At 66.2% G+C, this 46,563-nt stretch carries 36 protein-coding genes, 2 tRNA genes and 3 rRNA genes; 11 read left to right on the forward strand and 30 right to left on the reverse strand.

Annotated features, from left to right (window positions below; genetic code table 11):
- The 7 genes from DK254_RS23595 to DK254_RS23625 all read right to left on the reverse strand — a co-directional run.
- Positions 1 to 2,425 (reverse strand): RND family transporter (locus tag DK254_RS23595; protein WP_109935836.1); only part of this gene is annotated, 2,425 nt, incomplete at its 3' end.
- A gap of 3 nt (positions 2,426 to 2,428) precedes the next feature.
- The gene (locus DK254_RS23600) at positions 2,429 to 3,490 is read right to left on the reverse strand and encodes a YCF48-related protein (protein ID WP_109935727.1); all 1,062 of its coding nucleotides are present in this window, start codon (positions 3,488 to 3,490) and stop codon (positions 2,429 to 2,431) included.
- A gap of 129 nt (positions 3,491 to 3,619) precedes the next feature.
- The gene (locus DK254_RS23605; protein ID WP_109935728.1) at positions 3,620 to 4,987 is read right to left on the reverse strand and encodes a DUF1329 domain-containing protein; all 1,368 of its coding nucleotides are present in this window, start codon (positions 4,985 to 4,987) and stop codon (positions 3,620 to 3,622) included.
- Positions 4,988 to 5,001: 14 nt separating this feature from the next.
- A complete protein-coding gene (locus DK254_RS23610; RefSeq protein ID WP_109935837.1) occupies positions 5,002 to 6,672 on the reverse strand; it encodes a DUF1302 domain-containing protein in 1,671 nt (556 codons plus the stop codon).
- An 80-nt stretch (positions 6,673 to 6,752) separates the two neighbouring features.
- Complete coding sequence (locus DK254_RS23615) at positions 6,753 to 7,877, reverse strand: FAD-dependent oxidoreductase (RefSeq protein WP_109935729.1); 1,125 nt, start codon at positions 7,875 to 7,877, stop codon at positions 6,753 to 6,755.
- Positions 7,878 to 8,018: 141 nt separating this feature from the next.
- Entirely contained in the window at positions 8,019 to 8,357 is a 339-nt protein-coding gene (locus DK254_RS23620; protein ID WP_371921174.1) for a Rieske (2Fe-2S) protein, read from the reverse strand.
- Positions 8,358 to 8,369: 12 nt separating this feature from the next.
- Positions 8,370 to 9,311, reverse strand: a complete 942-nt coding sequence (locus DK254_RS23625) for a VOC family protein (RefSeq protein ID WP_109935731.1) — start codon at positions 9,309 to 9,311, stop codon at positions 8,370 to 8,372.
- Between the two features lie 283 nt (positions 9,312 to 9,594).
- Between DK254_RS23625 and DK254_RS23630 the strand changes: the two genes are divergently transcribed.
- The 3 genes from DK254_RS23630 (at position 9,595) to DK254_RS23640 (ending at position 13,272) form a co-directional block, all read left to right on the forward strand.
- Positions 9,595 to 10,533: a LysR family transcriptional regulator gene (locus tag DK254_RS23630; RefSeq protein ID WP_109935732.1), complete on the forward strand. Its 939-nt coding sequence runs from the start codon at positions 9,595 to 9,597 to the stop codon at positions 10,531 to 10,533.
- Positions 10,534 to 10,717: 184 nt separating this feature from the next.
- Positions 10,718 to 11,875 carry a S9 family peptidase gene (locus DK254_RS23635; RefSeq protein WP_109935733.1) on the forward strand — a complete coding sequence of 386 codons (1,158 nt, stop codon included), beginning with the start codon at positions 10,718 to 10,720 and terminating at the stop codon, positions 11,873 to 11,875.
- A gap of 203 nt (positions 11,876 to 12,078) precedes the next feature.
- On the forward strand, positions 12,079 to 13,272 hold the full coding sequence (locus DK254_RS23640; RefSeq protein ID WP_109935734.1) for a Fic family protein: 1,194 nt from the start codon (positions 12,079 to 12,081) through the stop codon (positions 13,270 to 13,272).
- Positions 13,273 to 13,318: 46 nt separating this feature from the next.
- Here DK254_RS23640 and DK254_RS23645 read toward each other — a convergent pair whose 3' ends face one another.
- On the reverse strand, positions 13,319 to 13,699 hold the full coding sequence (locus DK254_RS23645; RefSeq protein ID WP_109935735.1) for a nuclear transport factor 2 family protein: 381 nt from the start codon (positions 13,697 to 13,699) through the stop codon (positions 13,319 to 13,321).
- A gap of 259 nt (positions 13,700 to 13,958) precedes the next feature.
- Between DK254_RS23645 and DK254_RS23650 the strand changes: the two genes are divergently transcribed.
- Entirely contained in the window at positions 13,959 to 15,302 is a 1,344-nt protein-coding gene (locus DK254_RS23650; RefSeq protein WP_109935736.1) for an amidohydrolase family protein, read from the forward strand.
- A 2-nt stretch (positions 15,303 to 15,304) separates the two neighbouring features.
- Positions 15,305 to 15,748, forward strand: coding sequence for a heme-binding protein (locus DK254_RS23655; protein WP_109935737.1), 444 nt, complete (start codon positions 15,305 to 15,307; stop codon positions 15,746 to 15,748).
- Here the strand turns inward: DK254_RS23655 and DK254_RS23660 are convergent.
- The 6 genes from DK254_RS23660 to DK254_RS23685 all read right to left on the reverse strand — a co-directional run bounded on the left by DK254_RS23660 (position 15,739) and on the right by DK254_RS23685 (position 21,997).
- Positions 15,739 to 16,668, reverse strand: coding sequence for a LysR family transcriptional regulator (locus DK254_RS23660; RefSeq protein WP_109935738.1), 930 nt, complete (start codon positions 16,666 to 16,668; stop codon positions 15,739 to 15,741). The two genes, DK254_RS23655 and DK254_RS23660, sit on opposite strands and share 10 nt — an antisense overlap.
- A 345-nt stretch (positions 16,669 to 17,013) precedes the next feature.
- The gene (locus DK254_RS23665) at positions 17,014 to 18,039 is read right to left on the reverse strand and encodes a GlxA family transcriptional regulator (protein ID WP_109935838.1); all 1,026 of its coding nucleotides are present in this window, start codon (positions 18,037 to 18,039) and stop codon (positions 17,014 to 17,016) included.
- Between the two features lie 18 nt (positions 18,040 to 18,057).
- A complete protein-coding gene (gabP, locus tag DK254_RS23670; protein WP_109935739.1) occupies positions 18,058 to 19,470 on the reverse strand; it encodes a GABA permease in 1,413 nt (470 codons plus the stop codon).
- Between the two features lie 421 nt (positions 19,471 to 19,891).
- Positions 19,892 to 20,101: a cold-shock protein gene (locus DK254_RS23675; protein WP_009620169.1), complete on the reverse strand. Its 210-nt coding sequence runs from the start codon at positions 20,099 to 20,101 to the stop codon at positions 19,892 to 19,894.
- Between the two features lie 344 nt (positions 20,102 to 20,445).
- Positions 20,446 to 20,703, reverse strand: coding sequence for a hypothetical protein (locus tag DK254_RS23680; RefSeq protein ID WP_109935740.1), 258 nt, complete (start codon positions 20,701 to 20,703; stop codon positions 20,446 to 20,448).
- A 166-nt stretch (positions 20,704 to 20,869) separates the two neighbouring features.
- A complete protein-coding gene (locus DK254_RS23685) occupies positions 20,870 to 21,997 on the reverse strand; it encodes an AGE family epimerase/isomerase (protein ID WP_109935741.1) in 1,128 nt (375 codons plus the stop codon).
- A 191-nt stretch (positions 21,998 to 22,188) separates the two neighbouring features.
- Between DK254_RS23685 and DK254_RS23690 the strand changes: the two genes are divergently transcribed.
- Together DK254_RS23690 and DK254_RS23695 are read left to right on the forward strand one after the other, a co-directional pair.
- The gene (locus DK254_RS23690) at positions 22,189 to 22,788 is read left to right on the forward strand and encodes an NAD(P)H-binding protein (RefSeq protein ID WP_109935742.1); all 600 of its coding nucleotides are present in this window, start codon (positions 22,189 to 22,191) and stop codon (positions 22,786 to 22,788) included.
- Between the two features lie 5 nt (positions 22,789 to 22,793).
- Positions 22,794 to 23,138, forward strand: coding sequence for a hypothetical protein (locus tag DK254_RS23695; protein WP_109935839.1), 345 nt, complete (start codon positions 22,794 to 22,796; stop codon positions 23,136 to 23,138).
- Positions 23,139 to 23,177: 39 nt separating this feature from the next.
- On the opposite strand, the gene DK254_RS23700 is transcribed toward DK254_RS23695, so the two are convergent.
- The 13 genes from DK254_RS23700 to DK254_RS23760 form a co-directional block, all read right to left on the reverse strand.
- Positions 23,178 to 24,872, reverse strand: a complete 1,695-nt coding sequence (locus tag DK254_RS23700; protein ID WP_109935840.1) for an NAD-dependent malic enzyme — start codon at positions 24,870 to 24,872, stop codon at positions 23,178 to 23,180.
- Positions 24,873 to 24,957: 85 nt separating this feature from the next.
- On the reverse strand, positions 24,958 to 26,244 hold the full coding sequence (locus tag DK254_RS23705; RefSeq protein ID WP_109935743.1) for a dicarboxylate/amino acid:cation symporter: 1,287 nt from the start codon (positions 26,242 to 26,244) through the stop codon (positions 24,958 to 24,960).
- 641 nt (positions 26,245 to 26,885) lie between these two features.
- Positions 26,886 to 27,001: ribosomal RNA gene (rrf, locus tag DK254_RS23710) — 5S ribosomal RNA — on the reverse strand.
- A 131-nt stretch (positions 27,002 to 27,132) separates the two neighbouring features.
- A 23S ribosomal RNA gene (locus DK254_RS23715) occupies positions 27,133 to 30,023 on the reverse strand.
- Between the two features lie 237 nt (positions 30,024 to 30,260).
- Positions 30,261 to 30,336 (reverse strand) — tRNA-Ala (locus DK254_RS23720).
- Positions 30,337 to 30,351: 15 nt separating this feature from the next.
- Positions 30,352 to 30,428: transfer RNA gene (locus DK254_RS23725), tRNA-Ile, on the reverse strand.
- An 80-nt stretch (positions 30,429 to 30,508) separates the two neighbouring features.
- Positions 30,509 to 32,045 (reverse strand): 16S ribosomal RNA (locus tag DK254_RS23730).
- The 16S, 23S and 5S rRNA genes sit together here with 2 tRNA genes alongside, the layout of an rRNA operon.
- A gap of 534 nt (positions 32,046 to 32,579) precedes the next feature.
- The gene (gene msrQ, locus DK254_RS23735) at positions 32,580 to 33,188 is read right to left on the reverse strand and encodes a protein-methionine-sulfoxide reductase heme-binding subunit MsrQ (protein ID WP_109935841.1); all 609 of its coding nucleotides are present in this window, start codon (positions 33,186 to 33,188) and stop codon (positions 32,580 to 32,582) included.
- A gap of 5 nt (positions 33,189 to 33,193) precedes the next feature.
- Positions 33,194 to 34,207, reverse strand: coding sequence for a protein-methionine-sulfoxide reductase catalytic subunit MsrP (gene msrP / locus DK254_RS23740; protein WP_109935744.1), 1,014 nt, complete (start codon positions 34,205 to 34,207; stop codon positions 33,194 to 33,196).
- Between the two features lie 62 nt (positions 34,208 to 34,269).
- Entirely contained in the window at positions 34,270 to 35,088 is an 819-nt protein-coding gene (gene pssA / locus DK254_RS23745; protein WP_089390277.1) for a CDP-diacylglycerol--serine O-phosphatidyltransferase, read from the reverse strand.
- A 140-nt stretch (positions 35,089 to 35,228) separates the two neighbouring features.
- Complete coding sequence (ilvC, locus tag DK254_RS23750; RefSeq protein WP_089390276.1) at positions 35,229 to 36,245, reverse strand: ketol-acid reductoisomerase; 1,017 nt, start codon at positions 36,243 to 36,245, stop codon at positions 35,229 to 35,231.
- 47 nt (positions 36,246 to 36,292) lie between these two features.
- A complete protein-coding gene (ilvN, locus tag DK254_RS23755; protein WP_009612939.1) occupies positions 36,293 to 36,784 on the reverse strand; it encodes an acetolactate synthase small subunit in 492 nt (163 codons plus the stop codon).
- Positions 36,785 to 36,786: 2 nt separating this feature from the next.
- Positions 36,787 to 38,517 carry an acetolactate synthase 3 large subunit gene (locus DK254_RS23760; RefSeq protein WP_109935745.1) on the reverse strand — a complete coding sequence of 577 codons (1,731 nt, stop codon included), beginning with the start codon at positions 38,515 to 38,517 and terminating at the stop codon, positions 36,787 to 36,789.
- A gap of 402 nt (positions 38,518 to 38,919) precedes the next feature.
- Here DK254_RS23760 and DK254_RS23765 point away from each other — a divergent pair, with 402 nt between their 5' ends.
- Complete coding sequence (locus tag DK254_RS23765) at positions 38,920 to 39,366, forward strand: DUF4124 domain-containing protein (RefSeq protein WP_089390274.1); 447 nt, start codon at positions 38,920 to 38,922, stop codon at positions 39,364 to 39,366.
- A gap of 10 nt (positions 39,367 to 39,376) precedes the next feature.
- On the opposite strand, the gene DK254_RS23770 is transcribed toward DK254_RS23765, so the two are convergent.
- From DK254_RS23770 to mrcB, 3 genes are read right to left on the reverse strand one after another with little or no spacing between them, the layout of a single operon-like run.
- Positions 39,377 to 39,706 carry a YqcC family protein gene (locus DK254_RS23770; protein WP_109935746.1) on the reverse strand — a complete coding sequence of 110 codons (330 nt, stop codon included), beginning with the start codon at positions 39,704 to 39,706 and terminating at the stop codon, positions 39,377 to 39,379.
- Positions 39,706 to 40,536, reverse strand: a complete 831-nt coding sequence (locus tag DK254_RS23775) for a tetratricopeptide repeat protein (protein ID WP_109935747.1) — start codon at positions 40,534 to 40,536, stop codon at positions 39,706 to 39,708. Before DK254_RS23775 ends, DK254_RS23770 begins: the two co-directional genes overlap by 1 nt.
- Before the next feature lie 16 nt (positions 40,537 to 40,552).
- The gene (gene mrcB, locus DK254_RS23780; protein WP_109935748.1) at positions 40,553 to 42,877 is read right to left on the reverse strand and encodes a penicillin-binding protein 1B; all 2,325 of its coding nucleotides are present in this window, start codon (positions 42,875 to 42,877) and stop codon (positions 40,553 to 40,555) included.
- A gap of 219 nt (positions 42,878 to 43,096) precedes the next feature.
- Here mrcB and DK254_RS23785 point away from each other — a divergent pair, with 219 nt between their 5' ends.
- From DK254_RS23785 to DK254_RS23795, 3 genes are all read left to right on the forward strand, one after another.
- Entirely contained in the window at positions 43,097 to 44,659 is a 1,563-nt protein-coding gene (locus DK254_RS23785) for an AAA family ATPase (protein WP_109935749.1), read from the forward strand.
- 208 nt (positions 44,660 to 44,867) lie between these two features.
- The gene (locus tag DK254_RS23790; RefSeq protein ID WP_089390269.1) at positions 44,868 to 45,140 is read left to right on the forward strand and encodes a TfoX/Sxy family protein; all 273 of its coding nucleotides are present in this window, start codon (positions 44,868 to 44,870) and stop codon (positions 45,138 to 45,140) included.
- A 107-nt stretch (positions 45,141 to 45,247) separates the two neighbouring features.
- A complete protein-coding gene (locus DK254_RS23795) occupies positions 45,248 to 46,048 on the forward strand; it encodes a Crp/Fnr family transcriptional regulator (protein WP_089390268.1) in 801 nt (266 codons plus the stop codon).
- Positions 46,049 to 46,563: the final 515 nt, after the last annotated feature.

Here is a 46,563-nt window from a genome sequence, read left to right on the forward strand (position 1 = left end):
AGTCGCGGTCGTGGTGGATTTCCTCCAGATGGTGCGCCGGCACGGCGGGCTGCGCCTGGCGCCGGGGCAGCAGGAAGTAGGCGAGCGCCGGCAGCAGCACCAGTGCGCCGACCATGTTCCAGACGAACATGAAGGCCAGCAGCACGCCCATGTCGGCCTGGAACTTGATGGGCGAGAAGATCCAGGTGCCCACGCCGATGGCCAGGGTCACGCCGGTGAGCATCACCACCTTGCCGGTGAACAGCAGCGCCCGGTAATAGGCGGTGGAAAGGCTGGCGCCCTGGCGCAGCTGGGCCAGGACGATGCTCATGACGTAGAGCGCGTAGTCCACGCCGATACCCACGCCGAGGGCGATCACCGGCAGGGTCGCGACCTTCACGCCGATGCCCAGCGCCACCATCAGCGCCTCGCAGAGGATCGAGGTGAGCACCAGCGGCAGTACCGCGCAGAGCACCGCGCGCCAGGAACGGAAGGTCACCAGGCAAAGCAGCACGACCGCGCCGTACACCCACCAGAGCATGTCGTGGTTGGCCTGCCTGACCACGATGTTGGTGGCCGCTTCGATGCCCGCGCTGCCTGCGGCCAGGAGGAATTTCGCCTGATCGCCGTCGTTGTCGCGGGCGAAGGCCTGCACGCTGTCGACCACCCGCGCCAGGGTGTCGGCCTTGTGGTCGGTGAGGTAGGCGTAGAGCGTCAGCAGGCTGCAATCGTCGTTGTACAGGCCTCGCGGGGCGTTGGCGGTGACCATGTTGAGGGTGGCCTGGTTGTTCACCAGCTCGTACCACTTCGGGCTGCCCTCGGAGAGGCCGACCAGCACCCGGCGCTCGAGCAGCGCCAGGGAGTTGGTCGAGTCCACGCCCGGCAGGCCGCGCAGTTGCCAGTCCAGGTCGTCGACGCGCTTGAGGGTGTCGTAGGCCGAGCAGGCGCCGGCCGGGGTCTGCACCATCACCGCGAAGACGTCGCTGCTGGCGCCGTAGTGCGCGGTGACGAAGGCGTTGTCGCGGTTGTAGCGCGAGTCCGGGCGCAGCTCCGGGGCGCCGGCGTCGAGGTCGCCGACCTTCAGGTTCAGGCTCACCGCGTAGCCGCCGGCCGCCAGCAGCGCGGCCACGGCGATGCAGAGCGCGGCCCAGCGGCGGCGGGTGAACAGGTCGAGGAAGCGCCACACGGCATGCTTGTCCGCCCCGCTCGCCTCGGCCTCTTCGGCGCGCAGGCTGCGCCGCGCCGCCCTGAGGCTGACGCCGACGTAGGACAGCAGCACCGGCAGCAGGATCAGGTTGGTGAAGATCAGCACCGCCACGCCCAGGCTGGCGATCACCGCCAGGTCCTGGATGACCTGGATGCGGATGATCATCAGCACCGCGAAGCCGACCGCGTCGCACAGCAGCGCGGTGAGCCCGGCGAGGAACAGCCGGCGGAAGGTGAAGCGCGCCGCCACCAGGCGGTGCATGCCGCGGCCGATGTCCTGCATGATGCCGTTCATCTTCTGCGCGCCGTGGCTCATGCCGATGGCGAACACCAGGAAGGGCACCAGCACCGAGTACGGGTCCAGTTCGTAGCCCAGCAAGGGCAGCAGGCCCAGTTGCCAGACCACCGCCACCAGCGAGCACACCACCACCAGCGCGGTGCTGCGCACGCAGCGGGTGTACCAGTAGAGCACCGCCGCGGTGATGGCGATGGCGGCGGCGAAGAACAGCAGGATCTGCCGCAGGCCGTCGATCAGGTCGCCGACCACCTTGGCGAAGCCGGTGATGTGGATGTCCACGCCCTGGGCCTGGTACTTGCCGCGCAGGACCTCCAGCTCATGGACGAAGGCGGTGTAGTCCAGCGCCTGGCCGTCCGGTGTCTTCTCCAGCAGCGGCACGTAGAGGATGCTGGAGCGCTGGTCGAAGGCCACCAGTTGGCCGATCTCGTTGGAGCGCTCGACGTTGCGCTTGAGCGCGGCGAGGCTTTCGGCGCCGCCGTCGTAGCCGTCGGGGATCACCGGGCCGCCCTCCAGGCCCTCCTCGGTGACGCCGGTCCAGCGGGTGGAGGGCGTCCACAGGGACTTCATCGCCGCGCGGTCCACGCCGGGCAGCAGGTACACCTCGTCGTTGAGTTGCTGCAGCACCTGCAGGTAATGCTTGTCGTAGATGCTGCCCGCGGGGTTGGCCACGGCGATGCGCACGGCGTTGCCCAGGCCGGCCAGCTCCTGGCGGTGCGCCAGGTAGTTGAGGATGAAGGGGTGCTCCCGGGGGATCATCTTCTCGAAGCTGGCGTTGAGCGTCAGGCGCGTGGCCTGCCAGCCCAGCAGCAGGGTCGCCGCCAGGCACAGCAGCAGGACCAGGCCGCGGTGGTTGAACAGGGCGCGTTCCAGCAGCGAGCCGGAGGCGCTGTCGAAGTCGTCGAGGCGGCCGCTGGACGGCGCGGGGGAAGTCGGGGCGTGCATGGCTCAGTCCGCTGTGCTGGAGGAGGAAGAAGGCGCCAGGCGGCGCGCGCCGGCCATGCCGACGGCCACCAGAGCGCCGTCGGCGGCGAGGGTGGCGGCGCTCAGCGGCAGGCCGTCGGAGACCGCCAGCGGCCTTGGGGCGAAGTCGTCCAGGCCGCTGCGCAGGAGCATCCCGGCCTGGTTGGCGAGCAGCAGTTGGCCGCCGGCCACGCGGATGCCGTTGAGCGACGCGGGCACCGGGTTGGCCAGGGCCCGGAAGCTGGCGCCATCGTCGTCGGAGGCGAACAGCTTGCCGCGCAGGCCGCCCACCAGCAGGCGCCCGTCGGGCAGCATGGCGGCGGCGAAGTAACTGCCGTCATAGGGGCCCTGCAGGGCCTCGAAGTGCTCGCCGGCATCGCGCGAGCGCAGCAGCAGGCCCTGCTCGCCGGCGAGGTAGAGCACGCTGCCCTGCCCCGCCACGGCATACAGGTGCAGGCCGTTCGGGTTGGGCAGGTGGCCCATCCATGACTGCCAGCTGAGCCCGCCATCGCCAGTGGCCAGGGCCAGGCCGTAGGCGCCCAGCACCAGGCCGTGGCGGGCATCGCTGAAATGCAGGGCCAGCAGCGGCTTGTCGGCACCGTCGGCGACCAGGCGCTGCGCGGCGGCGACGCGCCCGGCGTCGGCGGTGGCCTCGGCGGCCTGCAGCTCCAGGGCCGCGGCGCGCTTGCCGTCCAGTTGCAGGCGCCAGTGCTCGCCGCCATCGTCGCTGTGCAGCACCACGCCGGCATGGCCCACGGCCCAGCCGTTGCGCGCATCGACGAACTGCACGGCGGTCAGGCTGGTGCTCACCGGCACCGCTGCCGCCTGGCGCCAGCTGCTGCCGTTGTCGTCGGAAAGCAGCACCACGCCGCGCTCGCCCACCGCCACCAGGCGCTGGCCGGCGCGGGTCACGTCCTGCAGTACCGCGCGCAGGGCCTGGGGGCCTTGCACGGCGGGCTGCACCAGGACATCGGCAACGCTCGCCGCGTGGACCGGCGGCGCCGCGCAACAGGCCGCCAGGAGCAGGCCGGAAAGCATCTTCTTCATCGCACGCAACCTTGGTTTTTCTTGTAGTCGGGCCTGACGAGGCCGGGTACAGCGAGGTCTCCCATAGGAGCGGGCCCTGCCCGCGATTCGCGCGCAGGGCGCGCTCCTACAGCCCCCCGGTGCTAACGCTCAGCGCACACCCTCGCCCGCCATGGCGTCGGCGGTGAACACCGAGTCCTTGTAGGGCGGCACGATGCGGTATTGCTCGCTCTTGCCGGCGAACAGGTCGCCGGCGAACCAGGCCCCGGAGAGCAGGTCGTAGAAGCCGTTGGTGAGGGTCACCACGCCGGGCAGGTCGGGCAGCACCACCGGCGAGGTCCAGAGCACCTTGGCCAGCTGGCCGCGGGCGTCGTAGCGCTCGCCCAGCACCGCCGCCCAGGTGTCCTCGTCGAGGTAGTAGGTGCTCTTCGGCATCACGTGGCGCTGGCCGCTCTTGAGGGTCGCTTCCACCACCCAGACGCGGTGCTTCTCCCAGCGGATGGCGTCGGACTTCAGGTGGTGCGCGTCCAGCAACGCCTCGGGGCCGGCGGCGGTGAACACCTTGTTGGCGTTGTAGGGGATGTACATCTCCCGCTTGCCCACCAGTTTCCAGTCGAAGCGGTCGACGCGGCCGTTGAACACGTACAGCTCGTCGAAGCTCATGACCCCCGCGGTGGCCGGCGTCGGGGTGTCGCAGCAGGCGTTGGGCAGGCGGCGCACGCGGCGCTGGCCGGGCAGGTAGGTCCACACCGAGGCCTTGTCGGCATTGAGGTTCTCAAGGCCGGTGATGGCCTCGCCGGCGCGCAGCGGCGGGCCGTCGTTGATCATGCGGATGGACCAGAACACGCCCTTCTCGCCCGCGCCGCCGGGCAGGTACCAGGGCATCTGCAGGTCCGAGCGCGAGTCGTTGGTCAGCACGTGCTTGCCGTCGGCGGTGGTCAGGTACTGGGTGAAGCTGGCGTGCCAGGACGCGCCGCGCCAGCGCAGCAGGTGGTTCCAGATGGCCTCGGCGCCACTGGCCGGGATGGGGAACGGGATGCCGCCGGCGGCGCCCTCGGGCATGGGCCCGGCCGGGCCGTCCACCAGCTTGCCGCTGGTGGCGTTGGCGAAGGTGGCGTCGTACACCGACTGCGGGGCGGCGGCGCTGCGGTGGGTCGGGTAGACCTCCAGGCGGTAGCTGTCCGGGTACTTCTTCAGCATCGCCTGCACCCCGGGGGTGAGCTGCGCGGCGTGCTGCGCCATGTTCTGCGCGGTGATGGTGAACAGCGGCCTGTCGGCGGCGAAGGGGTCGCCGCGCTTGCCGCCGTCCTTGTAGGCCGGGTCGGCCTGGGTGTAGCCGCCGGTCCAGGCCGGGATGCTGCCGTCGGCGTTGCCGGCGCGCTCGCCGCCCAGTGGCGTCAGGGTGGTCTTCAGCTTGCCCGCCTCCTCGGCGGAGACGGCGGCCAGGGCGCCGTGGGCGAACAGCAGGGAGGCACTCAGGGCGGTGAGCAGGCAGGCGAGTTTCTTGTTGTGTTTCATCGGGCAGTCCTCGGTCAGAAGGTGCGGCTGACGGTGAAGGCGATGAAGTCGCGGTCTTTCAGCGACTGTTCGAAGGTGTAGTGGTTGTCGGCGTCGAGGAAGGTGTTCTGCGGGCCGTAGTAGTGCGTGTAGGTCAGGCCCAGGCTCCAGGTGTTGAGGTAGTTGCCCTTGAGGCCGACGTTGATGTCGCCGCCGTGGTCGGTGCCGAAGCCGGTGCCGAGGGCCTCGGAGGCGCCGTTGGTGTAGCTGGCGCCGATCGGTACCGAGAGGTCCAGGCCGGGGTAGATCTGCCGGTACATCGGCTCGTACACCAGGCGCAGGCTGGCGGCGTCGCGGTCGGCATTGGGGTCGATGGCGTCGCGGTTCCTGCTCACGCTCATCACCCGGTTCCAGGCGATCTCGCCGAGGAAGCTCGCCTCCTGGGCGATGAAGTTCGGCTCGAGGCTCGCCAGCCAGGAGAAGTTGGCGTGCAGGGTACGGCCGGTGGCGTAGAGCGGGTCGTCGCTGTTGTCGATGACCTCGCCGACGGCCAGGGCGTGCTGGTTGGTGGAGGCCAGCGGCTGGTTCCAGCGGGTGGAGACTTCGCCGGCCAGGTTGAAGTTGCCCACCGTGGTGGAGAAGCTCGCGCCCAGGGCCTCGATGCCTTCGGGGTACACCCAGTAGAACTCGCCGGCCTTGCCGGTGAGCGGGTCGAGGTTGGCGAAGTCGGTGCGCACGTTGAGCTGCGGCGACTTGTCGTGGAAGCGGATGGCGTACAGGCCCCAGTCCACCGTCTCGGTGCGCCAGCGCAGCTGCACGCCGCCCTGCCCCGAGTCCTTCGCCTCCTTGTCGTTGCCGTGGTAGAAGGCCAGCGGCTGGCCGCCGGGCATCACCGGCGCGCCGACGAACATGCGCTCGGCGCCGTCGCCGAAGAAATCGTCGGTGGAGAAGTAGCTGCCGGCGGCCGGCAGGCGGTTGGCCTCCCATTCGAACTGGTAGTAGGCGCCGATGGATACATCCGGGGTCAGTTGCAGCTGGCCGGAGACCTGCTGTACCGGGCGGATCAGCTCCTTGAACTGGGTGTTGGGCACCGACAGGCCCTTGACCACGTCGATCGGCGCCATGCCGCCGGCGATGCCGTTCATGCCGTAGAACAGGCTCTCGCCCCACTGCATGGCGTACTGGCCCAGGCGCCCGGACAGCGGTATGCCGGCCAGCTCGGTCTTGCCGAAGACGAAGGCGTCGAGCAGCTCGCCCTTGCGCCCGTGCAGGGTGCGGGTGTCGTCGGTGAATTCGTCGTAGTCCGCCGAGTAGCTGTTGGCCCGGCTCGGGTCGCTGGCGTCGGTGCCGCGGTTGTAGACGTCGTCGTACCAGGCCGCGCCGCTGACCCGCGCGCCGACGTCGCCGTAGGTCACGTCCAGCTCGGAGAGCAGGTCCAGGCGGTTGGAGATCAGGCCCTTGTCGAAGTTGCGGTCGCCATCGTCCAGGTTCAGCGCGGTCTGGCCTTCGGTGAGCTTGCTGCTGGCGTCCTGGGTGCGCCAGGCGGCGCTGTACTTCAGGGTGTTGTCCCAGCGCGCCCGCAGGTCGGGGTTGCCGGTGTCGAATTCGAAGGCCTGGGCGTGGCCGGCGGCCAGGGCCAGCAGCGCCAGGGTGAGGGGTTTGAGCGGCGGCAGCGGCCGCGCGGTTGCACGCTTGTCAGTGGGCATCGAGGTCACCTCGTTCTTGTTCTTGTGCATTCGTGTTGGCGCCGGCGCGCGGCCAGGGCAGGCGCGCCGGGTACATGGGCTCAGATGGGGCGCGCGGTGACCTCCAGCATCTGCCGGACCAGGCCGATGCGGTCGAAGGACGGGTCCCGGGCGATCTCCTTCTCCCCGGCCAGCAGGGACTTCTCGGCGATGAACCTGCAGCGCTCGAAACGCCGGCCCATGAAGCGCTGCAGCTGCTCGGCCAGGCTGCCGCCGGCGGTGAGTTCCTCGGCCAGCACCACCGCGTCCTCGATGGCCATGCCGGCGCCCTGCCCCAGGTGCGGGGTGGTGGCGTGGGCGGCGTCGCCGATCAGCAGTACCCGGCCGCGGTACCAGGGCTCGTCGACGAACACCGCCTCCAGCGGCTTGTAGACGACCTCGGCGCTGTCCGTGACCTGCTCGCGCAGTTCGCCGATCAGCCCGCCGAACCCGGCCAGGCGCTGGCGCAGGCCCTCGGCCAGGCCGGCCGGGTCCATCCAGGGGTTGCCCGGCTCGTGGGAGGTGGTGAACAGGTACATGAGGTCGTCGGCCAGCGGCACCAGGCCGGCGTTGCCCGAGGGGCCCTGGTAGTTGGCCAGGTGGTCGATGCCGGCGGCGCGCGGGAAGTTGTGGCGCCACACCGACTGGCCGGTGAAGCGCGGCTGGTACCTGTCGCCGAACAGCAGGCCGCGGACCCGCGAGTACAGCCCGTCGGCGCCCACCAGCAGCTGGTAGCGGCCCTGGCTGCCGTCGCTGAACAGCACGTCGACACCGCCGGCGTCCTGCTCGAAGCTCTCCACCGAGGTGCCCAGGCGCACCCGGGTGCCCAGTTCGATGGCGGTCTCGCTCAGCACCTTGTGCAGCGCGCGGCGGGAGATGCCGACGTTGGCCGGGTACTGCGGCCCCGCCAGGCGCTGGCCGGGGATGCGCGCCAGCTGCTGGCCGGCGGTGGTGTAGATGGCTACGTCCTCGAAGGCGTAGGCGGCGTCCAGGTAGGCATCCAGCAGGCCCAGGCGGTGCATCTCGCGCACCACGTTGCTCTGCTGGATGATGCCGACGCCGTAGACGGTCCATTCGCTCTTCAGCTCGACCAGGTCGACGGCGATTCCCTTGCGGCGCAGGGCGATGGCGGCGCACAGCCCGCCGATGCCGCCGCCGACGATCAGCACGTTGCTCACAGTATTCATGGCATCTCTCACGTCTTGTTCTTGTTGTCCGCACCGGCGAGCGGTGCGGCCGTTCTGCGTGCCCCGGGGCACAGCTTCCCGGCGGGGCCGGGCCTTGACCAATCGAGTCCGCGGATGCGACCTATCGCGCGGCGCGATACCTCAGCCTTGCAGTTGCGCCAGCGGCAATAGCAGCCAGCCGTCCTTCTCCTCGTGCGCCAGCGCTTCCAGCGCCTGGCCACGGCACGGGCCGTACACGCACTCGCCGCTGTCCGGGCGGAAACGCGCGCCGTGGGCGTAGCAGACGACCCATTGGCCGTCGGCGCTGAGGAACCTGTCCTTGCGGTACTCCAGCGGCACGAGCAGGTGCGGGCAGCGGTTGCGGTACAGGCGCACCTGGCCGCGGTGGCGCAGGGCGAACAGGCCGTCCGCCCCCCTGCCCTGCGGGTCGAAGCCGCGCGCCTGGCCCTCGGCCAGCTCGTCGAGCCGGCACAGCGCCATGCACTCCACGGCTCAGCCCTGCTTCGGCGGCGGGCCGCTGGGGGCCCACTTCTCCCGCGAGGTGAAGAGGAACAGCTGCGAGTTGTCCGCCGACATCGGCGCCTGGCGCGCGGCCCAGGCGTCGTCGTGCTTGTCCATGTCGGCGTCGTACTCGATGTGGCAGCCCAGCGGGCTGTTGAAGTACCAGAACCAGTTGGAACCCAGCAGGTGCCGGCCCGGGCCCCAGAAGCTGGTCCAGCCCTTGTTCTGGAAGCGCGTGCCGGCCAGCAGCACTTCGGTGCCGCTGCCCAGGTGGAAGGTGAAGTGCTCGCAGCCCTGCATGTGCGGCGGCGTCTGGATCATGAACAGGCAGTGGTGGTCGTCCATGCCCGCCGTGCGCATGAAGGGGCCGACGCCGACGAAGCTGTCGGTGGTGACGAAGCCCAGGCGCTCGCGGTAGAAGGCCTCCCCCCTGGCGGCGTCGGGCACGAAGTACACGACGTGGGACAAGGTGCGCGGCAACGCCGGCATGTCCGGGGTGATGCCCAGTTGGTTGAGCGGGCGCTGCGGCGCGCTGCCGGGGGCGTTGGTCAGGTCGGCGGGGGCCTCGTACGGACGGCGGCAGCTGACCTGGAAGGCGATGGCGAAGCCCAGGTCGTCGACGCAGTGCAGCGCGCCGGCGGCATCACGGCGCACCTCGCGGTCGCGCCCCAGTTCGTCGGCGATGGCTTCCAGGTCGGCGGCGCCAGCCACGCCGTAGACGGTCTCGCGCAGGGAAGGCGTTGGGCCCAGGGCCGGCGGCAGGCTCGGATCGTCGCCGTGGCGGATGACGATGGCGGTGCCGTCGAGGGCTTCGAAGCGCCCACCGTCGGCGGTGAGTTGCGTGGCCGCGAGGCCGTAGTCGCGCAGGCAATCGGCACAGGCCTGGATATCGTCGACGCCGAAGACCAGGGCGTCGAGGCCAAGGATGTTCATGGCTACCACTCCATTGAAATTATGATTCGGCGCCGGGCAGGGGGCCGCCGGTGGTGGGTCGCCGCGGCACGGGGGCCGCTCGACTGGGGCGCAGGTTGGCGGGCGCCATGGCGCCCTGACCAATCGCATGTGGGGATGCGAGGCATCGCCGAATGCGATACCTGGGCGCGGGCCCATGGCGGCGGGTGTTTGCCGCCCACTCATGGCGCAGCGGTCTTGACGTATCGGGAATGCGGCGGGAAGGTATCGCGAAAATAACTACAACAAGCCTGAGCCATCTGCCATGCGATTCCACCACCTGGACCTGAACCTGCTGGTGGCGCTGGATGTGCTGCTGGAAGAGCAGAACATCACCCGCGCCGCCGAACGCCTGCACATGACGCAGTCGGCCACCAGCGGCGTGCTCGGCCGCCTGCGCACCTTCTTCGAGGACGAGCTGCTGGTGCAGGTCGGCCGCAAGATGCAGCCCACCCCCTACGCCCTGGCACTGGCGGGGCCCGTGCGCGAGGTACTGCTGACCATCCGCTCCTCGATCACCGCCAAGCCGGTGTTCGACCCGGCCAGCAGCAAGCGCCACTTCCGCCTGGTGACCTCCGACTACCTGATCAGCGTGCTCTTCGCCCAGGTGATCCAGAAGATCCACCAGCAGGCCCCGCACATCACCTTCGAGATGCTCAGCCCCGGCGACAACAGCGCCGAGCTGCTGATGCGCGGCGAGGTGGACATGATGATCGTGCCCGAGCGCTACATCATCGACGGCCACCCGGCGCAGCTGCTGTTCGAGGAGGACCACGTCTGCGTGGTCTGGCGCGACAACCCGGCGGTGGGCGAGAGCCTGACCCTGGAGCAGTACATGCAGATGGGCCACATCTCGGTGGGCTTCGGGCGCAACCGGCACCTGAGCATCGAGGACTGGTTCATGAGCCAGTACGGTTTCAACCGCCGCCTGGAAGTGATCACCAACGACTTCAACACCCTGCCCCAGCTGCTGGTCGGCACCCAGCGCGTGGCCACCATGCACCGCCGCCTGGCCGAGCTGTACGCGCATTACCTGCCGCTGCGCATCCTGCCGCCGCCGGTGAAGATCCCGGTGATGCGCGAATACATGCTCTGGCACCGCAGCATGGAAGGCGACCCCATGCACCGCTGGCTGCGCGAGCGCATCCGCGACTTCATCCAGAGCCTCGACCAGCAGCCCGAAGCCCTGCGCCACACCGGCTGACCCCGCCCCATCGCCCCCCGGCCGCCGCCGTGGCGCCGGGGCATCGCGTTTGGCGATACCTCGCATCCCCACTCGCGATTGGCGCAGCACCGCCCCGCCTACGTACCTTGCCGTCGAACCGCGCCCTGCGTGCCTGCCGCCATTCCCGGGCGCCGGAAAACCCGACCGCAGAAGGACAACAAGAATGTTCCGCTACTTCCCCACCAATTACGTCTGGAACCTCTCGGTGGACCTGGCCATCGAGATGGGCGCCCGCCTGGGCGAGATCGAGGAAATGTGCGCCCCGCTGCAGGAGGCCGCCAGGCAGCCCGACGCCGCCGGCACCCGGGCCTTCCGCGAGACCTGGTCGAAAATGGCCGACAAGCTCTGCGGCCTGGCCGAGGAAGACGAGGCCGCCGGCCGCCTGTTCTCCGCCGGCGAGAAGTACAACCGCGCCGCCACCTACTACCTCACCTGCGAACGCCTGCAGGCCCACGGCGCCCCGGGCCGCGAGACGCTGTACCGGCGCTTCCTCGACACCTTCGCCCGCGGCGTCGCGCTGTCGAAGGAGAACTGCGAACGCGTGGAGATCCCCTACGAAGGCAAGCACATCGCCGGTCTCTACGTGCGCGCCGAGGGCGTGGAGGGCCCGGCGCCGCTGCTGGTGCAGGTCAACGGCCTGGATTCGACCAAGGAAATGAAATACCGCGTCGGCCTGCCCGCCTGGCTGGCCAAGCGCGGCGTGGCCTCGCTGATCATCGACCAGCCCGGCACCGGCGAGGCCCTGCGCCTGCACGGCCTGACCGCGCGCTACGACAGCGAGCACTGGGCCAGCCGCGTGTTCGACTGGCTGGAAACCCGCGCGGACGTCGACGCCAAGCGCATCGGCCTGGAAGGCGTGTCCCTGGGCGGCTACTACTGCCCGCGCGCGGTGGCCTTCGAACCACGCTTCGCCTGCGGCGTGGTATGGGGCGCCAACCACGACTGGCGCGACGTGCAGAAGCGCCGCCTGGAGAAGGAAGGCGACTTCCCGGTGCCGCACTACTGGGCCCACGTGCAATGGGTCTGGGGCGCGAAGGACATCGACGAATTCATGGGCATCGCCGAGAACGTCCACCTGGACGGCGTGCTCGAACGCATCCGCGTGCCCTTCCTGGTCACCCACGGCGAGAAGGACTCGCAGATTCCGCTGAAATGGGCGCACCGCACCTACGAGCAACTGGTGAACAGCCCGAGGCGCGAGCTGAAGATCTTTACCGAGCGCGAAGGCGGCGTGCAGCACTCCAGCTTCGACAACAGCATCAACGCCGGGCAGTACATCGCGGACTGGGTGGCGGAGACGCTGGGTGGGCGTACGGCCTGAGGGCTCCGGGGTCTTCCTTGCTGCGGCACCGGATCACGGTGCCGTTCCCCGCTGCCGGGCGTGCCGGCGCCCTGCCGGTAAAAATATGAAGAAAAACTTTCTTAATGACTCTCTAAAACCAAATACAAGCCGCAATACATAAGGGTTTGCAGCCTTACGAAATGTGAATTTAAATGTGAAGAAATTTACCCAGGAAAGCAGCAATGCCGCTGATCACCGACAAGGGCTGGCTGGACCCGATACTGCCGGAAGAGCTGCCGGCCTCGATCATCGAACGGGCTGACGCCCTGCCGGGCAAGGCGGCCTTCCTGGCAGGCCGCCTGGCCAGGCAAACGAGCGAGCAGCTCGGGCAACTGCTGCAGATAACCAACAGCTACTATTCGAACCTCATCGAGGGCCGCTATACCGAGATCGCAATGATGCAGCAGGCGCAGGCCGCGCCACGCCGCGAGCGTCTCCTGCTGCAAGACCTGGCCATCAGGCACATGCAGGCGCAGGCGGTGTTCGAACGGGCCCTGCGGCGCTTCCCCACCGCGCAATGGAGCGACTTGTTCGAACCGGCGCTGGTGCAGCGCGTGCACGAACGCCTGTTCGACGATACCGATGATGCCAGCCGGCGCCTCGACGACGGCCGCTTCCTGCAACCGGGCCAGCTGCGCGCCAGGCCGGACGAGGAAGTCGCCATCGGCGGCAGGCCCGCGCCGGCCGCCTCTGTCGTGCTGCCGATGCTGCGTCACCTGCGCGATGGCTTCGGACGCGCCCGCGACCCACGCCGCCGGCTGATCGGCGCCCTCGCCTACCATCACCGGCTGGCCTTCGTGCACCCGTTCCTCGACGGCAACGGGCGCACCACACGGCTGATGACCCATATCCACCTCGTTGCCCTGGGCCTGCGGCCGACGCTCTGGTCCCTGTCTCGCGGCCTGGCGCGCCAGCACCAGGACTACTATCGGATGCTGGCGCTGGCCGACCGCCCTCGCGAAGGCGACCTGGACGGACGCGGCAAGCTGAGCCGCAAGCACTACTTCGCCTTCATCGAGTTCATGCTGGACGTCTGCCACGACCAGATCGACTACATGACCCAGGCCGTCGACCCGACAGCCCTGCGCGAGCGAGTGGTGCGGGCATTCCGCTATAACGCCCAGCTACGCGCGGCCGGCGCCCGGGAGGAAAGCGCAGCGGCGGTCCATGCCCTGCTGGTGCAGGGCGAGATGCCACGCAGTGACTTCAAGACCTTCACCGGCCTGACGCCGCGCCCGGCGATCGATGAACTGAGCCGCCTGGTACGCCTGGGCGTGGTACTCAGCCCGACGCCGAAATCCCGCAGCGTGCAGCCAGGGTTGCCGGCCTGGTTCGCCCAGGAGATATTCCCGGACCTCCATCGACGCTTCCAGTAGCCCGGACGCACAAGCTAGCGGGCAAAGGCAAAATTACCGCGCCACCTCATGCTGGCGTGCGAGTGCCATGGAAGGCAGCGATCCGCCAACCACCGCCCTCCCTCACCCACAATTGCGTGGCGAAGCCCTCGGCGCGCACCGGTTCGCCGCCGCCGCGCTTCTGCAGCAGGTTGCACTGCGGCCCGCTCATCAGCGCCAGGGCGTCGCCGAACAGGCGTACCCGCAGTTCGCCGCGCTCCACCGCCAGGTAGCGCACCGCGTGGCGGGCGTAGTCCAGGTACTGCGCCCTGTCCTGCACCAGGCCGGTGGTGTGCACGTAGAGCAGGTCGTCGGCGAAGAGTCGCTCCAGGCCGGCGTGGTCCTCCTCCACCAGCGCGCGCTGGCGCGCCTGCTCCAGGGCCAGCAGTTCGGTACGGATGTCGTTCATGGTGGTTTCCTCGTGGGTTGATGGCGGCGGCATCCTCGCCCTGCCCGCCCCGGCGGGAAAAATCGCCATTGGCCATGCCTGGCATCGCCACTGCCGATACCTGCCCCGCATCGCTTGCCCCATGCCCGGAACCCAGGCGCCATGCGCCCGCGCCAGGTATCGACGGTATCGATGGCCGGGCATCGACAGCATCTGTTGGTCAGCCGGGGCGCAGCGCCCTAGCCTGCCGGCACAACGAGAAGCCGAGGAGAAACCGCCCATGGGCGCCCTGCACCTGCACTGTTCCACCCTGTTCGACGGCACCGGCCTGCAGGCCCGCCACGAACAGACGCTGATCATCGACAACGGCCTGGTCCGCCACGTCGGCCCCAGCGCCGCGGCGCCGCGCCCGCAAGCGGGCGACCGCGAGGAGCGCGCCGCCTTCGTCATGCCCGGGCTGGTGGACGTGCACACCCACCTGGCCTTCGGCAACGCCCAGAGCGAGGAAGACATCGATCTCTGGACCAGCGACGAGTTCCGCGCCCTGCGCGGGCTGTTCTTCGCCCAGCACGTGCTCGCCGCCGGGGTCACCTCCATGGTCTGCCCCGGCGACAGCGGCCAGCTCAGCATCGCCGTGCGCAACACCGTCAACGCCGGCCTGTTCGAGGGCCCGCGCATCGCCGCCAGCAGCCGCGTGATCACCAACCGGCAGAGCCTCAACGACTGGTTCCCCAGCCGCGTCGGCGCCCCCGAATACTTCACCGCCGCCCTGGTCACCAGCCGTACCGAGGCCATTGCCGAGATCCGCCGGCAGGCCAAGGACGGCGTCGACCTGATCAAGATCGCCATGGACGGAACCCATCGCCGGCCCAACGGCGAGATCATCGCCGCCTTCACCGCCGAGGAGACCCGCGAGATGGTCGAGGAAGCCCACCGCCTGGGCTGCCGGGTGGCCACCCACGCCTATGGCCGCGAGGCGGTGATGTATGCGGCGAAGGCCGGCGTGGACCTGGTGTTCCACGCCTTCTATATGGACGACGCCTGCATCGAGGCACTGCTGGAAGCCGGCAGCGTGCTGGCCCCGACCATGACCTTCCCGCAGAACACCGTGGACTTCTGCCAGGCCCACGACCCGGCGATCGCCACCGGCTACGCCGGCTACTGCGCGCGCACCCTGGAGCTGGGCACGCCGGTGCTGCGCCGCGCCAAGGCCGCCGGCATCCCCTTCGCCTGCGGCAGCGACAGCGGCTTCGCCGTCACCCCCTACGGCGAATGGCACGCCCGCGAGCTGGAACTGCTGGTGACGCGCCTGGGCTTCACCCCCGCCGAGGCGCTGTACGCCGCCACCAACGTCGGCGCCCGGCTGATGCCGCGTGGCGAAACCCTGGGCACGCTGGAAGCGGGCAGGCAGGCCGACCTGCTGGTGCTCGACGGCTCGCCCCTGGACGACATCCGCGTCCTCCAGGACCGCCAGCGCCTGCTCGCCGTGTACAAGGCCGGCGAGCCGGTGCGCCTGCAGCGCACGGCCTACGACCCCAGGCAGGTCTCGGACTTCAACTCGCTGAAATGGACCGACCTCTATACCCGCGACCGCGTCGCCCAACTCGGCAAATGGAGCCTGTGAGCATGACCACCCTCGACTTCGAGCACGCCACGCGCCTGGCCGCCGCCACCCTGCGCCACGCCCGCGAGCTGGGCGTGCGCCCGCTGGCCGCCGCGATACTGGACGCCGCCGGCCATCCGCTGGCCGTGCTGCGCGACGAACGGGCCAGCTTCCTGCGCCCGCAGATCGCCAGCGGCAAGGCCCGCGGCTGCCTCGGCATGGGCTTCGGTGGTCGCGAACTGGCACGCCGCGCCCAGGCCATGCCGGCGTTCTTCGATGCCATCAACAGCCTGACCGGAGGCGAGGTGATCCCGGCGCCCGGCGGCATCCTGCTACGCGACGAGGCCGGCAACCTGCTCGGCGCCATCGGCGTCAGCGGCGACACCTCCGACAACGACGAGCGCTGCGCCCTGCTGGCCATCGAGGAGCTGGGCCTGCGCGGCGACACCGGCGACTCTCAGGCCTGACCCAGCCCCGCGGCCTGCTCCGCCAGCAAGACGCGGAGCCAGGCCAGCGCCGGGTCCAGGTCCTGCTGCGGGTGCCACTGCAGCACCTGCGGCGCCGTCGGAAAGGCCAATGGCGCCGGCAGCACGCGCAGCGGGTAGCGCCGCGCCAGGGCCTGCGCCTGGCGGCGGAACAGCGTGGCCACCCGCGGCGTGCCGACGATGAACTCGGCCATCAGCGAAAAGCTCTGCACCGCGACGGCCACGCGCCGCTCGATGCCCAGTTCGCGCAAGTGCAGGGCGTCCATGGCCAGGTTCTGGCCGTCGGCGAACTCGCGCAGCACGTGCTCGGCGGCGCAGTAGTCGGCCAGGCTCAGGCCGCCGGCGAAGGCCGGTTGCCCGGCGCAGACGATGCAGCACAGCTCGTCGCCGAGCAGCGGCATCTGCGGATAGCGGGGGTTCACCCGGCGCTGCGGCACTATCACCAGGTCGCTGCGGCGGTATTCCAGGGCTTCGGCCACCACGTCGCCGTCGCGCGGCAGCGGCAGGTCGCGCAGCACCAGCGAGGCGCCCGGCGCCCGTTGCGACAGAGCCCGGCTGGCCGCGGGCAACAGGGTCGCCACCACATAGTCCGAGGCCACCAGGGTGAAGCGCCGGTCGCACTGCGAAGGGTCGAAGAGCACCGCCGCATCCACCACCTCCCCCGCCAGGGCCAGGGCCTCGCGTACCTTGGGCAGCAGCTGGCGGCCCAGGGCACTGGGCGCCAGGCCCCGCCCCAGGGGCACCAGCAGCGGGTCGTTGAAGTGCTCGCGCAGGCGCGCCAGCGCCGCGCTGGTGGCCGACTGGCCCAGGTTGAGGCGTTCGGCGGCCCGGCTGACGCTGCATTCGTCGAGCAGCGCGGCCAGGGCCACCAGCAGGTTGAGGTCCAGACGTCGGTAGCGCATGGGCGCTTTATACCCCGCGCGCCGCCGCCAACGGAGCGCGTTTGCCGCTGGCAGGTATCGCGCCGGGCGATACCTCGGCGCCGGCATTCTCCCGTAGGACGCCGTCCGCGATTGCCGGGAACACCGGCGCGGATCGCGGATGGAATCCGCTCCTACGCCGCCCCTTCCAACCCGTAGGGCGCATAACGCCTACGGCGTTATCCGCCAACCACCACAATTTTCCTGGGCACCGGTGTTCCGCCCTACGCACATCTTCCACCCGTAGGAGCGGACTCCGTCCGCGATTCGCGCGCAGGGCGCGCTCCTACAGGGGAATGACGTGGCTGGGGTCTTCGCCGGCACGCCCTACCTCGCCGACTTCACGCACCCGTAACGCACCTCTTTCGACGGCGGATAGCCGTAGAAGGATGTGTAGCACTTGCTGAAATGGCTGGGCGAAACGAAGCCGCAGGCCAGGCTCACCTCGAACATCGGCAGGTCCGAGTGCTGCAGCAGGCGGCGGCTCTCGGTGATGCGCAGCTCCAGGTAGTAGCGCACCGGCGTGGTGCCCAACTGCTGCTGGAACAGCCGCTCGATCTGCCGCTTGGAGCGGCCGACGTAGCTCGCCAGCTGGTCCTGGCTGAGGGGCTCCTCGATGTTGGCGCTCATCAGGTTGATGGCCTCGCGCAGCGGCTCGCTGAGCTTCTCGTGCAGCGCCGGGCGGGCACGGCGGAAGCGCGATTCCTCGAAGGCCAGGATGTCCGCCACGGCGTCCACCAGTTCGCGGCCGTGCAGCGCGTCCATCCATTCCAGCACCATGTTGAAGGCCCCGGTCGGGCTGGCGGCGGTGAAGCGGTCGCGGTCGACCATGTAGCTCTCGCTGGTGACTTCGCTGTGCCGGGCGATCTCCGCCAGCGCTGCGCGGTTCTCCGGATGCACCGCGCAGCGGTAGCCGTCCAGCAGGCCGGCCTGGCCGAGGAACCAGGCGCCGTTCCACAGCCCGGCCAGGGCCACGCCCTTCTCCGCTGCCAGTTGCAGCAGGCGCGTCAGTTCCGGCGTGGCGCGCAGCGGCGTGCGTAGGCCGCCGCAGAGCACCAGCAGGTCCAGCCCGGCGAGCGCCGCCGGCGCCAGGGCCGTACCCGGGCAGATGACCAGCCCCAGGTCGCTGGTGACCGATTCGCCGTCCAGGCTGAAGGTCCCGGTAGCGAAGGTGTCGGCGCGGATCAGGTTGGCCGTGACCAGGGTGTCCAGCGCTTGGGTGAAGGCCGGCAGGGAGAAGTGCTCCAGCAGCAGGAAGCCCACCCGCCCCTGGCGTTGCGTGCCCGCCCGGGGCGCGGAAACGAACCTGAGGTTGCGGCCCTGCATGGCACCGCTGAATTGCCGCCGTTCCACCAATCGCGACTCCTGCCGTCAGCCGGCCGAACGCAGCGGATCGAGGCGCCCGCCGGCCTGGGCGCCCTGGCGCCGGGTGGTGAAGCTCAAGAGCACGGTCGCCACGGTCAGGCCGAGGGTGGAGCTCACCTCGATGCGGTGCTCCGGCAGGATGAACATCACCACCAGCACGCCGCTGATGAAGGCGATCACCGCCCAGGTCAGCCAGGGGAACAGCCACATGCGGCAGGCGATCGCCTGGTTGCGCCGCTGCAGGGTGGCGCGCATGCGCAGCTGCGAGACGGCGATGGCCAGGTACACCAGCAGGGCGATGGAGCCGGAGCTGGCGAGGAGGAAGTCGAACACCCGCGCCGGGGCGATGAAGTTCAGCACGGTGGTGAGCATGCCGATCAGCGTGCTGGCGATCACCGCCGCCCGCGGCACGCCCGCCGCCGAGGTGCGCTGGATGAAGGCCGGCGCATCGTTGCGGCGGCTCAGCGAGTAGATCATCCGCGAGGCGATGTAGATCGACGAGTTCAGGCAGCTGGCCACGGCCACCAGCACCACCAGATCCATCATCAGCTTGGCGTGGGGCACGCTCATCAGCTCCAGGGCGCGCTGGTAGGAGCCCTGGGTCGTCAGCATGGGGTCGTCCCAGGGCACCACCGAGATGATCACCAGGATCGACAGCAGGTAGAACACGCTGATGCGCCAGATCACCGAGCGCGTGGCCTTGGCGATGTTGCGCCGCGGGTCGCTGGACTCGGCGGCGGCGATGGTCACCGCCTCGGTGCCGATGAAGCTGAACAGCGTGGTGATCAGCGCGGTGAAGATGGCACCCCAGCCGTTGGGCAGGAAGCCGCCGTGCCCGCGCATCAGGTTGCCCAGGCCGCTGACCTGGTGCCCCGGCAGCACGCCGAGCAGCGCCGCCGCGCCCAGGCTGATGAACAGCACGATGGCGCCCACCTTGAGCATGGCGAACCAGAATTCGAACTCGCCGTACTTGGCCACGCTGAACAGGTTGGTGACGGTCAGCAGCAGGGTCATCACCAGGGCGAACACCCAGGTCTGCACCTGGGGGAACCAACTGTTGAAGATCACCCCGGCGGCGATCGCCTCGATGGGGATCACCAGCACCCAGAACCACCAGTACAGCCAGCCGATGGTGAAGCCGGCCCAGCGGCCGATGGCCTGGTCGGCGTAGGCGGAGAAGGAGCCGGTGTCGGGGTTGGCCACCGCCATCTCGCCCAGCATGCGCATCACCAGCACCACCAGCAGCCCGGACAGGGCGTAGGCGAGGATCGCGGCGGGCCCCGCGGCGGCGATGGCGTGGCCTGAGCCGACGAACAGCCCCGCGCCTATGATCCCGGCGATGGACAGCATGGTCACGTGGCGCGGCTTGAAGCCCTGGACCAGTTCGCCACTGGCGCCTTTGGCACTTGGAATACTCATCGGTCGGCCTTTTATTGAACTTGTTATGAGGTGGCACGGCGCCACCTGGCGGGCGCCGGAGACTGCCGGACGCGGGCACAACCCTATTCCAGGGCGTCGCCCGGGCATTTGCCCAGGATCGCCATGGGCATGAGCAAAAACGACATGGCCCCGCCCGCGAGCGCCCAGGGCCGGGGCTGGGGGTGCCATGAAAGCGACATCGACGGCGGGGCGAGGAGGCAGTCGCCCCGGTGGGGCGGGATCAGGCGCAGTGGCTCAGCGACTGCCCAGTGGTGTGCAGCGCTCGATTCGGAGCGAGGAAGGCGATGACGCCGGGGCGGGAATGCCTGGCTGGCGAGCGAAGGGAGAAGGCGGGAATTTTCCGGGCACAAACGAAAAGCCCCGCAATGCGATGCGGGGCTTCGGGCACTCGAGAGTGCTCTTACAGGGCTTGAACCTGCTCGGCTTGCGGGCCTTTGGCGCCGGCAGTCACGAGGAAGCTGACGCGCTGGCCTTCGTCCAGGGACTTGTAGCCGGTGGATTCGATCTGGCGGAAGTGAACGAAGACGTCCGGGCCGCTTTCCGGGGTGATGAAGCCGAAGCCCTTCTCAGCGTTGAACCACTTGACGGTACCAGTTTGGCGGTTTGCCATGATGTAGATCTCCAAGGTAGGAACGAGCACAGGCGACATGCCTGGCTGGAACTGAATGCAGAGTGAAGAGAAACCGAGGAGATGGAAATCAGAACTGGCTGAGCATCAATACGGAGCCGCTAAACCGGGCAGGCAGTGGTGGCAGGATACAGGGTTCAGCGGATTTGGACAGCATTTTCTTTTCCGCGCCGCGATTCTGGACGATCGGTCGCATTGCCACACCGCCCCAGCTTCCGTCTTTACGCCCCTGGCCAGGCGCTCGGGAACGGCGCCGACGGCAAGCGCCGGCGGCCGGGTGAATGCCTCGGCACGCACCCGCGCCGGCCGTTGCCCATCGATCCGCGTCAGGCGTGGCCGTCCAGTTGCCCTACCCAGCGCTCGGCCGCGGCGAAGGAGGCCTCGAAGGCGGCCTCGTGGGATTCCCAGGGCCCGATGACGACGTCCAGCGGCGATACGCTCGCCGGCATGTTCGCCAGCGAAAGCAGCATCTCGGCGACCTTGCCGGGGCCTATGTAGCGCGGCGAGATGAGCACCGCCACCCCGCTGGAGGTGGTGTACTCGCTGGGCGGCATGAAGTTCGGCTCGCTGGTGTGCTGTTGCATGCATCGTTCCCCCCGGCCCGCTGGCAGGCCGTGCAGATGGTTGGAGTTGCGCAAGGTGGCGGACGGTCGCCCACCCTTTCACGGACTCTCCAGCTTGCCAGCGGTTCCGGCGGATCGCCCCTGCCGAAGGCATGGCCGCCAGGCGGTAGCCAGGCGGCCGCGGGCTTCAGGCGCGCTCGATCAGGGCCTGCAGCGCCTGGTAGGCGCCCAGCAGGTGGTAGGGCGTGGTGGATGGCATGTCCGCGCGCAACACCGCGCCGTCCGGCCCCAGCACCTCGTGCCAGCCGCCGTCGTGCAGGAAGCGCGAACGGAAGCGCTCGGTCCACAGCGCCAGGGTGTCGAGGGACTGGGCGCTGCCCTCCACGGCCAGGGCCCGGGCGAACTCGGTCTGCGCCCAGATGCGCTGGGTGGCGTCCTGCAGGATGCCATCCGCCGCCAGCGCGGCGCTCACGCCGAGAGTGCCGGCGGCCACGCCATGCCGCTGGGCGAAGACGAAGGCGCGGCGCAGCGCGGCCTCCAGGGCGGAACCGGCGAACAACGCCGGCGCGCCCATGACCAGCGAGAACCATTCGAACTGGTGCCCCGGCTCGATGCGGTTGCCCGCCTCGCCTTGCGGCAGTTCGGCCACGCAGCCGCTGGCCGGGTCGACGAAGCGCGCCAGCAGCGCCTGGCCCATCTCCCGCAGGCGCTGCCCGTACCAGGCGTCGCCGTCGATGGCGTAGGCCGCCAGGTAGGCCTCGGTGAGGTGCATGATGGGGTTCTGCAGCACAGGCGCGCCATCGTCGGCGAAATCCTCGGCCAGCGCGGACAGGTACAGCCCCTCGCCGTCGGCGAAGCGCTGCTCGATCAGCTCGGTGGTGCGCGTCATCAGTTCCAGCGCGGCGGCGCTGCCGCTGAGCCGGTGATACTGCGCGCAGGCGAACACCACGAAGGCGAAGGTGTAGAGGTCGCGGCGGCTGTCCAGCGGCTGCCCGGCCGCGTCGATGCTGTAGAGCCAGCCCCCGCGACCATCGCCGAAATGGCGCTGCAGCGAGGCGAACAACGCCTCGGCCCGGGCCGCGTCGGCAGGCCCTGCGTGGCTGAAGATGAACAACTGGCGGGCGCAGGCCATGGTGCGGTAGCGCACCGCCGCCAGGGGCTGCCCGCTGCGGTCGTCGAGCGCCTCGTAGGGCAACTGCAGCGCGTCGTTCCAGCCGGCGGCACGCCACAGCGGCAGGACGGTATCGGCGTAGTGACGGGTCAACGCCGCGATGCCGGCGGCGAGGGATGGCGAAAGGGACGACGGGACGGGCATGCGACGGGTCTGCGTGAGAAAGGAAGGCGCAAGCGCAGAAGATAGAGGAAAAGCCCCCCGGAAAGAACCCGCCCGCGCAAGGGCGGGCTCCACACCGGGCCCGACCGGTCGCCACGCGGGTGGAACCTCGGCCCTCGCCGGGGCTTCGATATGCATAGGTTCGCCTTGCCCACACAAGCGGAGGAAGCGCCATGCACAACCTCGAGACAGCCACGCTGAAGCTGGGCGTGTTCCGCCCCTTCGACAGCCTCGGCCAGGCCCTGGTCGCTGCCGCGCTGCACCGGCAGCACGAGGTCAGCGCCCTGGTGGAAGACCTCAACAGCCTGCGTGCTCGCCCCGGCCTGCGCTGCAAGCTGGGTGGCCTGGCGTCGTCCGTGGAGGTCAGCGAGGCCGTAATGGGGCTCGACGTGATCTTCGCCATGCTCGGCGACCAGCCGCCGCAACAACTGCCACCGCAGTGCGGCGCGCTCATCGACGGCGCGCTGCGCGCCGGCGTGCCGCGGCTGTTCCTGGTGGGCCACTGGCAATGGCTGGTGGCGCCGCAAGATGCCGCCGACGAGCAACTCGGCGCCGGCCTGGCCCGCAGCCTGGAAGTGAGCGGGCTGGACTGGACGCTGGTGGAAACGCCGGCCCTGGTCGAAGGCCTGCGCATCGACGATTTCAGCCGCACCGCCGCGCCCGTCGACGTCGCGAGCCAGCAGGCGCTGGCCTGTGCCGAGGCATTGCTCGACGAGGTGCGCCTGGGGCTGCACCGTCGCCAGTGCCTGCGCCTTCGCGATCCGGGGAGCTGATGGCCATGTCCGGTCCGGATGCGTTCAGCCAGACGCTGGGCACCCTGCTCCTGGCGCTGGCCTTCAGCGCCTTCATCCTTTTCGTCCACGGCTATCGCCCCGCCGGGGTCGGTGCCTTCTGGTACGACCTGGTGCTGGGCTTCGTCGGCCTGTGGCTGGCGCTCTGGCCGGAAGTCGCGACCTTCCTGCGCGAGACGAACGCCGCCAGCGCGCTGGGCCTGCTGCTGCAGGTCGTCGCCACCCTGCTGGGCGGGTTGCTCGGCGCCGGCGTGGCCAAGGCCCTGCAGCTCACCCTGCAGGAGCGCCGCGCCGGGCGCCCGGCCCGCACCGGCGAGCACCGGAAGCGCTAGCGCCTCGCCGGCCCGGGCACCGGGCCATGCGTGGCCCGCTTACAGCGAGCGGCGACGATACTCCCGGTAGCGCGGTGCCCAGAAGTTGCGCTCGATGGCGGCGTGGAGCATGGCGTCCGGGGTTTCCAGCGCCACGCCCTCGGCCTGGGCCTGCTTGGCCACGGCGAAGGCGATGCGCCGGCTGACCTGCTGGATGTCACGTAGCGGCGGCAGCACCGCGTCGCCCTCCCCGGTCACCACCGGCGAACATTCGGCCAGGGCGTTGGAGGCGGCCATCAGCATCGCCTCGGTGACGCGCCGGGCGCCGGCGGCGATCACCCCCAGGCCGATGCCGGGGAAGATGTAGGAGTTGTTGCACTGGGCGATGTGGATGCTGCGCCCGCCGTGCTCCACCGGCTGGAACGGGCTGCCGGTGGCGACCAGCGCGCGGCCCTCGGTCCACTGGAGGATTTCCGCCGGGGTCGCCTCGACCCGCGAGGTCGGGTTGGACAGCGGCATCACCAGCGGCAGCGGGCAGTGCTTGTACATCTCGCGGACCACCGCCTCGCTGAACAGCCCGCGCTGTCCGGAAACGCCGATCAGCACCGTCGGTTTCGCCCGGCTTACCACCTCGAGCAAGTCGATGCCGTCCTCGCCGCGCTGCCAGTCGGCCACGTCGCCGGCCTTCTGCGCCAGCTTGCGCTGGAACTCCAGCAGACCATCCATGCCCTCCACCAGCAGGCCGTGGCGGTCGACCATGAAGATGCGCTGGCGCGCCTGCGCCTCGCTCAGCCCCTCCAGCTGCATGGCGGCGATGATGTGCTCGGCGATGCCGCAGCCGGCGGAACCGGCGCCGACGAAGGTGATCACCTGCTCGCTGAGCTTCTGCTGCTTGACCTTGCACGCCGCCAGCAGGGTGCCAACCGCCACCGAGGCGGTGCCCTGGATGTCGTCGTTGAAGCAGCACAACTGGTCGCGGTAGCGCTCCAGCAGCGGCATGGCGTTGGTCTGGGCGAAGTCCTCGAACTGCAGCAGCACGCCCGGCCAGCGGCGCTGCACGGCGCGGATGAACAGCTCGACGAAGTCGTCGTAGTCCTTGCCGCTGATGCGCGGGTGGCGCCAGCCCATGTACAGCGGGTCGTCCAGCAGCGCCTGGTTGTTGGTGCCCACGTCCAGCACGATGGGCAGCGTGTAGGCCGGGCTGATGCCGCCGCAGGCGGTGTACAGCGACAGCTTGCCGATGGGAATGCCCATGCCGCCGATGCCCTGGTCGCCCAGGCCGAGGATGCGCTCGCTGTCGGTGACCACGATGATCTTCACCTTGTCCTTGGTGGCGCTGCGCAGCACGTCGTCGATGCGCTCACGGTCCGGCCAGGAGACGAACAGGCCGCGGTGGGTGCGGTAGATCTTCGAGAAGTCCTGGCAGGCCTGGCCTACCGTGGGGGTGTAGATGATCGGCAGCATTTCCTCCAGGTGGCCTTCGAGCAGGCGGAAGAACAGCGTCTCGTTGTTGTCCTGGATGGAGCGCAGGTAGACGTGCCGGTCGAGGTCGGAGGCGCATTGCAGGTACTGCTGGTAGACGCGCTCGGCCTGCTCCTCGATGGTCTCCACGGTCTGCGGCAGCAGGCCGCTGAGGTTGAAATCGATGCGTTCCTGCGGGGTGAAGGCGCTGCCCTTGTTCAGCAGCGGCATCTCCAGCAGCGCCGGGCCGGAATAGTGGGTGTACAGCGGGTAGTTCGACTTGCGTTCGGTCATGGCTTTCTCCACTGCCTGCATGACGGGCTTCAGGAAACGACAGCGCCCCGTGCAGGGGCGCCGTAGAGGGTAGCGCGTGAAGCTTTCAATGATCCATCGATGCTTCCAGCGCCGAGGGTCCGGCGGCCAGTTCGCGATGCAGGGTTTCCTCGTCCAGTTCCTTGCACCACTTGGCCACCACCACGGTGGCCACGCCGTTGCCCACCAGGTTGGTCAGCGCGCGAGCCTCGGACATGAAGCGGTCGATGCCGAGGATCAGCGCCAGGCCGGCGACCGGCAGGTGGCCCACGGCGGACAGCGTGGCAGCCAGGACTATGAAGCCCGAGCCGGTGACGCCGGCGGCGCCCTTGGAGGCGATCAGCAGCACCGCCAGCAGGGTCACCTGGTGGATGATGTCCATCTGCGTGTCGGTGGCCTGGGCGATGAACACCGCGGCCATGGTCAGGTAGATGGAAGTGCCGTCGAGGTTGAAGGAATAGCCGGTGGGGATCACCAGGCCGACCACGGTCTTGTCGCAGCCCAGTTTCTCCATCTTGGCGATCATCCGCGGCAGCGCCGACTCCGAGGAAGAGGTGCCGAGCACGATCAGCAGTTCCTCGCGGATGTAGTTGATGAAACGCAGGATGTTGAAGCCATGGAAGCGCGCGATGCTGCCCAGCACGAGGAGCACGAAGAGGATGCAGGTGAGGTAGAAGCAGGCCATCAGCTCGCCCAGTTGCACCAGCGAACCCACGCCGTAGGCGCCGATGGTGAAGGCCATGGCACCGAAGGCGCCGATGGGGGCGACCTTCATGATCACGTTGATGATGTTGAACATCACCTGGGTGAAGCGCTCGATGAACTGGAAGATCGGCTGGCCGTAGCTGCCCATGCGGTGCAGGGCGTAGCCGAAGAGCACGGAGAAGAACAGCACCTGGAGGATGTCACCGTTGGCGAAGGCGCCGACCACGGTGTTGGGGATGATGTTGAGCAGGAACTCGATGGTGCTCTGCTTCTCGCCGGCCGAGGCGTAGGCGGCGACCTTGCTGGTATCCAGACTTGCCGGGTCGACGTGCATGCCCACACCCGGCTGGACGATGTTGACCACCGCCAGGCCGATGATCAGGGCGATGGTGGAAACCACCTCGAAGTACAGCAGGGCCATGCCACCGGTCTTGCCCACCGCCTTCATGCTCTGCATGCCGGCGATGCCGGTGACCACGGTGCAGAAGATGATGGGCGCGATGGCCATCTTGATCAGTTTGACGAAGCCGTCGCCCAGGGGTTTCATCAGCACCGCCGTGTGCGGATAGAAGTGGCCCAGGGCAACACCGATGGCGATGGCGATCAGCACCTGCACGTAGAGGCTCTTGTAGAAGGGTTTCTTGCTCATGGCGGCTACCTTTCTCCAGATCGGCGCCGGCCCTCCTGGCCCTGGCACCCGACTCCACGAACGGGCCTCCCCATCCTCGAGAGCGCGTCCTGCAGACGGTGGACTCCCGGTGAAGCCGTGCGGTGGCTGGGAGTTTGTTACCTGTTGTTTCTGACTATAGGCGCTGTGCAGCGAGGAGAAGTTCCGATTTCCAGGGGATTGCCATCGCGGTTATCCGCCGGTGGGCCTGGCGCGGGGCCGACGGCGGATAACGCTTGGAGCGTTATGCGCCCTGCGATTGCGTATTCGAACCGATGTTCCAGGCTGACACAGAACGCCGAACGGCCCCCTCTCCCGCTTGCGGGAGAGGGCTGGGGAGAGGGAACGGCGTCACCGGAAACACAACTGCCGCCGTAATAGCGCGCTGGGAAAACCGCCGACCTGCCGGCCGGATCGCGGATGAGATCCGCTCCTACGGGCACATGGCGCACATGGGTAACTGTAGGAGCGGGCCCTGCCCGCGATTCGCGCGCAGGGCGCGCGCCTACAGGGGGAGCCGGAGGTGGGCATGGCGTAGGAGCGGACCTTGTCCGCGATTGGTTTTCCCCGCGCCAAAGCAAAACCCCCGACCAGCCAGGCTGATCAGGGGTTTTGGGATAGGTGCTTGACGATGACCTACTCTCACATGGGGAAACCCCACACTACCATCGGCGATGCGTCGTTTCACTACTGAGTTCGGGATGGGATCAGGTGGTTCCAACGCTCTATGGTCGTCAAGCAATTCTTTCGGATGCCCGTGGCTTGCGCTCACGCTCATCCCGATTCGGGTATGTGACAGGTCTTTGCGGTTCTCACGAACTTTCGGTTCGTCGACTTCACCAATCAACACACAAATTGTTTGGGTGTTATATGGTCAAGCCTCACGGGCAATTAGTATCGGTTAGCTCAACGCCTCACAGCGCTTACACACCCGACCTATCAACGTCGTAGTCTTCGACGGCCCTTCAGGGGGATCGAGTCCCCAGTGAGATCTCATCTTGAGGCTAGTTTCCCGCTTAGATGCTTTCAGCGGTTATCTATTCCGAACATAGCTACCCGGCAGTGCCACTGGCGTGACAACCGGAACACCAGAGGTTCGTCCACTCCGGTCCTCTCGTACTAGGAGCAGCCCCTCTCAAATCTCAAACGTCCACGGCAGATAGGGACCGAACTGTCTCACGACGTTCTAAACCCAGCTCGCGTACCACTTTAAATGGCGAACAGCCATACCCTTGGGACCGGCTTCAGCCCCAGGATGTGATGAGCCGACATCGAGGTGCCAAACACCGCCGTCGATATGAACTCTTGGGCGGTATCAGCCTGTTATCCCCGGAGTACCTTTTATCCGTTGAGCGATGGCCCTTCCATACAGAACCACCGGATCACTAAGACCTACTTTCGTACCTGCTCGACGTGTCTGTCTCGCAGTCAAGCGCGCTTTTGCCTTTATACTCTACGACCGATTTCCGACCGGTCTGAGCGCACCTTCGTACTCCTCCGTTACTCTTTAGGAGGAGACCGCCCCAGTCAAACTGCCCACCATACACTGTCCTCGATCCGGATAACGGATCAGAGTTAGAACCTCAAGCATGCCAGGGTGGTATTTCAAGGTTGGCTCCACGCGAACTGGCGTCCACGCTTCAAAGCCTCCCACCTATCCTACACAAGCAGGCTCAAAGTCCAGTGCAAAGCTACAGTAAAGGTTCACGGGGTCTTTCCGTCTAGCCGCGGATACACTGCATCTTCACAGCGATTTCAATTTCACTGAGTCTCGGGTGGAGACAGCGCCGCCATCGTTACGCCATTCGTGCAGGTCGGAACTTACCCGACAAGGAATTTCGCTACCTTAGGACCGTTATAGTTACGGCCGCCGTTTACCGGGGCTTCGATCAAGAGCTTCGCTTTCGCTAACCCCATCAATTAACCTTCCGGCACCGGGCAGGCGTCACACCCTATACGTCCACTTTCGTGTTTGCAGAGTGCTGTGTTTTTAATAAACAGTCGCAGCGGCCTGGTATCTTCGACCGGCGTGGGCTTACGCAGTAAATACTTCACCCTCACCGGCGCACCTTCTCCCGAAGTTACGGTGCCATTTTGCCTAGTTCCTTCACCCGAGTTCTCTCAAGCGCCTTGGTATTCTCTACCCGACCACCTGTGTCGGTTTGGGGTACGGTTCCTAGTTACCTGAAGCTTAGAAGCTTTTCCTGGAAGCATGGCATCAACCACTTCGCTCTCTAAAAGAAAGCTCGTCATCAGCTCTCGGCCTTGAACACCCGGATTTGCCTAAGTGTTCGGCCTACCACCTTAAACTTGGACAACCAACGCCAAGCTGGCCTAGCCTTCTCCGTCCCTCCATCGCAGTAACTAGAAGTACAGGAATATTAACCTGTTTCCCATCGACTACGCTCTTCAGCCTCGCCTTAGGGACCGACTAACCCTGCGTCGATTAACGTTGCGCAGGAACCCTTGGTCTTTCGGCGTGGGAGTTTTTCACTCCCATTGTCGTTACTCATGTCAGCATTCGCACTTCTGATACCTCCAGCAAGCTTCTCAACTCACCTTCACAGGCTTACAGAACGCTCCTCTACCGCGCATCTTGCGATGCACCCGTAGCTTCGGTGTATGGTTTGAGCCCCGTTACATCTTCCGCGCAGGCCGACTCGACTAGTGAGCTATTACGCTTTCTTTAAAGGGTGGCTGCTTCTAAGCCAACCTCCTAGCTGTCTAAGCCTTCCCACATCGTTTACCACTTAACCATAACTTTGGGACCTTAGCTGACGGTCTGGGTTGTTTCCCTTTTCACGACGGACGTTAGCACCCGCCGTGTGTCTCCCACGCTGACACTTCCAGGTATTCGGAGTTTGCATCGGTTTGGTAAGTCGGGATGACCCCCTAGCCGAAACAGTGCTCTACCCCCTGGAGTGATACGTGAGGCGCTACCTAAATAGCTTTCGAGGAGAACCAGCTATCTCCGAGCTTGATTAGCCTTTCACTCCGATCCACAAGTCATCCCCTGCCTTTTCAACGGAAGTGGGTTCGGTCCTCCAGTCAGTGTTACCTAACCTTCAACCTGCTCATGGATAGATCGCCCGGTTTCGGGTCTATACCCAGCGACTAAACGCCCTATTAAGACTCGCTTTCGCTACGCCTCCCCTATTCGGTTAAGCTCGCCACTGAATATAAGTCGCTGACCCATTATACAAAAGGTACGCAGTCACCCAACAACGTGGGCTCCCACTGCTTGTACGCATACGGTTTCAGGTTCTATTTCACTCCCCTCTCCGGGGTTCTTTTCGCCTTTCCCTCACGGTACTGGTTCACTATCGGTCAGTCAGTAGTATTTAGCCTTGGAGGATGGTCCCCCCATGTTCAGACAACGTTTCACGTGCGCCGTCCTACTCGATTTCACTTCCTGGAACCTTTCACATACGGGGCTATCACCCACTATGGCCGCACTTTCCAGAGCGTTCTGTTAGATTCCAAGAAGCTTAAGGGCTAGTCCCCGTTCGCTCGCCACTACTAAGGGAATCTCGGTTGATTTCTGTTCCTCAGGGTACTTAGATGTTTCAGTTCCCCTGGTTCGCCTCACACACCTATGGATTCAGTGTGTGATAACCAGCTTGTGCTGGCTGGGTTCCCCCATTCAGAGATCTCCGGATCAAAGTCTGTTTGCCGACTCCCCGAAGCTTATCGCAGGCTACCACGTCTTTCATCGCCTCTGACTGCCAAGGCATCCACCGTATGCGCTTCTTCACTTGACCATATAACCCCAAGCAATCTGGTCATACGTCTCGAACGTGAAGACGACATTCGCCGAAAATTCGCGCTTGAACTCGCAAATTTTACCTTGACTTGAACAATCCCCAGTGAAAGAGATCATTCAGTCTACTTCTATCACATACCCAAATTTTTAAAGAACGGTTCTGGCACAAAGACCAGACATCAATGTTCGTTCAACACCTTGAACATTCATGTCTGAGCTTTCGACGATGCGGAGATGGTGGAGCCAAGGAGGATCGAACTCCTGACCTCCTGCGTGCAAAGCAGGCGCTCTCCCAGCTGAGCTATGGCCCCCTCTTTTCCAACGATTGGTGGGTCTGGGCAGATTCGAACTGCCGACCTCACCCTTATCAGGGGTGCGCTCTAACCGACTGAGCTACAGACCCATATAGGGTTGCCTAACCGTCGCTTACCAGTGAATCAAGCAATTCGTGTGGGAGCTTATGAGAAAGCCGGGATCTTCGATTAAGGAGGTGATCCAGCCGCAGGTTCCCCTACGGCTACCTTGTTACGACTTCACCCCAGTCATGAATCACTCCGTGGTAACCGTCCCCCCGAAGGTTAGACTAGCTACTTCTGGAGCAACCCACTCCCATGGTGTGACGGGCGGTGTGTACAAGGCCCGGGAACGTATTCACCGTGACATTCTGATTCACGATTACTAGCGATTCCGACTTCACGCAGTCGAGTTGCAGACTGCGATCCGGACTACGATCGGTTTTCTGGGATTAGCTCCGCCTCGCGGCTTGGCAACCCTCTGTACCGACCATTGTAGCACGTGTGTAGCCCTGGCCGTAAGGGCCATGATGACTTGACGTCATCCCCACCTTCCTCCGGTTTGTCACCGGCAGTCTCCTTAGAGTGCCCACCATAACGTGCTGGTAACTAAGGACAAGGGTTGCGCTCGTTACGGGACTTAACCCAACATCTCACGACACGAGCTGACGACAGCCATGCAGCACCTGTGTTCCGATTCCCGAAGGCACTCCCGCATCTCTGCAGGATTCCGGACATGTCAAGGCCAGGTAAGGTTCTTCGCGTTGCTTCGAATTAAACCACATGCTCCACCGCTTGTGCGGGCCCCCGTCAATTCATTTGAGTTTTAACCTTGCGGCCGTACTCCCCAGGCGGTCGACTTATCGCGTTAGCTGCGCCACTAAGATCTCAAGGATCCCAACGGCTAGTCGACATCGTTTACGGCGTGGACTACCAGGGTATCTAATCCTGTTTGCTCCCCACGCTTTCGCACCTCAGTGTCAGTATCAGTCCAGGTGGTCGCCTTCGCCACTGGTGTTCCTTCCTATATCTACGCATTTCACCGCTACACAGGAAATTCCACCACCCTCTACCGTACTCTAGTCAGGCAGTTATGGATGCAGTTCCCAGGTTGAGCCCGGGGATTTCACATCCATCTTACCAAACCACCTACGCGCGCTTTACGCCCAGTAATTCCGATTAACGCTTGCACCCTTCGTATTACCGCGGCTGCTGGCACGAAGTTAGCCGGTGCTTATTCTGTTGGTAACGTCAAAACTACAAGGTATTAACTTGCAGCCCTTCCTCCCAACTTAAAGTGCTTTACAATCCGAAGACCTTCTTCACACACGCGGCATGGCTGGATCAGGCTTTCGCCCATTGTCCAATATTCCCCACTGCTGCCTCCCGTAGGAGTCTGGACCGTGTCTCAGTTCCAGTGTGACTGATCATCCTCTCAGACCAGTTACGGATCGTCGCCTAGGTGAGCCATTACCCCACCTACTAGCTAATCCGACCTAGGCTCATCTGATAGCGTGAGGTCCGAAGATCCCCCACTTTCTCCCGTAGGACGTATGCGGTATTAGCGTCCCTTTCGGAACGTTGTCCCCCACTACCAGGCAGATTCCTAGGCATTACTCACCCGTCCGCCGCTGAATCAGAGAGCAAGCTCCCTTCATCCGCTCGACTTGCATGTGTTAGGCCTGCCGCCAGCGTTCAATCTGAGCCATGATCAAACTCTTCAGTTCAATACTGATCGGGTTTTGAGAAAACCCTAAACTTGGCTCAGCAATCGCAAAAAACTCTCGAATTCACGAGTGTTGCTTGTGATGCTGATAATCTTGCGATCACCAGTCTTAACCCACAAGCACCCACACGAATTGCTTGATTCAACTTGTTAAAGAGCAGTGGTTGATTCTTTCGTCTCAACCGAGGCCGCGCATTCTACGCCAACCTCTTATTCCGTCAAGCGTTATTTTCAGAATTTTTCGTTCCTACTCAACCGCTTGCGCTTTCGATCGGCCTAAGCTTCTCGTCAGCGGGAGGCGCATTCTACAGCGTTCAAACTCGCTGTCAAGCACCTCGGCGATCTTCCTTTTCGGCCCGCTGCCGGAGCAGCTATCGAACCGAAAGGCGGCAAGTGAAGCACCTGCCTGATCACCACCCCAACTTCGAACCTGCTTAAGTGCTTGATTTTCAAGCTCTTTCAGCGCTTCGTCGCTGGGAGTGGTGCGCATTATAGGGACTTCAGAATGCCCGTCAACACTTTTCTGAAAGAATCTTCAGCGCGATGCGAAACGGGCTCGTAGCGCCGGCAGTTGCCGCGCCACCGGCGGTAGGCGCAGCAACAGCAGGAATACGCCCACGGCGGCATACAACGACCAGCGTTCGAGGTCCGAACGCACGACCCACAACATATGCAGCAGGCCAAGGGCGAGGATGAGATAGACCAGCCGGTGCAGTTTCTTCCAGCCACTACCCAGCTTGCGCATGCTGTATTTGTTGGAAGTCAGCGCCAGGGGCAGCAGGCAGAGAAGGCCCAGGGCCCCGACGATGATGTAGGGCCGCTTGCGCAATTCGACACCCAGCTGCGCCCAGTCCAGGCCGAGGATGAACACGCAATAGGCGCACAGGTGCAAGCATATATAGGTGAAGCACCACAGGCCGAGCTGCCGGCGCACCAGGATCCAGCCGTTCCAGCGCGTCAGCTTCTGCAGCGGGGTCATGGCCAGGGTCAGCAGCAACAGGACCAGGCCGCCCTGCCCCAGGTTGTCGACCAGCACCTTGCCCGGGTCCGGCCCCAGGGCGAAGACCCAGGCCTGGTACAGCCAATAGAGCGGCGGCGACAGCGCCAGCAGGAATACGCTGGCGCGCCACACGGGATTGCGCATCTGCATCAGTAGTTCTTCCTCAGGTCCATCCCCGCGTACAGCGAGGCCACTTCGTCGGCGTAGCCGTTGAACATGAGGGTGGGACGAACATTGGGGCTGAATAGTCCACTGGGCAGGCGCCGCTCGCGGGCCTGGCTCCAGCGCGGGTGGTCCACCGTCGGGTTGACGTTGGCATAGAAGCCATACTCGTCGGGCGCCAGGCTTTCCCAGGTGGTCTTCGGCTGCTCGGCGACGAAGCTGATGCGGATGATCGACTTGGCGCCCTTGAAGCCGTACTTCCAGGGCACGATCAGGCGCAGCGGCGCGCCGTTCTGGTTGGCCAGGACGCGGCCATACATGCCCACGACCAGAATCGCCAGGGGGTGCATGGCCTCATCCATCCGCAGCCCTTCCACGTAGGGCCAGTCGATCAGGGCGAAGTTGGATTGCACGCCGGGCATGCGCTCGCGGTCGACCAGGGTCTCGAAGCGCAGGTACCTGGCATTGCCCGTCGGCTCGACGCGCTTGATCAGCTCCGATAGCGGGAAGCCGATCCAGGGGATGACCATGGACCAGGCCTCCACGCAGCGCAGGCGATAGATGCGCTCTTCCAGGCGGTAGGGCTTGATGAAGTCCTCGAGGGCGTACTTGCCGGGCTTCGCCACCTCGCCATCGATCACCACCGACCAGGGTTCGGTCTTCAGCGCGCCGGCGTTGGCGGCCGGGTCGCCCTTGTCCGGGCCGAACTCGTAGAAGTTGTTGTAGGTGGTCGCATCCTTGAAGGGGGTGATGCTCTCCCCCTGCACGGTGACGGCATCCCATTGGACCGTCGGCAGCTTCTCGTTGAACCAGCCGGGCGTGCTCGCGGCAGCGTCCACATCGGCGTAGCGGGAGGGGTCGGCCTGCCCCATGGCCGGCAGGCTGGCAAGGGCGGCGCCTGCCGCGCTGGCGGCGAGGAAACGGCGGCGGGAAAGGTAGAGGGCTTCGGGAGTGACTTCCGATTCATGGCAATCGGAAGGTCGGGCAATACGGATCAGCATGGCGGGCTCCGCAACGACTGGCTGTGTGCGCCAATAGACTGCGAAGCCCGGGGGAAATTACATCAGCTCGGGCGACGACGGCGGCGCAGTTGCAACAAGTATTGCACCGGACCGGACGCGGCATAAGCGAGGAACAGCAGCAGCAGGATGCGCGGCGGGTCGGTGAAGACCACAGCGAAGGCCAGCACCACCACCAGGATCGCCACGAAGGGCACGCGGCCACGCAGGTCGAGGTCCTTGAAGCTGTGGTACTTGATGTTGCTGACCATCAGCATGCCGGCGGCGGCGACCATCAGCGCGACCAGCAGGGAGACCTTGGCGCCCTGGATCTCGAAGTCGGCGAAGGCCCACACGGTGCCGGCCACCAGGGCCGCGGCGGCCGGGCTGGCCAGGCCGATGAAGTAGCGCTTGTCGGCCTTGCCCACCTGGGTGTTGAAGCGTGCCAGGCGCAGCGCGGCACCGGCCACGTAGATGAAGGCGACCATCCAGCCGACCTTGCCCAGGCTGCTCAGCGCCCATTCGAAGGCGACCAGCGCCGGGGCCACGCCGAAGGCGACCATGTCCGACAGCGAGTCGTACTCGGCGCCGAACGCGCTCTGGGTGTTGGTCAGGCGCGCGACGCGACCGTCCAGGCCATCCAGGACCATGGCGACGAAGATGGCGATGGCGGCATTGGAGAAGTCGCCGCTCATGGCGTTGATGATGGCGTACAGGCCGGTGAACAGCGCCGCGGTGGTGAACAGGTTGGGCAGCAGGTAGATGCCGCGGTGGCGGACCTTGCGGCCGTCGGCGTCGTGCCCTTCCTCGACGTGCTCGTCGATGGGCAGCAGGCTTTCGGTTTCTTCGGAGGCCTTGTTCGGCTCCTCGGGACCTTCACTCATGGAGACTTCCTTAGGGAACTCAGCGGAATACGATCGAGCGCGGGGCACGGACGCCCTGGCGCACAGGCTTTATACCAGAACCCTGCGCAAGAACGAAAAAACGCGGCCGGAGCCGCGTTTCTTCGAGTGTCGGAAAGCCCTTAGTTCTTGGACTTGTCGACGATCTTGTTGGCGGCGATCCAGGGCATCATGGCGCGCAGCTGCTCGCCGATGACTTCGATGCCATGGGCCGCGTTGTTGCGGCGGTAGGCGGTCATCGACGGGTAGTTGGTGGCGCCTTCGCTGATGAACATCTTGGCGTATTCGCCGTTCTGGATGCGCTTGAGGGCATTGCGCATGGCAGCACGGGATTCGGCGTTGATGACTTCCGGGCCGGTCACGTACTCGCCGTACTCGGCGTTGTTGGAGATCGAGTAGTTCATGTTGGCGATGCCGCCTTCGTACATGAGGTCGACGATCAGCTTCAGTTCGTGCAGGCACTCGAAGTAGGCCATTTCCGGCGCGTAGCCGGCTTCGACCAGGGTTTCGAAACCGGCCTTGACCAGCTCGACGCAACCGCCGCACAGAACGGCCTGCTCGCCGAACAGGTCGGTTTCGGTCTCGTCCTTGAAGGTGGTTTCGATGATGCCGGTGCGGCCGCCGCCGACGCCGCAGGCGTAGGACAGGGCGACGTTCTTGGCGTTGCCGGAAGCGTCCTGGTAGATGGCGATCAGGTCAGGGATGCCGCCGCCCTTGACGAACTCGGAGCGCACGGTGTGGCCCGGGGCCTTCGGCGCGATCATGATCACGTCGAGGTCGGCACGCGGTACGACCTGGTTGTAGTGGATGGAGAAGCCGTGGGCGAAGGCCAGGGTGGCACCCTTCTTCAGGTTCGGCTCGACCTCTTCCTTGTACAGGCGGCCTTGGAACTCGTCCGGGGTCAGGATCATGACCAGGTCGGCGGCAGCGACGGCGCTGGCCACGTCGGCCACTTTCAGGCCGTGGTTCTGCGCCTTGACGGCGGACGGCGAGCCCGAACGCAGGCCGACGGTGACGTCGACGCCGGAGTCCTTCAGGTTGCAGGCATGGGCATGGCCCTGGGAACCGTAACCGATGATGGCAACTTTCTTGCCCTGGATGATGGAGAGGTCACAGTCTTTATCGTAGAAAACGCGCATTTGGGTAATTCCCCTGGTCTAGTGGCCTCGTGGGCCGTCTTTCAAATTCAGATGCTGAGAGTCTTGTCGCCACGGGCGATGCCGGTCACCCCGGTCCGCACCGTCTCGATGATCGCAGCGGTGCCGATGGCCTGGATGAAGCTGTCGAGCTTGTCGCTGGTGCCGGCCAGTTGCACGGTGTAGACGCTGCTGGTGACGTCGACGATCTGCCCGCGGAAGATGTCGGTGGTGCGCTTGACCTCGGCGCGCTGGGCGCCGGTGGCCTTGATCTTCACCAGCATCAGCTCGCGCTCGATGTGGGCGCTTTCCGACAGGTTCACCAGCTTCACCACCTCGATCAGCTTGTTGAGGTTCTTGGTGATCTGCTCGATGACTTCGTCATGGCCGGCCGTGGTCAGGGTGAGGCGCGACAGGGTCGGGTCCTCGGTCGGCGCCACGGTCAGGGTCTCGATGTTGTAGTTGCGCTGGGAGAACAGGCCGACCACGCGGGACAGCGCGCCGGGTTCGTTTTCCAGCAGCAGGGAAATGATGTGTCGCATGATCAGGTACGCTCCGTCTTGCTCAGCCACATGTCGCGCATCGCACCGCCGCGGATCTGCATCGGGTAGACGTGCTCGCTGGTATCGACCTGGATGTCGAGGAAGACCAGGCGGTTCTTCATGGCGAACGCCTCTTCCATCTTCGGCTTCAGGTCCTTGAGGTCGGTGATGCGCATACCGACGTGGCCATAGGCCTCGGCCAGCTTGACGAAGTCAGGCAGGGATTCCATGTAGGAGTGCGAGTAGCGGCTGTTGTACTGCATGTCCTGCCATTGGCGGACCATGCCCAGCGCACCGTTGTTCAGGTTGACGATCTTCACCGGCAGGTCGTACTGCAGGCAGGTCGACAGCTCCTGGATGTTCATCTGGATGCTGCCTTCGCCGGTCACGCAGGCCACGTCGGCCTCCGGGAAGTTCAGCTTCACGCCCATGGCCGCGGGGAAACCGAAGCCCATGGTGCCCAGGCCACCGGAGTTGATCCAGCGGTTGGGCTTGTTGAAGCGGTAGTACTGGGCGGCGAACATCTGGTGCTGGCCCACGTCGGAGGCCACGAAGGCGTCGCCGCCGGTGACTTCCCAGAGGGTCTCGATGACGCTCTGCGGCTTGATGATGCTGCCGTCGCCCTTGTCGTAGGGGAACAGGCCGCGGTTACCGCGCCACTCGTCGATCTGCTTCCACCAGGCGGCCAGGGCTTCCTTGTTCGGGGTCTCGCCGATTTCCTTGAGGATGGTGGCCATCTCGGCCAGCACGCTGTCCACCGGACCGACGATCGGGATGTCGGCCTTGACGGTCTTGGAGATCGAGGCCGGGTCGATGTCGACGTGGATGATCTTGGCGTTCGGGCAGAACTTGGCGGCGGTCTCGCCGTTGATGACACGGTCATCGAAGCGCGCGCCGACGGCGAAGATCACGTCCGCGTGGTGCATCGCCAGGTTGGCGGTGTAGCTGCCGTGCATGCCGAGCATGCCGACGAACTGGCGATCGTTGCCGGGGAAACCGCCCAGGCCCATCAGGGTGTTGGTCACCGGGACGTTGAGCAGGCGCGCCACTTCGGTCAGCGGCTCGGCGGCATTGCCCATGATCACGCCGCCACCGGCGTAGATGATCGGGCGCTTGGCCGACAGCAGCAGCTCGGCGGCCTTGCGGATCTGGCCGGAGTGACCGCGAACCGCGGGGCTGTAGGAGCGCAGCTTGACCTTCTTCGGATACGAATACTCGAACTTCTGCGTCGGATCGCCCATGTCCTTCGGAATGTCGATCACCACCGGGCCCGGACGGCCGGACTGGGCGATGTAGAAGGCCTTCTTGATCACCTCGGGGATTTCCGAGGGATGCTTGATGATGAAGCTGTGCTTCACGATCGGCCGGGAGATACCGACCATGTCGGTTTCCTGGAAGGCATCGGTGCCGACCATGTTGCTCGCGACCTGGCCGGAGATCACCACCATCGGGATGGAGTCCATGTAGGCGGTGGCGATGCCGGTGATGGCGTTGGTCGCACCCGGGCCGGAGGTCACCAGGACCACGCCGGGCTTGCCGGTGGCGCGCGCATAGCCATCGGCCATGTGGGTAGCGGCCTGCTCGTGACGCACCAGGATGTGGGTCACTTCGTTCTCTTTGAAGAGAGCGTCGTAGATGTGCAGGAGGGCACCGCCCGGGTACCCGTAGATGTACTTAACGCCTTCGTCACGCAACGAGCGGACGACCATTTCAGCGCCGGATAAAAGCTCCACGTTGTCACCTCTAGAACGCTAAACGATCTCCCAGGGGCGGGGGACCGAAACTTGGTTGGCTGCCCGGCAGACAATTGGGCGAATGTAATCGCCGGCTACGTCGACTGCCGAATGAGCAGAACTTGGAGGCGCACCTGGTGTGTTACGGAGGGCCTCCACCCAGCGCGAGGTAACGCGAAGCAGGGTGAAACTTAGCGGCGCGGGTAGCGCCTCTTGTCTGCCGAGTAAAACCAGCTTGCGGCCGGCCCACTGCAGCGAACCTTGGATTCTTCTGATTCGGCCGCGTCAAGTCAAGCCATATATGGATTTGTGTCTGACGCAGGTTGTGATCTTTCTCTGCGGACGCATCGACACTTTTGGTTATAGTTACCCGCAGTTTCCGCATCCAAGGACCGAAACCGCATGCGACGGACGATTGTGATGGGCGCCCTGATGTTCGCCCTGAGTGCTCCGCTGATGGCCGCCCAGGTATACAAGTGGGTCGACGCCCAGGGTGTCACGCATTTCGGCGCGCAGCCGCCGCAGGGCACCGAAGCCGCCACCGTGGACACCAAGGTCGCCCCGCCGCCCTCGGGCTTCCCGCTGCCACCCAGGCCGGCCCCGGCGGCCGCGCCCTCGGCCAGCGACAAGCAGAAGGCGGCCGACGAAAAGGTGCGCCAGGAAGTCGCCCAGCAGGAGGCCGAGCGTGCGCGCTACTGCGACACCCTGCGGACCAACCTGGCACAGCTGAAGAACAACCCGCGGGTACGGGTGGCCGACGACGACGGCGAGATGCGACGCATCCCGGAAGAAGAACGGCAGGCCCGCATCACCCAGACCGAGCAGGACCTGCAGAAGAACTGCAACTGACCGGCGTGGCTCAGGGCGCCTCGCCGATCAGCCGGTCGAACTCGCCCAGGGCCTCGAACAGGGTGAGCATGCGCTCGCCCTCGTTCGCGTAGACCACTTCGGCGATGGAGCGGATGCCCGAAGCGTGCGGCAGGTCCGCGCCGCTCTCGATGATCAGCTTCATCCGCGGCAGGAAGATCCACTGCAGCCATTGCTCCAGTTCCAGCGTATCCACGCAGAACGGCTCCTGGCTGGCCAGCGCCTCGTCCGAAGGCGACTGCTCTTCCCACATGGCCAGCGCACGCAGTTCCCGCTCGATCAGCAGGAGCTGGTCGGCGATGGCAGGCAGGCGGCCGTCCATCACAGCGTCGCCTTGGCGTTCTGCCGCGCGGTAGCTGCGCCAGCCGCGTCACCCTGGGCCTCGCGGGCCTTGGCGATCACGTCCCACAGGCTGGCCTGCAGCGTCGGCCGGCCGTTGGCCAGCGACAGGCCGCGGCGGGCCACCTGCTCGGCCTGGGCGGCGTCGCCCTGGGCCAGGCGTACCTGGGCGAGCTTGTAGAGCACCTGCGGCTCGCGCGGAGCGATGCGCTGGGCGCGCTCCAGGCTGGCCGAGGCGCCGTTGAGGTCGCCGCTGCCCTGCTGTTGCTGGGCGGTGGTGAGCAGCGCCAGGACCGGGCCATCGAGCTGCTCGTCGGCGGCCAGCGGCGCGTTGCGCGAGGGAATGCCGGACGGCGCCTGCACCGGCGCGGCCGGGGCCTGCTGCTGGTAGCTGGGCTGTTGCTGCTGGTAGACCGGTTGCTGGTAGGTCTGCTGGCTGAAGCCGCCGGTGGCGCTGATGTTGCTCGGCGCACTGCCGGCGGGCGCCGCCGGGGCGCCGCCATATTGCGTACCGGGGGTGGCCGGGCCGGTGGAGATAGGCGCCGTGCCGGTCTGCGCCGGGAAGGCCTGGATCGGCGCCATGCCGGCATCCTGGGGCACCATCACGGTCACGCCGGAATCACCGGCCGGCTGCGACGCCGCACTCGGCGCGGTGTTGGCATAGGCCGGGCGGTTGGCATTGGAATAGCCGACACGCTCCTGGTTGGACACCGAGGTGCCGGAATCCTGCACCGGGATAGCGCCCTGCTGCGGGGTGGCGCAGCCGGACAGCACGGCCGCGGCGGCAGCCACGGCAAACCATGCGTTTCTCACTTCGAATCCTCTCGCCTCAATTCAGCCAGCCACGGACCCAGTCCATGACCTCGCCGGCCGGCGTCTGCTGGTTGTTACCACAGCCGGCGCCCGGCGCCGGCTCGCTTCCGCGAATATAGGGCATCTGCACGGCGCCCGGACAATTGGCGTCGCTGCCCTGGCCGGTACGCGGATCGACCCAGGCCATGCCGACATTATCCGGCACCGGCATGTCCAGCGGCAGGGGGTCGGCCTTGCGCATGAAACTGGTCCAGATCTGCAGCGCGCCGGTGGCGCCGGTGAAGGGTGTCTTGCCGTTGTCGTCGCGACCCAGCCAGACCACCGCCAGCAGGTCCTGGCCGAAGCCGGAGAACCAGCTGTCGCGGGAATCGTTGGTGGTGCCGGTCTTGCCCGCCAGGGTCAGGTTCGACGGCAGCTGGTTGTAGGCCGAGCGCGCGGTGCCTTCGCGCATCACCCGCTGCATGGCGTTCTGCAGCAGGTAGATGGAGCCCGAGTCGAAGCGCTGCTGGACCTGGAATGGATAGCGCTTGAGCGGCTGGCCGTCGGCGGCGACCACGCTGCGGATGCTGCGCAGCGGGGTGTTGAAGCCGCCGCTGGCGATGGTCTGGTACATGGTCGCCACCTGCATCGGCGTCATGGCGCCGGCGCCCAGCAGCATGGACGGGTAGGCCGGCCAGTCCACCTGCACGCCCAGGCGCTCGAGGGTCTTGAGCACGTTGGGCACGCCCAGGTCCAGGCCCAGCTTGGCGGTGGACAGGTTCAGCGAACGCGCCAGCCCCTGGTAGAGGAAGATGGTGCCGTTGGAATCGCCTTCGTAGTTCTTCGGCGTCCACACCTGGCCGTCCTTGCCCTTGATGGAGAACGGCTGGTCCTGGATCCAGGTGGTCAGGGTGTACTGGCTGGGCCGTTCGAGGGCGGTCAGGTAGACCGCCGGCTTGACCAGCGAGCCGATCGGCCGCGTGGCGTCCACCGCGCGGTTGAAGCCGGCGAAGCGCGAGTCGCGACTGCCGATCAGCGCCTGCACCTCGCCGGTCTCCGGGTTGGTCACGACCATCGCGGTTTCCGTCTGGTCCAGGCCCTTGCGCCCGGCGAAACGCTTGAAGGTCTCGGTGACCGCGGTTTCCGCCTTGTACTGCAGGATGGGGTCGAAGCTGGTGAAGATGCGCAGGCCTTCCTCGGTCAGGTCTTCCTCGCGGTAGTCCTGGCGCAGCTGGCGCTTCACCAGGTCGAGGAACGCCGGGTAGGAACTGTTGGCCATGCTGCCCTGGCGGGTCACGCCCAGGGGCGCCTGCTTGGCCGCCGCGGCCTGCTCGGGGGTGATCACGCCCTGCTCGGCGAGCACGTCGAGCACCACGTTGCGCCGCTCCATCGCGCGCTCCGGGTTGCGCCGCGGGTTGTAGTAGGACGGTCCCTTGACCATGCCCACCAGCAGCGCGATCTGCGGCAGCTTGAGCTCGGACAGCGGCTGGCTGAAGAAGTACTGGCTGGCCAGGCCGAAGCCGTTCACCGAGCGCTGGCCGTCCTGGCCGAGGAACACCTCGTTGAGGTAGCCCTCGAGGATCTCGCGCTTGTCGTAGTGCAGCTCCAGCAGCACCGCCATCATGGCTTCGGTGAGCTTGCGGCTGAGGCTGCGCTCGTTGGTCAGGAAGAAGTTCTTCACCAGCTGCTGGGTCAGGGTGCTGCCGCCCTGGCGCAGCTGCCCGGCGCTGGCGTTGACCCAGACGGCGCGGGCGATGGACTTCAGCGATACGCCGTGGTGGGACCAGAAGTCGCGGTCTTCCACCGCCACCAGGGTGTCGACCAGGTACGGCGGCACCTCGTCCAGCTTGATGAGGATGCGGTCCTCGTTGTGCGAGGGGTACATGCCGCCGATCAGCAGCGGCTCCATGCGCGCCACGTCCAGCTTGGCACCGTCGGCGCGGGACAGGCCGGCCACGTAGTCGCCGGAGAAGCGCACGCGGATGCGCTGCGCGGGCTCGGCGCCCTCGTAGAACTGGAAGCCGCGGGTGTTGAGGTCGACGGTGCCGCCGGAGACGGCCACCATGCCCGGGCCGCTGACCGCGCCGTCGCGGCGGTAGCCCAGGGCACCGAGCTCCTGGAGGAAGTCGTCCTTGCTCAGCTTCAGGCCGACGAACAGCTCCAGCGGCCGGGCATAGACCTTGGCCGGGATGGTCCAGCGCTTGCCGGAGAACTTCTCCTGCACCACCGCATCGAGGTACACGGCGAAACCGGCCAGCACGACCAGGCCGACCAGGCTGAGCTTGAGCAGCCAGCCCAGCCACTTGCGCGACGGAGCGGGCTTTTGATTCTTACGGGAACGGGGGGATCGGGGACGCGTCATGGCGGCGCATTATACGTACTTTATCCACAGGGGACAGACGCCGAGCGAGGCGGCGTCCGGGCTCTGTCGCGGGCACGCGGCGGGGCCCCGGCCATGGCGACGCAGCTTCGACCAGCGCCCGGCCGATTGGTTGCCTGTGGCGCCGCGCAAGTTTGCAGCCACCGGCGATGCCGCCATAATGCCTGCCTCCCGAATCCGGACAGCCAAGGACAATATCCCGTGAGCCAGACTCTGATCGCTGCCCTGCAGAACCCTGCCCTGTACCCCCACCCGGTGGAGCAGGTGCGGGTCATCGAAACCCACATCTCCTGGGTCCTGCTCACCGGCCAGTACGCCTACAAGATCAAGAAGCCGGTGAACTTCGGCTTCCTCGACTTCACCGACCTCGCCGCGCGCAAGCACTTCTGCGAGGAAGAACTGCGCCTGAACCAGCGCCTCACCGAGGGCCTGTACCTGGACGTGCTGCCGATCACCGGCAGCGAGGCCGCGCCGCAGCTGGGCGGCGAAGGCCCCGCGATCGAATACGCGCTCAAGTGCCGCGAATTCCCGCAGAACGCGCTGCTCAGCGAAGTGCAGGCGCGCGGCGAACTGACCTCCGCGCACATCGACGCCCTGGCGAAGCAGATCGCCGGCTTCCACCTGCGCACCCCGCAGGTCCCGCAGGACAACCCGCTGGGGTCGGCCGAGGCGGTGATGGCGCCGGTGCGGCAGAACTTCGAGCAGATCCGCCCGCTGCTCGGCGACAAGGCCGACCTGCTGCAGCTGGATGCCCTGGAAGCCTGGGCCGAAAGCTCCTACGCCCGCCTGGAGCCGCTGCTGCAGGCGCGCAAGGCGAACGGCCTCGTCCGCGAATGCCACGGCGACATCCACCTGGGCAACGCCGCGCTGATCGACGGCCAGGTGGTGCTGTTCGACTGCATCGAGTTCAACGAGCCGTTCCGCTTCACCGACGTCTGCGCCGACTACGCCTTCCTCGCCATGGACCTCGAGGACCGCGGCCTGAAATGCCACGCGCGGCGCTTCGTCAGCCAGTACCTGGAGCTGACCGGCGACTACCAGTCCCTGGAAATCCTCAACTTCTACAAGGCCTACCGCGCCCTGGTGCGGGCCAAGATCGCCCTGTTCAGCCTGGCCCACCAGCACGACGCCGTGCAGAAGGCCGCGACCCTGCGCCAGTACCGCAACTACGCCAACCTGGCGGAGAGCTACAGCGCCATCCCCTCGCGCTTCCTGGCCCTGACCATGGGCGTTTCCGCGGTGGGCAAGAGCTCGGTGGCGCTGCGCCTGGTCGAAGCCCTGGGCGCCATCCGCCTGCGCTCGGACGTGGAGCGCAAGCGCCTGTTCGGCGAACAGCAGGACGCCCAGCGTGGCGCCCTGGAAGGCGGCATCTACAACGCCGAATCCAGCGCGGCCACCTACGAGCGCCTCAACACCCTGGCCGGCGACATCCTGCGCGCCGGCTACCCGGTGGTGCTCGACGCCACCTTCCTCAAGCACGCCCAGCGCCAGGCCGCGCGCCACATCGCCGACGACACCGGGGTGCCCTACCTGATCCTCGACTGCCAGGCGCCGGAAAACGTGATCGCCAGCTGGCTGGCCCAGCGCCAGGCGCAGGGCGGTGACCCGTCCGACGCCACCCTCGAGGTGGTGCAGGCCCAGCAGGCCGGGCGCGAGGCCCTGGACGCCGACGAGCAGGCCCACAGCAAGCGCGTCGACACCCAGGACAGCGCCAGCCTGGACACCCTGGTAAGCAGCATCCGCCAGCGCCTGCCGGGCCTCTGAGAACCGGCTCCAGCCCGGGCGTCGAGTATGCCCGGGCTGCCGTTCGTCACGCCGAGGGCGCTTTGGCGCCCGCCGATGTCACAAAGCCACATTGTCCCGCCACCGGCCCGCTACACTTCATCGTCAAGTGAGCCGGCCGTCTCCAGCAGTTCACGGCCGTCGCCGCCATGCATGACCCACCCCGTGTGCCGCATCGCAAGGACCGACGATGAACGACGAACTGCTGCATCTGAAGAATCTTGGCAAGACCTCGGCCCAATGGCTGCACGCCGTGGGCATCCACAACGTTTCCGACCTGCGCCGCCTGGGGGCGGTCGGCGCCTACCGCGCCGTTCGGGCCCGCGGCTTCAGGGCCTCCAAGGTACTGCTCTATGCCATCGAAGGGGCCCTGCTGGATGTCCACTGGAACGACCTGCCACCGGCGCACAAGGCCGACCTGCTGGGCCAGTTGGAAACTTTCCCCCAAAGGAATCAGAGTTAGCTCACAAGCCTTCCAGGAAATGATTTACGGCAGCGGGCCAGAACCCTATCGTTTCAGGGCCCTTCGTGCGCCTCGACCGCCAACGTCCGTCCAAGGAATCACGGCCCATGTACCTACTCGGTGAACAACCGGCATACGCCGACCAGCTGATCAGCCGCCTGCAGGGGATTCCCGCCCAGCTGCTTTCCGGCCTCGCCCCCTGCGCGGAGCCCATCCGCCTGGAACGTACCGACGACCTGGCGGCCGAGCTGCCCAACCAGCAGCTGTTCCTGATCGAGAACGGCCTGCTCCACGCGCTGGTCGACGAACGCCCGCTGTTCTACCTGCAGGAGGGCGACCTGGTGGGCCTGCGCCAGGGCATCGACCTGCCGCCGTGCCGCTACACCAGCGACGAGCCGCTGTGCCTGATCCCCTACTCGCGCAGCGACGTGTTCCACCACATCCACGCCGACGAGCAGCGCCAGGAGCTGTTCCTGCACTACCTGATCGGCCACACCGCGCTGCTTTCCGATGCCCTGGCGCACCTCAAGCAGCCGGACATCCGCCCCTCCACCGGCTTCCGCCACTTCGCCGCCGGCGACCAGCTGATCCAGCAAGGCGACGACGCCGAGCACGTGTTCATCATCATCGAGGGCCACGCCGAGGCCTTCGTCGACGGGCAGAAGGTCGGCGACGTGCAGAAGGACGAGATCTTCGGCGCCATGGCCGTGTTCACCGGCGAGAAGCGCAGCGCCAGCGTGGTCGCCAGCGAGCCCTGCACCGTGATGGTGATCCCCAAGGACCAGTTCCTCAGCCTGATGCAGAGCAACCCGCGCATCGCCCACAGCCTGATCGAGGGCATGGCGCGGCGCATCGACCTGCTCAACCGCGAGGTCACCCAGCTGCGCCTGCAGCTCGGCGCCGGCTAGCGCCAGCCGAAGCCCCAGGACGAAGCCCGGCCATGCGCCGGGCTTCGTCGTTTCTGCATGGCGAAATTTTTTTGCGAAATGCTGTTGACTCACAAATGATAATAGTTATTATTACCACGGCTGGCCGCGAGGTCGGCGGGTAAGCTGAGAGCCCTACTCGCAGTCGGACGATCAGATTATCTCCTCATCAGGCTAATCACGGTTTTAGACCCGGCTCACCGCCGGGTCTTTTTTTGCCCGCGATTTTTCCAGGCGCCCCTCCCCATGACCGTTCGCCGGGAAATGCCGGAGCGATGAAAAAAGCGTTGACTCGCGAATGATAATTGTTATTATTAACTCAACTGGTCGCGAGGCCAGTCGGTAAGCTGAGCGGCCACCGCAGTCGGACGATCAGATTATCTCCTCATCAGGCTAATCACGGTTTCGACCCGGCTCATCGCCGGGTCTTTTTTTGCCTGAAGGAAAGTCATGGGCGGGGGATTTCTTTTCGTAGGAGCGAGCTTGCTCGCGAACAG

Origin of the sequence: Pseudomonas sp. RW407 (genome assembly GCF_003176655.1) — a bacterium.
Lineage (GTDB): Bacteria > Pseudomonadota > Gammaproteobacteria > Pseudomonadales > Pseudomonadaceae > Pseudomonas > Pseudomonas delhiensis.

What these genes read in the sequence shown, in the direction of transcription:
- DK254_RS23600 (WP_109935727.1), bottom strand. Translation starts at nt 3,490, where the DNA reads ATGAAGAAGATGCTTTCCGGCCTGCTCCTGGCGGCCTGTTGCGCGGCG.
- DK254_RS23605 (WP_109935728.1), bottom strand. Translation starts at nt 4,987, where the DNA reads ATGAAACACAACAAGAAACTCGCCTGCCTGCTCACCGCCCTGAGTGCC.
- DK254_RS23610 (WP_109935837.1), bottom strand. Translation starts at nt 6,672, where the DNA reads ATGCCCACTGACAAGCGTGCAACCGCGCGGCCGCTGCCGCCGCTCAAA.
- DK254_RS23615 (WP_109935729.1), bottom strand. Translation starts at nt 7,877, where the DNA reads ATGAATACTGTGAGCAACGTGCTGATCGTCGGCGGCGGCATCGGCGGG.
- DK254_RS23620 (WP_371921174.1), bottom strand. Translation starts at nt 8,357, where the DNA reads ATGGCGCTGTGCCGGCTCGACGAGCTGGCCGAGGGCCAGGCGCGCGGC.
- DK254_RS23625 (WP_109935731.1), bottom strand. Translation starts at nt 9,311, where the DNA reads ATGAACATCCTTGGCCTCGACGCCCTGGTCTTCGGCGTCGACGATATC.
- DK254_RS23630 (WP_109935732.1), top strand. Translation starts at nt 9,595, where the DNA reads ATGCGATTCCACCACCTGGACCTGAACCTGCTGGTGGCGCTGGATGTG.
- DK254_RS23635 (WP_109935733.1), top strand. Translation starts at nt 10,718, where the DNA reads ATGTTCCGCTACTTCCCCACCAATTACGTCTGGAACCTCTCGGTGGAC.
- DK254_RS23640 (WP_109935734.1), top strand. Translation starts at nt 12,079, where the DNA reads ATGCCGCTGATCACCGACAAGGGCTGGCTGGACCCGATACTGCCGGAA.
- DK254_RS23645 (WP_109935735.1), bottom strand. Translation starts at nt 13,699, where the DNA reads ATGAACGACATCCGTACCGAACTGCTGGCCCTGGAGCAGGCGCGCCAG.
- DK254_RS23650 (WP_109935736.1), top strand. Translation starts at nt 13,959, where the DNA reads ATGGGCGCCCTGCACCTGCACTGTTCCACCCTGTTCGACGGCACCGGC.
- DK254_RS23655 (WP_109935737.1), top strand. Translation starts at nt 15,305, where the DNA reads ATGACCACCCTCGACTTCGAGCACGCCACGCGCCTGGCCGCCGCCACC.
- DK254_RS23660 (WP_109935738.1), bottom strand. Translation starts at nt 16,668, where the DNA reads ATGCGCTACCGACGTCTGGACCTCAACCTGCTGGTGGCCCTGGCCGCG.
- gabP (WP_109935739.1), bottom strand. Translation starts at nt 19,470, where the DNA reads ATGAGTATTCCAAGTGCCAAAGGCGCCAGTGGCGAACTGGTCCAGGGC.
- DK254_RS23675 (WP_009620169.1), bottom strand. Translation starts at nt 20,101, where the DNA reads ATGGCAAACCGCCAAACTGGTACCGTCAAGTGGTTCAACGCTGAGAAG.
- DK254_RS23680 (WP_109935740.1), bottom strand. Translation starts at nt 20,703, where the DNA reads ATGCAACAGCACACCAGCGAGCCGAACTTCATGCCGCCCAGCGAGTAC.
- DK254_RS23685 (WP_109935741.1), bottom strand. Translation starts at nt 21,997, where the DNA reads ATGCCCGTCCCGTCGTCCCTTTCGCCATCCCTCGCCGCCGGCATCGCG.
- DK254_RS23690 (WP_109935742.1), top strand. Translation starts at nt 22,189, where the DNA reads ATGCACAACCTCGAGACAGCCACGCTGAAGCTGGGCGTGTTCCGCCCC.
- DK254_RS23695 (WP_109935839.1), top strand. Translation starts at nt 22,794, where the DNA reads ATGTCCGGTCCGGATGCGTTCAGCCAGACGCTGGGCACCCTGCTCCTG.
- DK254_RS23700 (WP_109935840.1), bottom strand. Translation starts at nt 24,872, where the DNA reads ATGACCGAACGCAAGTCGAACTACCCGCTGTACACCCACTATTCCGGC.
- DK254_RS23705 (WP_109935743.1), bottom strand. Translation starts at nt 26,244, where the DNA reads ATGAGCAAGAAACCCTTCTACAAGAGCCTCTACGTGCAGGTGCTGATC.
- msrQ (WP_109935841.1), bottom strand. Translation starts at nt 33,188, where the DNA reads ATGCGCAATCCCGTGTGGCGCGCCAGCGTATTCCTGCTGGCGCTGTCG.
- msrP (WP_109935744.1), bottom strand. Translation starts at nt 34,207, where the DNA reads ATGCTGATCCGTATTGCCCGACCTTCCGATTGCCATGAATCGGAAGTC.
- pssA (WP_089390277.1), bottom strand. Translation starts at nt 35,088, where the DNA reads ATGAGTGAAGGTCCCGAGGAGCCGAACAAGGCCTCCGAAGAAACCGAA.
- ilvC (WP_089390276.1), bottom strand. Translation starts at nt 36,245, where the DNA reads ATGCGCGTTTTCTACGATAAAGACTGTGACCTCTCCATCATCCAGGGC.
- ilvN (WP_009612939.1), bottom strand. Translation starts at nt 36,784, where the DNA reads ATGCGACACATCATTTCCCTGCTGCTGGAAAACGAACCCGGCGCGCTG.
- DK254_RS23765 (WP_089390274.1), top strand. Translation starts at nt 38,920, where the DNA reads ATGCGACGGACGATTGTGATGGGCGCCCTGATGTTCGCCCTGAGTGCT.
- DK254_RS23770 (WP_109935746.1), bottom strand. Translation starts at nt 39,706, where the DNA reads ATGGACGGCCGCCTGCCTGCCATCGCCGACCAGCTCCTGCTGATCGAG.
- mrcB (WP_109935748.1), bottom strand. Translation starts at nt 42,877, where the DNA reads ATGACGCGTCCCCGATCCCCCCGTTCCCGTAAGAATCAAAAGCCCGCT.
- DK254_RS23790 (WP_089390269.1), top strand. Translation starts at nt 44,868, where the DNA reads ATGAACGACGAACTGCTGCATCTGAAGAATCTTGGCAAGACCTCGGCC.
- DK254_RS23795 (WP_089390268.1), top strand. Translation starts at nt 45,248, where the DNA reads ATGTACCTACTCGGTGAACAACCGGCATACGCCGACCAGCTGATCAGC.